The sequence below is a fragment of the Streptomyces sp. BK79 genome (assembly GCF_044142145.1).
Taxonomy (GTDB): domain Bacteria; phylum Actinomycetota; class Actinomycetes; order Streptomycetales; family Streptomycetaceae; genus Streptomyces.
This window is the reverse complement of sequence record NZ_JBHVOC010000011.1, coordinates 1-56873: the sequence shown is the minus strand read 5'-3', so window position 1 is coordinate 56873 and position 56873 is coordinate 1. Positions and strand designations below refer to the sequence as shown.

Here is a 56873-nt window from a genome sequence, read left to right as displayed (position 1 = left end):
TGCTGGACCTGTCCGAACTGGACTCCTGGGACGCCACCGGACTCGGCGTGATCATGGGAGCCCACCGGCGGGCCGGCCGCTGCGGCCGGCGGCTGGTGCTGCGCGGCGTACCGCCGCAGATGCAGCGCCTGCTGGTGGCGACCCGGCTGCACCGGATCCTGGCGATCGAGGGCGGCATCGGCGTGGAGACCCTGCCCAGGGTGTGAGGCCACGGGCCCGAGGTGCCCGGCGGACGGGGGAGACCCGGACACCGCCCGGCGAATCGCCCGACGCACGCAATCCTCACGAGACTGTGACGTCTCGGACGGGTCGGCACCCCGGGCTGTCGGAGATACTGGGCGAAGGTTTAAGGTCTGGCTGCCCGCCGCTTGCGACCCACTGGCGGGACCGGACCAGAAGCGACAGCGCGGTGTGCGGCAAGGCCGGGAGGGGTGGTCCCGACCGGGGACCGGCACACGACGCTTTTGGGGGGCTTGAACCTATGGACCCGAACAACCGGGGACCCGAGGAGTACGGCCACGACGGCGACCACCAGGCGTCGCGCCCGCGCCCGCCCAGGGACCCCCTCACACCCGACTTCGGACAGCACGCGCCCTCGCTCGCCCGCACGGTGCAGCTGGTCTCCGGCGACTTCCTGCTCACCGTCAACCCGGTCGACGGCAGCGAGATCGAGGTCTGCCCGCCCGCCGAGCGGCCGGCCCGCCCCGAGAAGCTCACCGCGGCCGAACGCGCCGAGGTGGCCCGCGCCGTCCGGCCGCCCGTCCCGCCCGGACCGGCCCGCACCGTGCTGGGGCTGCTGGCCCGCGACGACGAGCGCGAGCGCCTGGTGCGTCTCCTCGCCCGCGGCCGCTCCGTCCGCCTCACCGGCGCCGCAGGTTCCGGCCGCACCAGCCTCCTCGACGTCGTCGCAGAGGACTGCGCGGGCCTCGCACCCGACGGCGTGGTCCGGCTCAGCGGCTTCCACCGCACCGCCGACGACCTCCTCCACGACCTCTTCCACGCCGTCCACCGCGCGCCCCTGCACCGCCCCGACCGGGAGGAACTGCTCGCCCGGCTCCGCGAGGTCGGCGCGGTCGTCGTCCTGGACGACGTCGAGTTCGGCGGCACCGCCCTCGACGAGCTGCTGGACGCCACCCCCGAGTGCGCCTGGCTCATCGCCGCCACCCCCGACGTGTCCGCCCCCTCGGCCGACTCCGCCGTCGAGGAGGTCTTCCTCACCGGCCTGGACCGCTCGGACGGCGTGGAGCTGCTGGAGCGCGCCGCCGGACGCGCCCTCACCGAGGAGGAGGCCGGCTGGGCCGGCGACCTCTGGTTCGAGTCCGAGGGCCTGCCGCTGCGCTTCGTCCAGGCCGGCGCCCTGCTGCGCCGGCGCGACCGGGAGCGGGCCGGCGCCGACGCGGTCGACGAGTTCGGCGTCTTCGCCGACGCCCGGCCCGCCGACGAGATCCCCTACGGCACCGCCGAGAGCGACGACGTACCCCTGCCGTCCCTCGGTGAGGCCGCCGCGCCCGCGCCGCTGCTCGCCTCCCGGCTGAGTGCCTCGGCCCGCGCCACGCTGGAGTTCGCCGTCGCCCTCGGCGGCGAGGTGCCGCACCAGGCGCATCTGCCCGCGCTGGTCGGCGACACCCACGCGGACGCCGCCCTGGGCGAGCTGGCCGACTGCGGGCTGGTCTCCCCGGTCGGCTCCCGCTACCGGCTCGCCGCCGGGGTGCTCACCCAGCTGGAGAGCGCCGGGTACGCCGACGACGTACGGGACCGGGCGCTGGCCGCCGCCCAGCACTACGCCTGGTGGGCCGGGCACCCCTCGGTCACCCCGGAGCGGGTCTGCGCCGAGGCCGACGCCGTGCTGGCCGCCCTCGCGGTGCTGGTACCGGCGACCACCCCGCCCGCGGCCGACGAGGACAGCCCCGCCGTCCAGCTGGCCCGCACCGCGGCGCCCGCGTTCGCCGCCGGGCTGCACTGGAGCGCCTGGGAGCGGGCGCTGCGCTCGGGCACCCAGGCGTCCCGGCTCGCCGGTGACGTCGCCGAGCAGGCCTACTTCCACCACGAACTGGGCGTTCTCGCGCTGTGCGAGGGCCGCCTCGACCGGGCCCGTGCCGAACTGGAGGCATCCATCGGGCTGCGCGGCGCGCTGTCCGACAAGCGCGGCGCCGTAGCGGGCCGCCGTGCCCTCACTCTGGTCGCCGACCGGACGGGTGACACGCCCGGCCTCGGCCTCGGTACCGGCGCGGGCGTCGGGCCGGGCGCCGCGGGGGCCGGTGCCGGACTCGGCGTCGTCGGTGTGGGACTCGGCCTCGGACCGACCGCCGGGGAGGAGGTGCCCGACGCCCGCCACGAGGAGTCGGCGTCGCCGCCCGCGGGCGTACCCGCGCCCTTCCCGCCGCTCCAGCCGCCTCCGCAGTCCCCGACCCTGGTCACCCGCCGGGAGACCTCCTCCGGACCGTCCCGCAAGGGGGGCCCCGGCATCAAGGGCTTCGCCCGGCGCAACCTCGTGGCCGCCGGAGCGGGCGCGCTGCTCGTCGCCGTGCTCGGCACGGTGGTGACCCTGGGCGCCACCTCCGACAGTGACGCGGGTGACCCCTCCGACCAGGTCGGCGTCAACCCGTCGGCCAGCCAGGGCGTCGACGACGGCGGCCTCGGCGCGGACCGGCCGTCGGACGACGGCGCGGGCCCGGGGGACACCGGCGCCCCGGCCGACCCCGGCCCGGACGGCACGCCCGGGACGTCGGACGACCCGACGCCGAGCGAGTCGGCGACGCCGTCGGACGGCGCGAGCAGCCCGGACAGCACCGGGAGCCCGAGCGACGACGAGAGCCCGGACGGCTCACAGTCCCCGGACGAGTCGAGCAAGCCGCCGTCCTCGCCCTCGACCAGGCCGACCTCGCCGAAGCCCACGGACACCGAGCCGACCGATCCCGGGACGCCCACGGAGACCGAGGAGCCCACCACGCCCGCGCCCAGCGACACGGCCACGCCCCCGCCGCCGTCGACCCCGGAGACGTCCAACAGCGCCACCGGGCCGGGTACGCCCCCCGCCACCGCCGGCTCCCCGGCGGGCACCGCCTCGCAGAGCAGCACCGCGACCACCGGCACGGGGACGCCGAGCGGCTCGGGGCCGGCGACGGAGCAGATCATCTGACGCTCCCGGGACGACCGCTCCCGGGACGACCGCCGACGGGATCACCGCTCCCGGGACGACGCGAGAGGGCCGGGTCCGCCACGGACCCGGCCCTCTCGTACGTACGTCGTGGGTGAAGCCGCCGCTCAGAACAGCCGCAGCTTGTCGTCCTCGATGCCCCGCAGGGCGTTGTAGTCCAGTACCTGGCAGCCGATCCCGCGGTCGGTGGCGAGCACGCGGGCCTGCGGCTTGATCTCCTGGGCGGCGAAGACGCCGCGCACCGGGGCGAGGTGGGGATCGCGGTTCAACAGCTCCAGGTAGCGCGTGAGTTGCTCCACGCCGTCGATCTCGCCGCGGCGCTTGATCTCGACCGCGACGGTCCGGCCCTCGGCGTCCCGGCACAGGATGTCGACGGGGCCGATGGCGGTCATGTACTCACGGCGGATGAGGGTGTAGCCCTCGCCCAGGGTCTCGATGCGGTCGGCGAGCAGCTCCTGGAGGTGCGCTTCCACGCCGTCCTTGATCAGGCCCGGGTCGACGCCCAGTTCGTGCGAGGAGTCGTGGAGGATCTCCTCCATCGTGATGATGAGCTTCTCGCCCGCCTTGTTGACGACGGTCCAGACGCCCTCCTCCTCGCCGGTCCCCTCCTTCAGCGTGCAGGGCGGCGACATCCAGTTGAGGGGCTTGTAGGCCCGGTCGTCGGCGTGGATCGAGACGCTGCCGTCCGCCTTGACCAGGATCAGCCGGGGGGCCGAGGGCAGGTGGGCGGTGAGCCGTCCGGCGTAGTCGACGGAGCAGCGGGCAATGACGAGACGCATGGTCGGCAACGCTACTCGACGCGCCCGGCCCGGCGCGATTCGCCCGTGCGGGGACGGCCGCGCGGGCTGTCCCACTTCTCCCCTTGGCACCGTCTTGCGCACTGGCCGATTGTGGGCCCACGGGATCGGGCCCATCTGGGCATTCTCCTGGTGCGGTCACGATCGGTTGCTTACGGTATTGAACGGGAGGTCGCGAGGTGTGTACGCAGCGTGTTCAAGATCGCGCGCTCCCTTAACTGTCCGGCAACCCCTGTCCGTCGGGGGTGCGAGAGGAGAACCCATGTCGCTCGACGTCTCACCGGCCCTACTCGAACAGGCCGAGCGAGGCGAGGTCGACGAAGCAGCCTTCGTCGACTGCGTCCGGACTTCCCTGCCTTACGCATGGGAGATGGTCAGCTCTTTGGTGGCACAGCTGAAGGTCGACGGCGGTGCGTTCGCCGACAACCAGACGCCCCCGCCGGACGAGCAGGCGCGCGGTCAGCTGCTGCGCGCGCTCGCGAGTGACGCCATACGCGGTGCGCTGCAGCGCCACTTCGGGGTGCGGCTGGCGTTCCAGAACTGCCACCGGGTGGCGGTGTTCCCGTTGGACTCCTCCGTCGACGAGAAGCTGACCCGTTTCACCTCGGTGCGCAGCCAGGTCCTGAACCAGTCGCCCGAATTCCGCGACTGCTGACCGCGACCGTCGTCGGCTTGCCGCTCCGTACGTGGGAGGTGCAGTTCTGTACCGGAGCGGCAAGCTCCCCGCGCCCACGTCCTCAGCGCAACCGGGGGAGTACCTCGGCCCCGAGCCGCCGTACGTTCTCCTCGGTCGCCGCGAGGTCGCCGGAACCCTCGACGAGCAGGGCGAAGCGGCTGATGCCGGTCCGCTCGCCGGTCGCCGCGAGCCGGTCGGCGCACAGCCGGGGCGGGCCCACCGGGTGCAGTCCGCAGAGGAGTTCGGTGTACGCGTGCGGGTCGCGCATCCGCCGGGGACGGCCGTCCACCGTGACGTGGGCGCCCAGGCCCTGGCGCAGCCAGCCGGGCATGGCCTTCAGCAGCGTCTCCGCCGCGTCCGCGCGCCGGTCCGCGATCTGGCAGACCCCGGCCGACACGTGGGCCGCGCCCTCGATCTCCTCCGCCGGCCGCCCGGCGTCGCGGGCGTGCCGCCGCCACAGGGCGACCATCTCGGCCTTCTCCTCGTCACCGACGTGCATCCCGAGCAGCATCGGCAGTCCGCGCTCGGCGGCCGTGCGCACGCTCGCCGGGGACGTGCAGGCGACGACGACCTCGGGACCCGCGCCCTCCGTCAGCGACTCGGAGGGGCGCGGGACGACGGGCACCTCGCGGAAGCTGAAGCGCTCTCCACAGGCGCCGACGGCCGGTTCGCGCAGCCAGCGCACCAGCAGATCGAGTGACTCGGGGAACCCCTTCTCGTACGCCTCCAGACCGGAGCCGAACACCTCCAGGTCCACCCACGGGCCGCCCCGGCCGACGCCCAGCGAGAACCGGCCGCCGCTCGTGACGTGCAGCAGCGCGGCCTGTTCGCCGAGGGCGACGGGGTGGACGGTGGGCAGCACGCTGACCGCGGTGCCGACCCGGATGCGCCGGGTGCGGCCCAGCAGCAGGGCCGCCAGGGTGACGGCCGACGGGCACGTGCCGTACGGCACGAAGTGGTGCTCGGCCAGCCAGACCGCGTCGAGCCCCGCCTCCTCGGCGACCTCGGCCGAGCGGACCGCGCGGTGCAGCGCCTCACCCTGCCCCTGGCCGGGGAACTGGGCGCCCAGCACGAAACTTCCTACACGCATTGCTCTTCCTGCTTCCTCGGCTCCGACGCGGAGCTCCCCCACAGGGCATAACCGCCTGACACGTGCCGAGGACACGGCCGGGCGGGGAGATTTGCGGATTGTCTGCAGAATCGGCCGCCGCGGGGTGGCCGCCACGGCCCTCGCGCAGACCCGCACGGGGGAGTTGCGGTGTTTGGCGGCGTACGCGTACCCCTGTCCGCGCCGCGTAGGCTGGACACCCCGTACTTCCTGTATAGCTCCGTGAGGTGTCCCGTGTCCCCGCGTCGCAACCGACCCAAGGGAGCCGGTTCGTCCGGCCGGAGCGCCGAGGACGACGGCTCCGGGCGCTACGGAGGCTGGCAGTCGTCGGAGACCTGGCGGGGCGAGGACTGGAGCGTACGGCACGTGGCGGGCGCCAGCGCCCAGGGGAAGTCGTACCGCTGCCCGGGCTGCGACCAGCTGATCCCGGACGGCGTCCCGCACGTCGTGGCCTGGCCGGCGCACTCGGGCGTCGACGAGCGCCGGCACTGGCACCGGTCCTGCTGGAATGCGAAGGACCGCCGCACCACGCGGGTGCAGCGGTCCCGTAACGCGCCGAGGTTCTGAGCGGGCGGGTCAGACGTCGCGCTTCTCCAGCAGCGCGAAGGCACCGCCGAACGCGACGGCCGTCACGACCAGCATGATCCACAGCGGGTCCCAGCCGGACGGGCCGGACTCGCTGAGGGAGTTGGCGTAGAAGATGCTCATCTGGTTCGGGATCGAGTACTCGAACAGCGCCTGCTGCACGTCCTTGAGCGACTCGGTGAACATGAACAGCGCGATCACCAGCGGGGCGAGCAGCGCGCCGATCATGATGGTGATGGCGCCCGCCGAGTGCCGGATGACCGAGCCGATGGCCAGCGACAGCAGTCCGAGCAGCGCGATGTAGAGCGAGACGCCGAAGGTGGCCTTCAGCCACTCGCCGGTCGTCGGATCCTCGATCCCGTTGCCCTGCAGCATCGACGTGTGCAGGAGGGCGACGAGCGCGGAGGACACCAGGGTCACCACGAACGCCACCAGGAAGAAGACGATCGCCTTGGCCGCCAGGACCCGGCCGCGGCTCGGGCAGGCGGTCATCGTGGTCCGCACCATGCCGGTGCCGTACTCCGAGGCGGTGGTCAGCACGCCGAGGGTGATGACGCAGATGCTGCCCAGGAGCAGTCCGAAGAAGCCCAGCTCCAGGGCGTTCGAGCCGGAGAGGTCGGAGGACGAGTTCGCCACCACCACACCGGTCAGCAGGCCGATGCCGACGACCAGCAGGACGAAGACGCCCAGCGTCCACATCGTCGAGCGCACCGTCTTGATCTTCGTCCACTCGGAGGCGAGCGCGTGCCCGAGATGGGTGCGCACCACCGGGATGGGCGAGGTGTAGGCGGGGTACGGCGAACGGTGCGCAGCCTGCTGCCAGTCGGGTGCGGCCTGCGGCATCGGGGGCTGGGGCGTGCTCATCGGGCGTCCTCGGGCTTGGTCGGGTCGGTGACGGGCGCGGGGGCGGGGGCGGGGGCGGGCGAGGGGGTGGCGCCAGGTGCTGCCTGCGGGGCCTGCGGCGCCTGAGGTGTGTGCGGCGCCTGCGGGGCCTGTGCCGCGTACGGGTTGGCGGGCTGTCCGCCCACCGCCGCGCCGCCGGGTCCGCCCGGGGCGCCGTACGGTCCCGCCGGGACCTGACCCGGCGCGCCCTGGGGCGCCGGGAAGGGCTGACCGCCCTGCTGGGGCGGCGGCGGGGCGTACCAGCCGGGCTGGCCCTGCCCGGGCACCGGCATCGGCGGCTGCGCGCCCGGTGGCAGCGGCTGCTGGAGCCCGGCCTTCTGGTCGGCGGTCGACCGGTAGTCGACGACCCCCTGGGTCATCCGCATGTACGCCTCCTCCAGCGAGGCCTGGTGCGGCGACAGCTCCCACAGCCGTACGTCACTGCCGTGCGCGATGTCGCTGATCCAGGGGAGCGGCAGCCCGGTCACCCGCAGCGCGCCGTCCTGCTCGGACATGACGTGCCCGCCCGCCTCGGTCAGCGCGGACGTCAGCTTCTCGCGCACCTGCGGCTCGCCGTCCGGCGTCCGCACCCGCGCGAAGTCGGCGGAGTTGGCCGAGATGAAGTCCGTCACGCTCATGTCGGCCAGCAACTGGCCGCGCCCGATGACGATCAGGTGGTCGGCGGTGAGCGCCATCTCGCTCATCAGGTGCGAGGAGACGAAGACGGTGCGGCCCTCCGCGGCGAGCGCCTTCATCAGGTTGCGCACCCAGTGGATGCCCTCGGGGTCGAGGCCGTTGACCGGCTCGTCGAACAGGAGCACCTGGGGGTCGCCGAGCAGCGCCGCGGCGATGCCGAGCCGCTGCCCCATGCCGAGGGAGAAGCCCTTGGAGCGCCGCTTGGCCACGTCCTGGAGGCCGACCACGCCGAGCACCTCGTCCACGCGCCGGGCCGGGATGCCGGAGAGCTGGGCCAGGCTCAGCAGGTGGTTGCGGGCGGAGCGGCCGCCGTGCACCGCCTTGGCGTCGAGCAGCGCACCGACCTGGCGGGGGGCGTTGGGCAGCTTGCGGTACGGGTGGCCGCCGATCGTCACGTGTCCGGCGGTGGGGTTGTCCAGGCCGAGGATCATGCGCATCGTCGTCGACTTGCCCGAGCCGTTGGGCCCGAGGAAGCCGGTGACGGCACCGGGCCGCACCTGGAAGGACAGATTGTGCACTGCGGTCTTGTCGCCGTAGCGCTTGGTCAGGCCGACAGCCTCGATCATGCTCCGCACCCATCGGAAGGTTCAGGACAGCAGGGCACACGCCCCCGTAAGGGTTAGGAGGATATCCAGGCGCTGACGGTTCCGTTCAAGCCCGGGCAAAATCCGACGCCGTGCGGGGCCTGTCCGAGCACCCCGCCACGGTGTCTACGCGTCCCGCCGCTTCAGCACGACGTACCCGCCGGCCAGCGCGGCGAGGACCCACAGCGCCATGATCCCGAGGCCGCCCCACGGGCCGTAGGGGACGTCGTCGTCGATCGGCGGGACCACCTGCATGATCTTGCTGCCGGCCTGGTCGGGCAGGAAGCGGCCGACCTTCTCGGTCGCGGGGACGTTGCCCAGGATGTTGGAGATCAGGAAGAAGAACGGCATCAGGATGCCCAGCGACAGCATCGGCGAGCGCAGCATCGCGGCGACGCCCATCGAGAACATCGCGATCAGGGTCATGTAGAGGCCCCCGCCGATGACCGCGCGCAGCACGCCCGGATCACCGATCGACGCCTTGAGGTCGCCGAGCATCGCCTGACCGAGGAAGAAGGTGGCGAAGCTGGTGATCATGCTCACGATCAGGGCGAGCCCGGTGGCCACCGCGATCTTGCTGAACAGGAAGGTGCCGCGCCGCGGTACCGCGGCCAGCGAGGTGCGGATCATGCCGGAGCTGTACTCGTTCGCCACGACCAGCACCCCGAACACGATCATCGCCAGCTGGCCCAGGCTCGTCCCGGCGAAGCTGATGAAGGTCGGGTCGAAGGTGAGCCGGTCCTGCTCGCTCATGTTGTCGAACTCGCTCTTCGACAGCGCCGAGATCAGCATGCCGAGGGCGATGGTGACGACCACGGCGAGGCCCAGCGTCCACACGGTGGACGCGACCGAACGGATCTTGGTCCACTCGGACCGGACGACCTGTGTCGCGGCCATGCTCATCCCTTCCTCCACTCGCTGCCCCACTGCTGCTGCTGTTGCGGCGGCACCGGTCCCGGCGGCCGCCCGTCGTGCGCGTGGTACTCCACCGACTCCGCCGTCAGCTGCATGAACGCCTCCTCCAGCGAGGCGCGCTGCGGGCTCAGCTCGTGCAGCACGACCTGGTGCCGCGCCGCCAGCTCGCCGATCGCCTCGGCCTTGTCGCCGTCCACCTCCAGCACCTCGGCGCCGGCCTCCACGACGGTGATGCCCTCGCCGTGCAGCAGGTCGAGCAGCCGCTCGCGCTGCGGGGTGCGGATGCGGACGTAGCTGCGCGAGTTCTCGGCGATGAACTCCGCCATCGAGGTGTCCGCCAGCAGCCTGCCCTGGCCGATGACCACCAGGTGGTCGGCGGTCAGCGCCATCTCGCTCATCAGGTGGGAGGAGACGAAGACCGTACGGCCCTGGGAGGCCAGCGACTTCATCAGGTTGCGGATCCAGTGGATGCCCTCGGGGTCGAGGCCGTTGACCGGCTCGTCGAACATCAGGATCCGCGGGTCGCCGAGGAGGGCGCCGGCGATGCCGAGCCGCTGGCCCATGCCGAGGGAGAAGCCCTTCGTCTTCTTCCGGGCGACCGCCGACAGCCCGACGGTGTCCAGCACCTCGCGCACCCGGCTCGCCGGGATGCCGTTGCTCTGCGCGAGGCACAGCAGGTGGTTGTAGGCGCTGCGCCCGCCGTGCCAGGCCTTGGCCTCCAGCAGCGCGCCGATGTACGTCAGCGGGTCCTCGAGCTGGTCGTAGTGCTTGCCGTCGATCCGGACGTCCCCGGCGGTGGGCCGGTCCAGGCCCAGCACCATCCGCATCGTCGTGGACTTGCCCGCACCGTTCGGTCCGAGGAAGCCCGTGACGATGCCGGGTCTGACGGTGAAGGAGAGATTGTTGACCGCCAGCTTCTCGCCGTACCGCTTGGTCAGCCCCTCGAGCTCGATCATGGCGACCACGCTAGAACGGGACGAAGCCCTCTGCCACCCCGGTGACAGAAGGCTTCGTCCTTGTTCCGCGCTTGTTCGTGTTCCGTGCTCGTTCGGCCGGCGTACGCCCCGCGTCAGCGGGACTGCTGGGCCGGCACCCCGCGGGAGATCGGCTCGTCCTCGGCCGGCGTGCCCGCGGCGGCCACCGCGGCGCCCGTGAGGGTCGCCAGCATCTCGCGCACGTTGGTGAGCTGCGCGTTGATGGAGTCGCGGCGGTTGGTGAGGGCCGCCAGCTCGCGCTCCGATTCCGAACGGATCCGGTCCGCCTTGGCGTTGGCGTCGGCCACGATGTCCTCGGCCTGGCGCTGCGCCGTCTCGACGGTCTGGCGGGCGCGGCGCTCGGCGTCCGTGCGCAGCTTCTCCGCCTCCAGGCGCAGCTGCTCCGCGCGGTGCTCGATCTCCGCGAGGCGCTTCTCGGCCTTGGCCTGACGCGAGGCCAGGTCCCGCTCGGACTGCTCGCGGCGCTTGGCGAGGTTCGTCTCGAAGTCGGCGGCGGCCTGCGCGGCCTTGGCGCGGGTCTCCTCGAAGAGGGCGTCCGCCTCCTCGCGCTTGGACTGCGCGTCCTTCTGCGCCTCGGAACGCAGCTGCGACGCGTCGCCCTTGGCCTTCTCGACGATCCGGACGCCCTCGTCCTCGGCCTTGGCCTTGCGCTCCGCGGCGTACGACTCCGCGTCGTTGCGCACCTGCTGGGCCGCCGACTCGGCGAGCTCACGGTGCTGCTCGGCCGCGCGCCGGGCCTCCTCGCGCAGGTCCTTCGCCTCTTCCTCGGCGAGCCGCAGGATCTTCTCGACCCGGGCACCGAGACCGGCGTACGACGGCTCTGCGTCGTTCACCTGGGCCTGGGCGTTCTGGGTTTCGAGGTGGAGCTCCTCGATGCGCTTTTCCAGAGCGGTGATGCGGGCGAGAGCGCTGTCACGGTCGGAGACGAGCTTGGAGATACGTTCGTCCACCTGAGCGCGGTCGTACCCACGCCGCACAAGCTCGAAGCCGTAGGGGGAAGTGTCGCTCATGGGGTTCCTGTCGAAAGAGACCGGTGAGGTGATAGAGGGAATCCTAGGCGCCAATGCGGTGTGTCATCGAGCGGATGCACGTTTGATACGGAGAATGACACCTCTTTCGGGTGGCTGACGCGCCGATGGCTTGCCAAAGTTCTGGTCAAGGGTTCGCTCGAGCGGCGGGGGCGGACGTCGCCAAAAATCTCCATCAGACAGGCGATCCGCCCCGCGCGCTACCCGTCTGACGACTTGCCACCCGATCGTGGGGCGCCCACCGTCGCCGACGCCTTGACCCCGTTGTCCTTGCCGCCGCCCGCCGGCGCCTCGAAGGACTCCAGTGCCTCCAGCACGTCCTGCACCCGGGAGATCTCGGCGTTGATGTCTTCGCGGCGCCGCACCAGGATCTCCAGCTCGCGCTTGCCCTCCTCGACCGTCTGCCGGGCCTCGCGGACCGCCTCGGCCTTGAGCTCCTCGGCCTCCCGGACCAGCGTGGCCTTCTTCTGCTCGGCCTCCTTGAGCAGCCCCTCGGCCTTCTTGACGGCGGCGATGCGCACCTTGCCCGCCTCGGAGTTGGCCTCCGACACCAGCTCCTTGGCCTTCGCCTCCGCCTTGGCCAGCTGCTCCTCGGCGGCCTTGACGAGCGCGTCGCACCGGTCGCCGGCCGACTTCATCGTCTCGGCGGCCTCGCGGCGGGCCCGCTCGTGCAACTCCTCGATCTCCGAGGTGAGGCGCTCGCGCAGCTCCTCCGCGCGCTCCCTGATGGCGGTCGCGTCCCGGCGTGCGCCCACCAGCAGCTCGTCCGCGTCCGTACGGGCCTTCTCCACCCGGGTGTTGCCCTCGACCGTCGCCTCGGCGACGATCCGGTCGGCCTCCGCGCGGGCGGCGCCGACCATCGTGTCGGCCTGCGACTCGGCGTCCGCGGTGGCCTTCTGCGCCTGCTGCTGCGCCTCGGTGAGCAGCTTGTCGGCCTCGGCCGCGGTCTCCGTGATGAGCGTGTCGACCTGCTCGGCCGCCTCGGAGCGCCGCTTGTTGGCGTCCTTGCGGGCCTCGTCGAGGGTGCGCTCGGCCTCCTCGCGGGCGGCCGTGGTGACCCGCTCGGCCTCCGCCGCGGCCTCGGCCCTGACCCGCTCGGCCTCGGTACGGACGCGCTCGGCGTGCTGCTGCGCGGAACCGACCGTCTCGGCGGCCTCGGCCCGCAGCCGCTCCGCCTCCCCGGTGGCGTCCGAGACCAGCTGCTCGGCGCGGGCGCTCGCCTCGGCCCGCACCCGCTCGGCCTCGGCGACCGTCTCCGTGCGCAGCCGCTCCGCCTCGCCGGCCGCCTCCGCCCTGACCCGCTCGGCCTCGGTGGCCGCCTCGGAGCGGACCCGCTCCGCCTCGGCGACCGTCTCCGTGCGGATCCGGTCGGTCTGGGCGGCCGTCTCGGTGGTGAGCCGCTCCGCCTCGGAACGCGCCTCGGTGATCAGGGTGTCCGCCTGCGTCGCCGCGTCGGACCGGATGCGGTTGGCGTCCTCGCGGGCGTCCGCCCGGGTGCGCGACGCGGCCTGCTCGGCCTCGGCGATGGCGTCGGAGGCCTCCGTGCGCACCCGCTGGGCGTGCTCGGAGACGTCGGTGCGGATCCGGTCGGCCTCGGCGATGGCCTCGGACACCGTCCGCTCGGCCAGCGCCTTGGCGGCCTCCGTCTCCTCCCGCGCCTCGCGCCGCAGCCGCCCGGCGTCCTCGCTCGCGCGCTCGCGCTCCGCGTAGGCGTCGGCGCGGACCCGGTCCGCCTCCTCCTCGGCCTCGCGCCGGGTGCGCTCGGCCGCGTGCTCGGCGGCGCTGCGCAGCCCGGTGATCTCCTCCTGGGCCTGCTCGTGCAGCCCGGCGACGGACTCCCGTACCTGGGTCGCGTGCTGCTCGGCGGCCGACACCATCTCGGTGGCGCGCCGGTCGGCCTCCTCCACCAGCCGGGTCGCCTCGGCCTGCGCCTCCTCCACGCGCGTGCGCGCCGAGGCCAGCAGCTCCTCGCTCTGCTCGCGGGCCCGCTCACGCTCCTGGCCGGCCTCCTGGCGGGCGGCGCCGAGCAGCTCCTCGGCCTCGCGGCGGCGCCGGGCGGCCTCCTCCTGCGCGGCGGCCAGCGTCTCGGACGCCTCGGCGGCGATGCGCTCGGCGGCGGTCTGCGCCTCCGCCCGCACCCGGTCGGCGCTCTCCTGCGCCTCCGTCTTCAGCCGCTCCGCCTCGTTCGCCGCCTCCGACCTCAGGCGTACGGCGACGGCCTCGCCCTCCGCGCGGGAGGCGGACGCGTCCGCGGCGGCCTCGGTGCGCAGCCGCTCGGCCTCGGTCTCGGCCTGCTGCTGGAGCGTACGGATCCGCTCCGCGGCCTCGGTGCGCAGCCGCTCGCTCTCCTCGGCGGCCTCGCGGCGGATCCGCTCGCCCTCCTCGCGGGCCTCGGTCAGCGCCTGCTCGGCGGCCGTGCGGCGCTCCTCGGCCTCGGTCTGGAGCCGCGTCAGCTCCTCGGCGGCCTCCGCCCGCCGGGCCTCGACGGCCCGCTCGGTCTCCTCGCGCAGCTCGCGGGCGGCCCGCTCGGCCTCCGCCTGCAGCTCCTCGACCCGCTCGGCGGCCTCCGCGCGGTGCCGCTCGGCCTCCGCGCGGGTGCGCTCCAGGGTCTCCTCGGCCTGCCGGCGCAGCGTCGTCGCCCGCTCGATGGCCTCGGTGCGGACCTTCTCGCTGTCCGCCGTCGCGGTCCGGCGCAGCTCGTCCGCGTCCGCCTTGGCCTTGGCGAGCAGTTCCTCGGCGGTCCTGGCCGCCTCCTCGATCTGCGCCACGGCCTCCTTGCGGGCCTCCGCGCGGATCTTCTCGCCCTCGGCGACGGCGTCGGCGCGCAGCTGCTCGGCCTCGCCCCGCAGCCGGCGCGCCTCCTCCTGCAGCTCGACCGTCTTGGCCCGGTACTCCTTGGTGTCGTCCTTCGCCGCGCCCTTGAGCTGCTCGGCGATGTCGTGCGCCTCGGCCCGCAGCCGGTCCGCCTCGGCCTCGGCCTCGGAGCGGATCCGCTCGGCCTCCTCGGTGGCGGCCCTCGTGGTGCGCTTGGCGTCCTGAGACGCCTTGTTCAGCACGTCCTCGGCGGTCTTGGCGGCCTTGGACAGCTGGGTGGCCGACTCCTCGGCGGTGAGCGTACGGGCCTTCTCGGCGGCCTCGGCGACGATCTTCTCGGCCTCGGCGCGGGCGTCCGCGACCAGCTGCTCGGCCTCGGACTTCGTCGACTCGGCGTCCTTGGTGGCCTCGCTGACCAGGCGGGCGACCTGCTCCTTGGCGGTGCGGGTGCGCTGCTCGTTGGTCTGCTCGGCGCTCGCGAGGGCCTTGGCCGCGGCCTCCCTGGCCTCGGCGACCACCTTCTCGGCCTCGGACTGCGCCTTGCGCAGCGCCTCCTCGGCCTCGGACATCCGCTGCTCGGCGGCCCGGCTCAGCTCCTGGACCTGGCGGCGGGTGGACTCCGACTCCGTGGCGGTGGAGGTGCGCAGCTGTTCGGCGTGGTCGGTGGCCTCCTGCGCCTGCGTGGAGGCGGCGTTCAGCAGCCGCTCGGCGTCGGTGCGGGCGCGGCGCAGGATCTGCTCGGCCTCGGCGCGGGCGCTCTCGGCGTCACTGCGCAGCCGCTGCCGGGCCTCGGAGGTCAGCCGCTCGGCCTCCGCGCGGGCCGCGGCCAGCGCCTGGTCGGCCTCGGCCCGGGACTCGTCGAGCAGCCGGCGGGCCTGCTGCTCGGTGCGGGCCCGCAGCTGCTCCGCCCACGCCACGTTCTCGTTGACGTGCGACTCGACGGTCTGCCGGCGCTCGGCCAGCTCCTGGTCGAGCTGCTGGCGCCGGGTCACGGCCTCCTGGTGCAGCTCCGCCTGGAGCCGGGCCGCCTGCTCGGCGTGCTCCTGGAGGATGCGCTGGGTCTGCGCGCGGGCCTGGCTCAGCTCCCGCTCGGCGTCCGCGCGCAGCTGGTCGGCCTGCGTCTGCGCGTTGCGCAGCAACTGCTCGGCCTGGTACCCGATGTCGCCGCCGTCGAAGGCGGGCCGGGACATGATGGTGCGCCGCGCCTCGTGCAACTTGGCGCGCAGCACCTCGACCTGGTAGCCGAGGTCCTCGGCGTGCTGGATCGCCTTTTCCCGCTCGGTCTTCAGCCGCTTCATCTCGGCCTCGAACCGAGAGAGGTGGTCGACGTCAGCCGCCGGCTCTCGCTCCTGGCTCTCGTAGCCCCGCACTGCGCGGTCCCATCCGTCCCCTGGTCGCAAAACTCTCCGAACGAGCTCCGTCCGTCCGCAGGACGGGGCCCCCGGGGAATGGTGTCAGATCAACGGCGGAGCACGCGCTTCTGCCCCGGCGTTCGCCCCCCGAAACACGACCCCGGCGGTCCCGCCACCACTGAAACGGCAGGACCGGGTCACCCTGGACTGAGCGGCGACCGCACCCAACCCTACCGGCCCCTATGTACGAGGGTCAGTGCTCAGGTGACTCAACGGCCGCCGATGTGACGAGTTCTGTCAGTACGCCGTGGCAGTCCTTGGGGTGCAGGAAGGTGATCCGCGACCCCATGGAACCGCGCCGGGGCTCGTCGTACAGAACGCGTACGCCCTTGCCCCGGATGTCCGCGGCGTCCCCGTCCACGTCCGCCGTGCCGAAGGCGATGTGGTGGACGCCCTCGCCGTTCTTGGCGAGCCACTTGCCGACCGCGGAGTCCTCGCGGGTGGGCTCCAGCAGCTGGAGGTACGAGGACCCGCCGTCCGGCGTATCGTTGATCTTGAGCATGGCCTCGCGCACGCCCTGTTCCTCGTTGATCTCGGTGTGGAACACCTCGAAGCCATAGGTGGCACGGTAGAACTCGACGGTCGCGTCGAGGTCGTGGCAGGCGATTCCGATGTGGTCGATTCGCGTCAGCATGAAATCAGTGCAGCGCTCCGGAGGTGGTTACGCAACGTGCGCGCGATCACACCGACCGCCGGGTGACGGGCGGCATACCGCTCAGTACATTCGAGTAAACCCTCGTTCACTCCTCGGCCTGTGCGGGCCGGAAAAGGGGATCGCAGCTCATGTCTTCCGAAACTTCTGGAACGAACGGCACGACCTCCGTCATCGTCGCGGGTGCCCGCACCCCGATGGGGCGGCTGCTCGGCTCGCTGAAGTCCTTCTCCGGGGCCGACCTCGGCGGCTTCGCGATCAAGGCCGCCCTCGACCGCGCGGGGATCTCCGGCGACCAGGTCCAGTACGTGATCATGGGCCAGGTGCTCCAGGCCGGCGCCGGGCAGATCCCGGCCCGCCAGGCCGCCGTCAAGGCCGGCATCCCCATGAACGTCCCGGCGCTCACGGTCAACAAGGTCTGCCTCTCCGGCCTCGACGCCATCGCGCTCGCCGACCAGCTCATTCGCGCCGGTGAATTCGACGTGGTGGTGGCCGGCGGCCAGGAGTCCATGACCAACGCCCCGCACCTGCTGCCCAAGTCCCGCGAGGGCTACAAGTACGGCGCGGTCCAGATGCTCGACGCCATGGCGCACGACGGTCTGACCGACTCCTTCGAGGGCATCGCCATGGGCGAGTCGACGGAGAAGCACAACACCCGCCTCGGCATCGAGCGCGCCGCCCAGGACGAGATCGCCGCCCTGTCCCACCAGCGCGCCGCCGCCGCCCAGAAGAACGGGATCTACGAGGCCGAGATCACCCCGGTCGAGATCCCGCAGCGCAAGGGCGACCCGGTGCTGTTCAGCCAGGACGAGGGCATCCGCGGCGACACCACCGCCGAGTCGCTCGGCAGGCTGCGCCCGGCGTTCTCGAAGGACGGCACGATCACCGCCGGCTCCTCCTCGCAGATCTCCGACGGCGCCGCGGCCGTGGTGGTCATGAGCAAGGCCAAGGCGCAGGAGCTGGGCCTGGAGTGGATCGCGGAGATCGGCGCCCACGGCAACGTGGCCGGCCCCGACAACTCTTTGCAGTCGCAGCCCTCCAACGCCATCCGGCACGCCCTGAAGAAGGAGGGGCTGGAGGTTTCGGACCTCGACCTGATCGAGATCAACGAGGCCTTCGCGGCCGTCGCCGTGCAGTCGATGAAGGACCTCGGCGTGTCCACCGAAAAGGTGAACGTCAACGGTGGTGCGATCGCCCTGGGGCACCCGATCGGCATGTCCGGCGCCCGCCTCGTGCTGCACCTCGCCCTGGAGCTGAAGCGGCGCGGCGGCGGTGTCGGCGCGGCGGCGCTGTGCGGCGGCGGCGGTCAGGGCGACGCGCTGATCGTGCGGGTGCCCAAGGCCTGACCCCGGGTCACCGGGCAGGGACCCGGGTACCGACCCGGGTGACGACCCGGGTGACGACTTCTCACTGAACGGAGCTGTGATGCAGGACGTCTCCTCGCTGGTCGCCCAGGCCAGGGAAGGCCGGCCGCGGGCCGTGGCCCGGCTGATCTCCCTGGTGGAGGGGGCGTCCCCGCAGCTCAGGGAGGTCATGGCGACCCTCGCGCCGCTGACCGGCGGGGCGTACGTGGTCGGTCTGACGGGGTCGCCGGGCGTCGGCAAGTCGACCTCCACCTCGGCGCTGGTGACGGCGTATCGCAAGCAGGGCAAGCGGGTCGGCGTCCTGGCCGTCGACCCGTCCTCCCCCTTCTCGGGCGGCGCCCTGCTCGGCGACCGCGTCCGCATGTCGGAGCACGCCTCCGACCCGGGCGTCTACATCCGCTCGATGGCGACGCGCGGCCACCTCGGCGGCCTCGCCTGGGCGGCGCCGCAGGCCATCCGGGTGCTGGACGCGGCGGGCTGTGACGTGATCCTGGTCGAGACGGTGGGCGTGGGTCAGTCGGAGGTCGAGATCGCCTCCCAGGCCGACACCTCCGTCGTCCTCCTCGCCCCGGGCATGGGCGACGGCATCCAGGCGGCCAAGGCCGGGATCCTGGAGATCGGCGACGTCTACGTCGTGAACAAGGCCGACCGCGACGGCGCGGACGCGACCGCCCGCGAGCTGAACCACATGCTGGGCCTGGGCGAATCCCGCGGCCCCGGCGACTGGCGCCCGCCGATCGTGAAGACGGTCGCCGCGCGCGGCGAGGGCGTCGACGAGGTGGTCGAGGCCCTGGAGAAGCACCGCGCCTGGATGGAGGAGCGGAACGTGCTGGCCGAACGCCGCCGGGCGCGGGCGGCCCGCGAGGTCGAGACCATCGCCGTCACCACCCTGCGCGAACGCATCGGCGACCTGCACGGCGACCGCCGCCTCGGCGCACTGGCGGAACGCATCGTGGCGGGCCAGCTCGACCCGTACCGCGCGGCGGACGAACTGGTGGCGGGGCTCACCCAGGGCTGACCGGACACGCCCCGGCGCGGTGCCCGGTTCCGGCGGGCGCCGAGCCCGTTTCCAGCGGACGCCGAGTGCGCGTGGTGCCGGCGTGGAGCGTGTTCCGCGTCGGCGTGGATCGCGCGTGGACCCCGTTTCGAGCCGATGCCGAGGCGAGGCGGAGTACGCCGAAGGGCGCGGCGAGGGGGCGGCGGAAAGGCGAGGGAAAAAGCGGCGGAGAAAATGGCGTGCCCCCGGACGGGTCCCGCTGTACGTTGCTCGGCGTGTTCCTCCTCTTGGCATAGGGCCCGCCCCGCACGCGACCGCCGCATCCGGCCGTCGCGTGCTTCGGCGTCCCCTCGTCGCCTGCCTCCTGAGGAACCTCTCGCGTGTCCACGTCTTCCGCGCGGCCGTCGTACGCCGCGGTACTCCGCGTTCCCCATGCCCGCCGCACCTTCGCGGCCGCCCTCGTCGGCCGGCTGTCGTACGGCACGGTCTCCCTGTCCCTGATGCTCGCCCTGACCCGTGCCACCGGGTCGTACGCCGTGGCCGGCGCCGTCATGGCGCTCTTCGGCGCGACGAGCGTCTTCCTGTCTCCCTGGCGCGCGGCACTCGTCGACCGGCACGGCCCGCGCCGGGCCCTGCTCCCCATGGCCCTGCTCCACGCCGTGCTGCTGTGCGCGCTGGCCGCGGTCTGCCGTCCGGGCGCGCCCGCGTCCGCCCTCGCGGTGACCGCGGCCCTCGCGGGTTCCTGCACGCCCCCGCTCGGCCCCACGATGCGCGCGGTCTGGGCCGAACTGCTCCCGGACCGGGCGATGTTGCGGCGCGCCTACAGCCTGGACGGCGTCGCCGAGGAACTGCTCTTCGTCTCGGGCCCGCTCCTGGTCGGTGTGCTGGTCGGCGTCGCCCCGCCGGCCGCCGGCGTCGTGCTGAGCGCGCTGCTGGTGGCGGTGGGCACCCTCGCCTTCGTCAGGTCCCCGGCGGCCGTGCCGCGCCCCCCGGCGGAGCGCGGGAAGGACGCGTCCGCGCCGGCCGGCCGAGGGGGAGAGGGACAGCGGAGTGCCCTGCTGCAGCCCGTCGCCGTCGCCGCGTGCGTCGGCGTCTCGGTGAGCGCCGTGGACCTCCTCGTCGTCGCCTTCGCCGGGCGGCACGGCTCGGGGGACGGCACCGCCGCCTGGGTGCTGGCGGCGTTGTCGGCGGGCAGTGCGGTCGGCGGACTGCTCAACGGCGCCCTCGCCTGGCGCGCCTCCGCCCGCGCCCGGCTCCCGCTCTACGCGGTGGGCCTCGGTCTCTGCCTGGCCGTCGCGGGCCTCGCCCCCGGTGTCGGCACGCTGGCCGCGGCGGTCGCCTGCGCGGGGTTCTTCGTGGCGCCGGCGCTGACGACGGCGTACCTGGTCGCCGAGGAGAGCGCGGCGCCCGGCTTCCGGGTCCGGGCGGGAGCCTGGTGCAACACGGCCGTGAACGCGGGGATGTCCGCGGGTGCCGCCGCGGTGGGCCTGCTGGTGGAACGGCTGCCCCTGGCGGTGTGCTTCGCGGTGTCCGGCGCGGTCGCCGTGGCGGCGGCGCTGGTGCCGGGGCGCCGCCGCGCACGGTCCGCCGGGCGGGCGGGGGCCGGTCAGTCGTCGTCGGAGTCCGAGTCGGAGTCGGAGCCCGAATCGTCCGACCGGGACGAGTCCGAGCGGTCGGCCGTGACCTTGCCGGACGCCGGGTCGACCCGCCAGTCGCGCTCGCCCTTGCCGGAGGAGCGGGTCTCGACCTCCCAGGACGCCTCGCCGTCGCCGTAGTGGCCGTCGTCGTCCAACTCCACGGACGTCACGGTCCCGTGGGCGGCGGCGGCCTTCGCGGCCTCGGCGGCGTCCACGGAGGTGCCCTTCAGCGCGGCCCGGACCTCGTCGGTGTCGTCCTCGTCGTCCTTCTCCGAGCCGAGGACCTTGCCGCCGGCCGGGTCGATCCGGACGCTGTGCCAGGTGCCGTCGCCGGCGAGGACCTCGACCTCCCAGGCCGCGCGCTCGCCGTCGTCGTCACCGTCCTCGTCGTCCAGTTCGGCGGAGACGGCGGTGCCGGGTGTGCCGGGTGCCTCCCGCAGGGCGGCGGCGACGGCGTCGGCCGCCGTCACCTTCGCGGCGGCGGCAGGGGCGGCGTCGTCGCGGTCGTCGGCGTCCCGGTCGTCACCGGCGTCGTCCGCGTCGTCCGCGTCGTCCCGCGCGTCGTCGTCCGAAGCGCGGGCGTCCGCCGACTGGCGCGTCGTACCCGGGTCGTCGTCCCCCGAGGTCGCCAGCGCCGTCGCCGTACCGCCTCCGATCAGTGCGGCGGCGGTGACGACGGCGATCACGATGTTGCGCTTCATGCGGCTTCCTCCCGAGTCGTACAGGCTTGGTCGAGTCGCTGTGCTTTCGACGCCTTCACTGTCGCGGACCGACGCTGAGGCCGAGCTGAAGCCGCCTGAAGGCTTCTTCAGCTTCCTTTTGGGACCCTTCACCCATGCGCCTGTTGATCGTGGAGGACGAGAAGCGCCTCGCCGTGTCGCTCGCCAAGGGCCTCACCGCCGAGGGGTACGCCGTGGACGTCGTCCACGACGGCCGGGAGGGACTGCACCGGGCCGGCGAGGGCGTGTACGACCTCGTCATCCTCGACATCATGCTGCCCGGCCTCAACGGCTACCGGGTCTGCGCCGCCCTGCGCGCCGCCGGGCACGACGTGCCGATCCTGATGCTCACCGCCAAGGACGGCGAGTACGACGAGGCGGAGGGCCTGGACACGGGCGCGGACGACTACCTCACCAAGCCCTTCTCGTACGTCGTCCTCGTCGCCCGCGTGAAGGCCCTGCTGCGGCGCCGGGCCCAGGGCGGCGCGGCCTCGCCCGTGCACGTCCACGGGGACCTGAAGGTCGACACCGCCGCCCGCCGGGTGTTCCTGGACGAGCGCGAAGTCACCCTCACCGCGAAGGAGTTCGCCGTACTGGAGCAGCTCGTGGTGCGGGCCGGGCAGGTCGTGTCCAAGGCGGAGATCCTGGAGCACGTCTGGGACTTCGCCTACGACGGCGACCCCAACATCGTCGAGGTGTACGTCAGCGCCCTGCGCCGCAAGCTGCGGGCCGGTCTCATCCGGACCGTGCGCGGCGCCGGCTACCGGCTGGAGGGCGAGCGGTGAGCCGGTTCCTCGGGTCGGTGCGGGCGCGGGCCACGCTCGGCGCCACCCTCGTGGTCGCCGTCGCCCTGGTCGCGGCCGGCACCGCCGTCCTGCTGTCCCTGCGCTCCAACCTGCTCGGCGAGGCCGGCACCCAGGCGGAGCGCTCCGCGCGGGAGGTCGCCGCCGAGCTGGCCGTCGGGACGCCGTACGGCGACCTGTCGCTGGACGTGGACGACCGCCCGGTGCAGGTCGTCGACGAGGACGGCAGGCTGGTGGCGGCCGGCGAGGACCTGGAACGGATCAGCGGCACCGGCGTCGACGCGGTGGAGCCGCGGCCCACGCCCGCCCCCACCGGCGACGGCGACGGTGACGGCGACTCGGACGACGACGGCGACTCGGACGACGGCGACTCCGGCGACTCCGGCGAGTCGCTCGAGCCCGGTGAGATCGGCGCGCGCACCACCGTCAGCGACGGCTCCGCGACCATCGACGGCGACACGGAGGACTACCGCTTCGCCGCCGTGCCCGTCGAGACCCGGGACGGAGAGCAGCTCACCGTCTACGCCGGTGCCCCGCTGTCCGCCGAGCACGGCGCCGTGCGCACCGCGCTGACCGTCATGCTGATCGGCTTCCCGCTGCTGCTCGCGGTGGTCGCCTGGGTGACCTGGCTGGTCACCGGGCGGGCGCTGCGCCCGGTGGAGGGCATCCGCCGGGAGATGGCCGCGATCACCGCCAGCGAGGACCTGGCGCGCCGCGTCCCCGTGCCGGGCACGCACGACGAGGTCGCCCGGCTCGCCTCGACCACCAACGAGACGCTGGCGGCGCTGGAGACCTCGGTGGAGCGGCAGCGGCGCTTCGTCGCCGACGCCTCGCACGAGCTGCGCAGCCCCATCGCCTCCCTGCGCACCCAGCTGGAGGTGGCCGCCGCCCACCCCGAACTGCTGGATCTGGACGGCGCCGTGGAGGACACCGTACGGCTGCAGCGGCTCGCGGCCGACCTGTTGCTGCTGGCCAGGCTGGACGCGGGGGAGCGGCCCGCCGACGCGCACGTCGACCTCGCGGCGCTGGCGCGGGAGGAGGCCGGGGACCGGGCCGGGGTCCAGGTGCGGGCCGAGGACGACGTGCCGGTCGCCGGGTCGCGCGGGCAGCTGGGCCGGGTGCTGGCCAACCTGCTGGACAACGCCCAGCGGCACGCCCGTTCGGCGGTGGAGGTGTCCGTGCGGCGGGACGGGGGGACGGCCGTGATCGCGGTGGCGGACGACGGGGAGGGCGTGCCGGCGGCTGACCGGGAGCGGATCTTCGAGCGGTTCGTCCGGCTCGACGCCGCCCGCAGCCGCGACGACGGCGGCGCCGGGCTGGGCCTGGCCATCGCCCGCGACGTCGTCGTACGGCACGGCGGCACGCTCACCGTCCACGACGCGCCGGCAGGCGGGGCCCTGTTCGAGCTCCGCCTGCCGGGTGCCTGGTAGCGCTTGGTCAGGCCCTGGTGGCCCGCGCGGACGTGATCAGGCGCGTCCCCGCTGGGCGCGCAGGTGCTCCGCGATGGGCTTGAGCGCCTTGTCGAGGTCCGTCAGGGTCTCGGGGGCCAGCAGGTCGATGAAGTGCCTGCGGACCGAGGCCACGTGGTGCGGCGCGACCTTCCGCATCGTCTCCAGGCCGTGCTCGGTGAGGACGGCGTAGAGCCCGCGGCGGTCGGACTCGCAGTTCTCCCGCCGGACCAGGTGCGCGTTCTCCATGCGGGTGATCTGGTGGGAGAGGCGGCTCTTGGACTGCATCGTGGCCGTGGCCAGGTCGCTCATCCGCATTCTGTCGCCCTCCGACTCGGAGAGGTTCACCAGGATCTCGTAGTCGTTCATCGTCAGGCCGAACGGCTGCAGGTCCTTCTCGAGCTGGTGCGTCAACAGCCTGTTGACCTCCAGGTGGGTGCGCCAGGCACACTGCTCCGTATCGGTCAGCCAGCGGGTGGCCGTCTCGGTCTCCATGAATGAAGTCTACCTAAAATGTTGAAAGGCGAACTAGTGAGGGGTGGTCCGTGACGGTGACGGTGCGCACGCGTTCGACGTCACACTCCGCAGATTACCGCTCACAGCCCGAAGCGGCGCTGGAGGTCCCCCAGCTGTCCGGGAAGCCCCGGTGCCCCCGACCGGCCTCCCGGTGCTCCGGACGCCCCGCCGCCGGGCACTCCCGCCTGCTGCGGAGTGGCCCCCGTCGCCTGCTCCGCCATCAGCGTCTCGCTCGATTGCAGCAGCACCGTCCCCGCCCCCGCGAACTCGAACTGGTGCTCCTCCCCGGAGGCCCCGCCCAGGCCCGTCATCGCACGTAGACCGCCCATCAGGCCGGTCATGTACCCGTGGTCGTAGTGATGGCACGGCGACGGGCAGTCGGCCCAGCCGACCAGGGCCTGGGGGTCGACCCGGATCGGGGGTTCCATGAACACCACCGGACCGTTCGACGCGGCCACGAACTTTCCGGTTCCGAGCAGGGTCAGGAAACCCGGCACGATCGACTGCTTGAGGGCGAGACTTGGCTGAAAAGCAAGGAGGTTGCCCGAGCGAATGGTCAGGTTGCCGTCCTCCAGGTCGTACGAATTCACGTCGAAGGCCCGGTCGGCGAGGAGCATCTTGCCCGAACCCTCGGCCACGACCCAGTCGCTCGCGTGCAGAGGCGAATGGAACGACGTGCGCACCAGACGGTCCAACCGCCCGTGCCCGATCCCGTTGAACTCGATCGTCCCGTAGTAGGCGATCATCTTCCCCTTCTGCAGGAACCACCGGCTCCCCTTCAGCTCCACGCAGAAGGTGTACGCGTTGACGTTGTCATCGGCCGGCAGCGTCGCCGGGTCGTGGTGGACCGTGCTCACAGCTTCTCCTCCGACGCCTGGACGAACACCGTGCCGCTGCCGCTCAGCTCCAGCTGGAACGCCTCGCCGGAGCCCCGCCCCACCATGTCCCGCCAGCCCATCGCCGTGGACAGCTTGTTGCGGACGTCGCCGTGGTGGGCGACGTAGGCCTGCGGGTCGACGCGTACCGGCCGCTGCGGAGTGATCGGGATCTCGAAGACACCGCCGTGGGCCATCACCGCCACCGAGCCGTGTCCCTTCAGCGTCGTCGTGAACAGCCCCTGCCCGCTGACCTGCCCGCGCACCATGCCCATCACCCCGCCCTGCGAGCCCAGGAACACCGTGCCCTGCCGCAGCGTGCCCTCGAAGGCGAGGAGGCGGTCCGCCTCGACGTACAGGGTGTCGCCGGCGAGGTTGATCACCTGGACGTGGTGCCCGCCGTGCCCGAAGAGCACCGTGCCGCTGCCCTCGACGGTCATCAGCGGCGTGTCCTCGTTCGCCACCCGGCGCCCGATCATCGACATGACGCCGCCCTGGCCGCCGGCCGTGTTCGGGGTGAAGGACACCTCGCCCTGGTAGGCGAGCATCGCCCCGCGCTGACTGAACAGCCGCTGCCCGGGTGCCACGGTCGCCCGGACCATCTTCGCGTTGATCTCCTCGAAGGCCATGGTCAGACATCCCCCGCGATCGTGTTCCGCTCGCTCGGCTGCACGTAGACCAGGCCGTCGCCCTCGAAGCGGATCTGGAAGGCCTCGCCGCCGCCCTCCCCGAAGAGCGTGCGGAACGTCACACCCGACTGGAAGGACTGCCGCAGGTTCCCCTGGTGCGCGACATACGCCCCCGGGTCGACGGTCAGCGGGTACTGCGCGCTGACCCGCAGCACCACCGCCGGGCCGTCCGACATGATCGCCGCCTGCCCGTGCCCCTCGACCGTCGTCGTGAACAGCCCGTTGCCCTGGGAGGCGCCGCGCGTGCCCGTGAAGCTGGTGCCGGTCCGCAGCCCGGCGTCGGCCGCCAGGAAGTTGCTGGACTCGACGTACAGCGTGTCGCCCTGGAGACCCACGAGGGTGATCTCCGAGGCCCGGTCCGCGAACCAGCAGGTCCCGTGCCCCTTCACCTCCATCACCGTCATCTGCTCGCCGGTGATCCGCCGGGTCACCATGCCCCGGATCCCCTCACCGCCGCCGCTCAGCTTCTTGAAGGCCATCTCCCCGTCGTACGCGACCATCGAGCCGTTCTTCGCCTTCACGGCGTCCCCGGTCATGTCGACGGCGAGTACCTTGCTGTCTTGAAGTCGGAACATCGCCACAAATGGGAAAGGTAGCCCGCCGGGCGCCCCCGCCGACAGGGCCCCGACCCCCTCACCCGGGCGCGTCGGGCGTTTGCCACAATGGACGCGCGCTTGTGCGCACGTTCACAAACCGCCGCGCGCCGGCGTGCCCGAGCACCGACCCGACCCCTCCAGCCGAACCCACCGAACCCACCGAAGGTGACCCGTGGACCTCAAGACCGCCTCCGCCCTCCGCCGCCTCCGCCTGGTCTCCGGCCCCGAGGCGATCTCGTTCCTCCTCCTGCTCGTCTGCTCCGTCCTGAAGCGGACCACCGAATTCAACGCGGTGCCCGTGATGGGCGCGGTCCACGGCTTCCTCTTCGTGCTGTACGTGCTCTTCTGGGCGGACGCCTGGAACCGCGCCAAGTGGTCCTTCGGCACCGCCGCCTTCTACTTCGTCATGTCGGTCCTGCCGACCGGCGGCTTCTTCGCCGAGCGCCGGCTCAAGCGTGAGGCCGAGAGCGCGGTCATCGCCTCCCGCGCCCGCCGCGAAGGGGTCGTGGGCGCGTGATCGTCGCCTTCTCCGTGACCCCGCTCGGCGTCGGCGAGGACGTGGGGGAGTACGTCGCCGACGCCGTCCGGGTGGTCCGCGAGTCGGGCCTGCCGAACCGCACCGACGCGATGTTCACCTCCGTCGAGGGCGAGTGGGACGAGGTCATGGACGTCGTCCGGCGGGCCGTCGCGGCCGTCGAGGCACGGGCGCCCCGCGTCTCCCTGGTCCTGAAGGCGGACATCCGCCCCGGCGTGACGGACGGCCTCACCTCCAAGGTGGACACGGTCGAGCGGCACCTCGCCGGATAGCCGCGGGCCCGGGGCGGAGGTATCGAAGGGCGAGACGGGGCTGACCGGGATATGACCGGCCGGTAGGGTCTGATGCCGTGCCGAAGCCCCTCAGTCTCTCCTTCGATCCGATCGCCCGTGCCGACGAACTGTGGAAGCAGCGCTGGGGTGCCGTGCCCTCCATGGTCGCGATCACGTCGATCATGCGGGCGCACCAGATCCTCCTGGCCGAGGTCGACGCGGTGGTCAAGCCGTACGGGCTGACCTTCGCGCGCTACGAGGCGCTGGTGCTGCTCACCTTCTCCAAGTCGGGCGAGCTGCCGATGTCCAAGATCGGCGAGCGCCTCATGGTGCACCCCACCTCCGTGACGAACACCGTCGACCGGCTGGTCAAGTCCGGCCTGGTCGACAAGCGCCCCAATCCCAACGACGGCCGCGGCACGCTCGCCACCATCACCGACAAGGGCCGTGAGGTGGTCGAGTCGGCCACCCGCGACCTGATGGCGATGGACTTCGGCCTGGGCGCCTACGACGCCGACGAGTGCGGCGAGATCTTCGCGATGCTCCGGCCGCTGCGGGTGGCCGCCGGGGACTTCGAAGAGGCCTGAGCGCGTCGCCGGGCCCGCCCGAAGATCGCGCGAAACGGACGGTTACGCTCGTACGCATGAAAAAGAGCGTGCTGACCCGCTACCGGGTCATGGCGTACGTCACCGGTGTGCTGCTGATCCTGCTCTGCCTCGGCATGATCGCCAAGTATCTGCTGGACATGGACGGCGCGGCCGACTTCACCCGCGTCGTCAGCATCGCCCACGGCTGGCTGTACGTCGTCTACCTGGTCTTCGCCTTCGACCTGGGCGCGAAGGCGAAGTGGAAGGTCAGCAAGCAGCTGTGGGTGCTGCTGGCCGGGACGATCCCGACCGCCGCCTTCTTCGTGGAGCGCAAGGTCAGCCAGGAGCTGGACGCCAAGGTCGCCGCGGCTAAGACGCCGGCCGCCGCCAAGGCGTAACCGGGTCCTGTCAAGCCCTGCCACCGCCGTACGGACACCCGTACGGCGGTACACCATCGACATTTACTTGGACGTCCTAGTAAATTCGTGGGTATGGACGCTCACGCCATAGAGGAGGGCCGCCTTCGCTGGCAGGCCCGGTACGACGCGGCGCGCAAGCGCGACGCGGACTTCACCACGCTCTCCGGGGACCCGGTGGAGCCGGTGTACGGGCCCCGGCCCGGGGACGCCTACGAGGGCTTCGAGCGGATCGGCTGGCCGGGGGAGTACCCGTTCACCCGCGGCCTGCATCCGACCGGCTACCGGGGGCGGACGTGGACCATCCGGCAGTTCGCCGGGTTCGGGAACGCCGAGCAGACCAACGAGCGCTACAAGATGATCCTGCGCAACGGCGGCGGAGGGCTCTCCGTCGCCTTCGACATGCCGACGCTGATGGGCCGCGACTCCGACGACCCGCGCTCGCTCGGCGAGGTCGGGCACTGCGGGGTGGCCATCGACTCGGCCGCCGACATGGAGGTCCTGTTCAAGGACATCCCGCTCGGCGATGTCACGACCTCCATGACGATCAGCGGGCCCGCCGTGCCCGTGTTCTGCATGTACCTGGTCGCCGCCGAACGGCAGGGCGTGGACGCCTCCGTGCTCAACGGCACGCTCCAGACCGACATCTTCAAGGAGTACATCGCCCAGAAGGAGTGGCTCTTCCAGCCCGAGCCGCACCTGCGCCTGATCGGCGACCTGATGGAGTACTGCGCGGCCGGCATCCCCGCCTACAAGCCGCTCTCGGTCTCCGGCTACCACATCCGCGAGGCCGGTTCGACGGCCGCGCAGGAACTGGCGTACACGCTGGCGGACGGCTTCGGGTACGTGGAGCTGGGACTCTCGCGCGGCCTCGACGTGGACGTCTTCGCGCCCGGACTCTCCTTCTTCTTCGACGCGCACCTCGACTTCTTCGAGGAGATCGCCAAGTTCCGCGCGGCCCGGCGCATCTGGGCCCGCTGGATGCGGGACGTCTACGGCGCGAAGTCCGACAAGGCGCAGTGGCTGCGCTTCCACACGCAGACCGCCGGCGTCTCGCTCACCGCCCAGCAGCCGTACAACAACGTGGTGCGTACGGCCGTGGAGGCGCTCGCGGCGGTGCTCGGCGGGACGAACTCGCTGCACACCAACGCGCTGGACGAGACCCTCGCCCTGCCGAGCGAGCAGGCGGCGGAGATCGCGCTGCGCACCCAGCAGGTGCTGATGGAGGAGACCGGCGTCGCCAACGTCGCCGACCCGCTGGGCGGTTCCTGGTTCGTCGAGCAGCTGACGGACCGGATCGAGGCGGACGCGGAGAAGATCTTCGAGCAGATCAAGGAGCGGGGCCTGCGGGCCCACCCCGACGGGCGGCACCCCATCGGGCCGATGACCTCCGGGATCCTGCGCGGCATCGAGGACGGCTGGTTCACCGGGGAGATCGCCGAGTCGGCGTTCCGGTACCAGCAGTCATTGGAGAAGGACGACAAGAAGGTCGTCGGCGTCAACGTCCACACCGGTTCCGTCACCGGCGACCTGGAGATCCTGCGGGTCAGCCACGAGGTGGAGCGCGAGCAGGTGCGGGTGCTGGGCGAGCGCAAGGCGGCCCGCGACGACGCGGGGGTGCGGGCCGCGCTGGACGCGATGCTGGCCGCGGCCCGCTCCGGGGGCAACATGATCGAGCCGATGCTCGACGCGGTGCGGGCGGAGGCGACGCTCGGGGAGATCTGCGGCGTGCTGCGGGACGAGTGGGGGGTGTACACGGAACCGGCGGGGTTCTAGACGCCGTGGGCCCCGGCGGTCCGGGGGGCTGCGAGCCCCCTGGACCGCCGGCCTATGCCGGCCGGGAGGCCAGCCCCCACAGCAGCACCTGTGCGAAGCCCCGTACCCACTCCCCGTCCGCCGGTTCCGCGCTGACCAGGGTGCGGTGCACCACCGCGCCCGCCACCACGTCGAAGATGAGGTCAGCCGTGCGCGCGGCCTCGGCCGGGTCGGTCTCGGGGGGCAGTTCGCCGCGTGCCTGGGCGCGGGCCCTGCCCTCCAGCACCAGGCGCTTCTGGCGCTCCACGATCGACGTGCGGATCCGCTCGCGCAGCGCGTCGTCACGGGTGGACTCGGCGACCACCGCCATCAGGCCGCTCTTGGCCTCCGGACGGGCCAGGATCGCCGCGAACTGGAGCACCACGCCCTCGATGTCGGCGGCCAGGGAGCCGCGGTCGGGCAGCCGCAACTCGTCGAACAGCTCGGCGACCGCGTCGACCACCAGTTCGTTCTTGCCCGGCCAGCGGCGGTAGAGCGTCGTCTTGGCGACCCCGGCCCGCGTCGCCACGTCTCCCAGGGTGAGCTTCGACCAGCCCAGGTCGACCAGGGCGGCCCGCGTCGCGGCCAGGATCGCGGTGTCCGCCGCCGCGCTGCGCGGACGCCCGGTGCGGCCGGCGGTGGAGCTGCTCTGCATCCCCCGACCTTAACCGGCGGGTGACGCGCGACCGGCCGTGAGGCAGATCACCAGGGCGGGGGGTGCCGGCGGGTCCTCCGCGCATTACGCTACGAGGCGTAGCGAAAGCACGGGTGCGCCCGTGCCCCAGCGACGACCACGGGCGTGGGGTGGGGACCCGGCGCCGAACGGCACACATCAGGGCGGGCTTTCACCCCGCTTTTCACGCACGCGCGCGGTACGGGGGAGGATAGGCCCATGCAGCCACGGAACATGTCCATGAGCGGGGTCGTCGACCTCGCCGCGGTGAAGGCGGCCCAGGAGGCCAAGGCGAAGGCGGAGCAGGCGCGCGCCGAGGCGGCCCGGCAGGGCGGGACGGGGGCCGTCTCCCCGGCCGATCTCGTCCTCGACGTCGACGAGGCCGGCTTCGAGAGCGAAGTACTCCAGCGGTCCACCGAGGTCCCGGTCGTCATCGACTTCTGGGCCGAGTGGTGCGAGCCCTGCAAGCAGTTGAGCCCGGTGCTGGAGCGGCTCGCCGTCGAGTACAACGGGCGCTTCGTCCTCGCCAAGATCGACGTCGACGCCAACCAGATGCTGATGCAGCAGTTCGGCGTCCAGGGCATCCCGGCCGTGTTCGCGGTCGTGGCCGGACAGGCGCTGCCGCTCTTCCAGGGCGCCGCCGGCGAGGCGCAGATCCGGCAGACCCTGGACCAGCTGGTGCAGGTCGCCGAGCAGCGCTTCGGCCTGACCGGTCTCGTCGTCGACCCCGAGGCGGAGCCGGGCGCGGCGCAGCCCGCCGCCCCCGAGCACCCCGCAGGCCCGCACGACGCGGCGCTGGAGGCCGCCGTGCGCGCGCTGGACGCCGGCGACCTGGGCGGCGCCGTCCAGTCGTACAAGAACGTGCTGTCCGAGGACCCGGGCAACACCGAGGCCAAACTGGGCCTGGCCCAGGCCGAGTTGCTCCAGCGCGTGCAGGGCGCCGACCCGCAGCGGGTTCGTCAGGAGGCGGCGGACAAGCCGGGTGACGCCCGGGCGCAGATCGCCGCCGCCGACCTGGACCTGGTCGGCGGCCACGTGGAGGACGCCTTCGGGCGCCTCATCGACACGGTGCGCCGGACGGCCGGCGACGAGCGGGACGCCGTACGGGTGCGGCTCCTGGAGCTGTTCGAGGTGGTCGGCGGTGACGACCCGCGGGTGACCGCGGCGCGCAGGGCGCTGGCCCGCGCCCTCTTCTAGGGCGACCGGGGCACCCCTCGCCGGCCGGTCGCCGACCGTGCGGGCGGGTGGTGCCCGTGTGCCCCAGCTGCCGACGCGACGTCCATGCGGCCGCGCTTTGCCAAATCTTGGTAATCGCGGCCGCTGTTACTGCCAGTAAGTCGACGTCGCCGATCTGTCGGATTCTGTCCAGCGATCAATAGTTTTGTTCCGCCCCTATGGCACACCCAGCGTCGCCGTCCGCGACCGGTGTGTCGTCCCGCGGTTATCCGGCCGTTACTAGCGAGTAACGAACCCCCTTGTGTCGGCGGCGAGAATGCACCACGATCGGCGACGCTCGGTCCATTCCCGTACCCCGAAAGCCAGTCGGGTCGCGGGGGTTCCTGGGTCCCCACCGAGCAGAGCCGGCGGCAGTGGCGCCGGCTCTTGGGCAGGGGGGTCTTCGCTTTCCCGGCGAAGCCTGTCCAGCAGGGTTGTGCGTGATGCGTGTCAGGCGCGACCAGTGGTTGTCGCTCGGGGGTGATCGCCGGTGATTCGGGCGCGTTGTACGTGCCGCCGAGCGCGGGCGCTCTCCTTCCCGAGGACGTAGCACTTCTCCCATCCCTGCCGGGCCGAGTCGCCGACTGGCGACGGGGCCGAGGCCAGGAGATGTACGTCCGAGAAGGAGGAAATATGGAGTCCCAGGTGCGTGGCGGGACCAGATGGAAGCGGTTCGCTGTGGTGATGGTGCCCAGCGTGGCCGCCACGGCGGCGATAGGCGTCGCGCTGGGGCAGGGTGCCCTGGCGGCGTCGTTCAGCGTCTCCGGCCAGTCGTTCAAGGTGACGGCGGAGCAGCTCGACGGTACGGGATTCTCCCAGTACGGGGCGATCGACTCGGGTTACACGCTGAAGGGCGACAAGACGGCTCACCCCGTCGCCGTCTCGGCGTTCAAGTCCGCGACGATCAAGGGCATGTGCCAGTCCGTGGTCACCCCGGACGTCCCGCTGCTCGGTTCCGTCAGCCTGATGCTGAAGGCGGGCGGCGGCGGTACCCCGGTCGAGGCGCAGAACCTGTACATCGACGTCGAGCAGCTCGAGGCCGACGCCACCTTCCGTGGCATCGACATCGGTGTGGCCGCCAAGGACGCCGTCAAGGGTCCCGGCATCAAGAAGGGCGACACCGCGAACCCGTACGGATTCGCGCAGCAGGCCGACTCGGCCACGCTGAAGAACGTGAAGCAGACGGCGTGGGCGACCACCGCCGGAACCTTCAAGCTCAGCGGACTGAAGATGTCGCTGTCCAAGGGTGTCAAGGAGTGCTACTAAGCACCCCTTGACGGGCGGGGGAGCCGACGGCGCCCCCGCCCGTCCCCTCTCCGGGCCCGCCTGCGCGCGCGGCCCACATCTCCACCACAGCAAAGCCGTACCAGGGAGCTGTTTTCATGAGCGCCGAGACTCCTGCCGCAGCCGGCCAGTTCACCCGCCGGAGGCTGCAGTTCCGTGCCTGGCGAGGCGGGCGGCCGTTCTGGGCCGGCCTGTTCATCGCGCTCGGCGGACTCCCCATCGCCTACTTCCCCTACGCGAACCTCCAGATCGGCCACCTGACGCTGGCGATGGCCACCACCGCGGGCGCCGGGTCCCTGATCATCGGCGTGCTGCTGGTCGTCCTGGGCGTCAGCCTGTGGTTCCAGAAGCACGTGCGGGTCTTCGCGGGCGTCGCGGCGATCCTGCTCGCACTGGTGTCCATCCCGGTCTCCAACCTCGGCGGATTCCTCATCGGCTTCCTGCTCGCGCTGGTCGGCGGGGCGATGGCCGTGTCGTGGGTGCCGGGCGAGCCGCCGCAGGATGAGCCGCCGCTGGAGGGCAGGGGAACGGGCGACGCGCCCGAGGGCGTGGTCCCCGGCGGCGCCGCGCTGTCCGACACCGCGGTGCCCGGCACGCCGGCACCCGCGACGCAGGTGCCCGACGCCTCGGTTCCGCAGCAGCGGGACGGGGCGGAGAAGCCGAACGATCTGTCAGGAACGAGCCCGGCCAACGGGGCGAACGGGAGGCACAGTGCCGGCTGACGAGGTGACCCGCGGGACTGACGTGGAGTCGTTCCGTGTGAGAACCGGGCCGCGCCACGCGGCACCCAAGAAGCCGTTGTTCACCAGGTTCCACATGCCGGCCGGGAAGGCGATAGCCCTGGCGGCGATGCCCACGGCCGTCCTCATGGGGATGGGGTTCACGCCGACGCTGGCCCTCGCCGACGGCAACGACGCCGCGAAGCCGACCTCCAACAGCCTGACGGCCGACGAGTACAAGGACTGCGTGGCGGCCCTCGAGGACGCCGAGAAGGGCACCTCCGCGTCGCCCACGCCGTCGGCCTCGGCGACCGGCGAGGCCGACGGGGCCGGCGACGAGGACGAGACGAAGGAGCCCGACCCCTCGGCCTCCGGGGACTCGGACCCGGGCAAGGACACGGGCACCGGCACGGACGGGTCCTCTTCGTCGGATTCAGGTTCCGACGACGAGGCCGGCCCCGCCCCGAGCCCCTCCCCCTCGGCCGAGTCGCAGAGCAAGGAGCCGCAGAGCGAGGAGACGGCCGGCGCGAGCACCCCGGCACCGTCCCCCTCCGCGTCCGAGTCCCGCGGCGGTGTCCTGGACGGCATAGGCGACGCCCTCGAAGGCATCTTCACCGGCGGTCAGAAGGGCGAGGAGTCCGCGAGCCCCGCCCCGGCCCCCTCCCCGTCCGCGTCGGCGTCGGCCTCGGCGACCGAGAAGGCCGGCGAGGACGCGTCCGACCCCGCGAAGGAGACCACCGACCAGGCCACCGGCACGGCGAAGGACACCGTCGAGGACACCGCCGGCGCGGCGTCCGAGGCGGCCGGGGACACCAGGGAACCGGCGGACGAGGCGGCCGGGGAGGCAGGGGACGCGGCCGGGGAGGCCACCGCCTCCCCCTCGCCCACCCCCAGCGCCTCCGAGAGCGCCGGCACGGACGTGGACGACTGCCCGGTCGCCACCGACGAGGAGGGCGGCGTCGACAACCCGGTGCCGCTGCCCGACGACCCCTGGTACCTCAACGCCAGCTCGCTGCTGCTCAAGGGCGCCTCCTACAAGGGCGTCGTCGAGGTGAGGACGGCCAACGGCACCACCAAGAAGGTGCTCAAGTACGTCATCTCCGACGGCACCGACATCGGCGACCTGCACCAGACGGTGAAGGACGAGCAGGCCGGCAAGACCTACCACGTGCAGGCGGCCGAGGGTTCCACGTCCACGATCCGCGACGGCGAGACGGTGATGTACACCGAGAGCATCTCGGGCAACCTGCTCGGGCTGATCCCGATCACCTTCGACCCGGAGCACCCGCCGCCCCTGGACATCCCGCTCATCTACTTCACGAAGGTGACGGTCGTCCAGGCCGGCCAGTTCGGCGGCACGCTCCACATCCCGGGGCTGCACCAGTACACGACCGACTGACCGCCCCCGAGACCCGTTCGGGAGCCGCGACACGCCTGAGGGCGCCCCCTGTCGCAGGGGGCGCCCTCAGCGCCGTACGGAAGCCGTGCGCCCGGTGTCAGGCGCGGCGGGTCTCGCCCAGGTGCAGCACACGGACCATGTTGGTGGTGCCGGGCACGCCGGGGGGCGAACCGGCGGTGATCACGACGATGTCGCCCTCGCTGAACAGGCCGAGGCGGGCCGTCTCCTGGTCCACCAGGTCGACCATCTCGTCGGTGGTGTTCACGAACGGCACCACGTGCGGCTCCACGCCCCAGCTGAGCGCCAGCTGGTTGCGGGTCGACTCGTCGGTGGTGAAGGCGAGGATCGGCTGAGCGGCGCGGTAGCGGGACAGCCGGCGGGCGGTGTCACCGGACTGGGTGAAGGCCACCAGGCCCTTGCCGCCGAGGAAGTCGGCGATCTCGGCGGCGGCACGGGCCACCGAACCGCCCTGCGTGCGCGGCTTCTTGCCCGGCACCAGCGGCTGCAGGCCCTTGGAGAGCAGCTCCTGCTCGGCGGCGGTGACGATCTTCGACATCGTCTTCACGGTCTCGATGGGGTAGGCGCCCACCGACGACTCGGCCGACAGCATGACCGCGTCGGCGCCGTCCAGGATCGCGTTGGCCACGTCGGAGGCCTCGGCGCGGGTCGGCCGCGAGTTGGTGATCATCGACTCCATCATCTGGGTCGCCACGATCACCGGCTTGGCGTTGCGGCGGCACAGCTCGATGAGCCGCTTCTGCACCATGGGGACCTTCTCGAGCGGGTACTCGACGGCCAGGTCGCCGCGGGCGACCATGACGGCGTCGAAGGCCGCGACGACGTCCTCCATGTTCTCCACCGCCTGCGGCTTCTCCACCTTGGCGATGACGGGGACCCGGCGGCCCTCCTCGTCCATCACGCGGTGGACGTCGGCCACGTCCTTGGCGTCCCGGACGAAGGAGAGGGCGACCAGGTCGCAGCCCATGCGCAGCGCGAACCGCAGGTCCTCGACGTCCTTCTCGGACAGCGCGGGCACGTTGACCGCGGCACCGGGCAGGTTGATGCCCTTGTGGTCGGAGATGACGCCGCCCTCGATGACGATCGTCCTGACCCGGGGGCCCTCGACCGAGGTCACCTTCAGCTCGACGTTGCCGTCGTTGATGAGCACCTGGTCGCCCTTGGTGACGTCACCGGGCAGGCCCTTGTACGTCGTGCCGCAGATCGTCCGGTCGCCCGGCACGTCCTCGGTGGTGATGGTGAACTCATCACCGCGCACCAGCTCGACGGGACCCTCCGCGAAGGTCTCCAGACGGATCTTCGGGCCCTGGAGGTCGGCGAGGACACCGATGGCCCGGCCGGTCTCCTTGGCCGCGGCCCGGACCCGGTCGTACCGGCCCTGGTGCTCGGCGTGGGTGCCGTGGCTGAAGTTGAAGCGGGCCACGTTCATGCCGGCTTCGATCAGCGCTACGAGCTGCTCGTGGGAGTCGACCGCGGGGCCGAGAGTACAGACGATTTTCGAACGGCGCATGGGGCGATCCTATCGGTTTGTTTCGCTGCGGAATATTCCGTCTGGCGGAAAATACAAAAGGGCGGGATGCCGCTCAGGTGAGATTCCCTGAATCCTTTACCAGCGCGTAGGTCTGTGTCGCGATCTCCATTTCCTCGTCGGTCGGCACCACGGCCACCGCCACCCGCGCGCCCACGGGCGAGATCAGCCGCGCCGCGTCGCCCCGTACGGCGTTCAGCTCGCCGTCCACCGCCAGGCCGAGCCCCTCCAGGCCCGCCACGGCGGCCTCGCGCACCGGCGCCGCGTTCTCGCCCACGCCGGCCGTGAAGACCACCGCGTCCACCCGTCCGAGAACGGCGTAATAGGCGCCGATGTACTTCTTCAGCCGGTGAATGTAGATGTCGAAGGCCAGCCGGGCCCGCTCGTCGCCCTCGTCCACCCGGCGGCGGATCTCCCGCATGTCGTTGTCGCCGCACAGCCCGATCAGACCGCTCTTCTTGTTGAGAAGAGTGTCGATCTCGTCGGTGGACATTCCACCGACACGCATCAAATGGAAGATGACGGCCGGGTCCACGTCTCCCGAGCGCGTACCCATCACCAGCCCCTCCAAAGGCGTCAGCCCCATGGAGGTGTCCACGCACCGCCCGCCCCGCACCGCCGAGGCGGACGCCCCGTTGCCCAGGTGCAGCACGATGACGTTCACGTCCTCGGGCGCCCTGCCCAGCAGCCGCGCGGTTTCCCGGGAGACGTAGGCGTGCGAGGTGCCGTGGAAGCCGTAGCGGCGGACGCGGTGCGCGTCGGCGGTCTCGACGTCGATGGCGTAACGGGCCGCGGACTCCGGCATCGTCGTGTGGAAGGCGGTGTCGAAGACGGCGACCTGCGGCAGGTCGGGGCGCAGGGCCCGCGCGGTGCGGATGCCGGTGAGGTTGGCCGGGTTGTGCAGCGGGGCGACCGGGATGAGCCGCTCGATCTCGGCGAGGACCGCGTCGTCGACGACGGTCGGCTCGGTGAAGCGCAGGCCGCCGTGCACCACCCGGTGCCCGATCGCGGCCAGCTCCGGCGAGTCCAGGCCGAGGCCGTCCTTGGCCAGCTCCGCCGCCACGGCCTTCAGTGCCGCGTCGTGGTCGGGGATCTCCCCGCTCCACTCCCGGCTCTCGCCGCCCGACGGGGTGTGCTTGAGCCGTGCGGAGTCCTCGCCGATCCGCTCGACGAGGCCCACCGCCAGCCGGTCGCCGCCGCGCATGTCGAGGAGCTGGTACTTCACCGACGAGGAGCCGGAGTTGAGGACGAGGACGCGGGTCGGGGACGGGCTCACAGGTCGGACGCCTTCTCGCTGGGGGACTGCTGGGCCTGGATCGCCGTGATGGCGACGGTGTTGACGATGTCCTGGACGAGCGCGCCCCGGGACAGGTCGTTGACCGGCTTGCGCAGCCCCTGGAGGACCGGGCCCACGGCGATGGCGCCGGCCGAGCGCTGCACGGCCTTGTAGGTGTTGTTGCCGGTGTTCAGGTCCGGGAAGATCAGCACGCTGGCCTGCCCGGCGACCTCGGAGCCGGGCAGCTTGGTCGCGGCGACCGACGGCTCCACGGCGGCGTCGTACTGGATCGGCCCCTCGACGCGCAGGTCGGGCCGGTGCGCGCGCACCAGGTCGGTCGCCTCGCGCACCTTGTCGACGTCGGCGCCCGAACCGGACGTGCCCGTCGAGTACGACAGCATCGCGATCCGCGGATCCACCCCGAACCGCGCCGCCGTGGACGCCGACTGGGTCGCGATGTCGGCGAGCTGCTCGGCGTCCGGGTCGGGGTTGACCGCGCAGTCGCCGTAGACCAGCACCTTGTCGGCCAGGCACATGAAGAAGACGGAGGAGACGATCGAGGCGTCCGGCTTGGTCTTGATGATCTCGAACGCCGGGCGGATCGTCGCCGCCGTCGAGTGCACCGACCCCGACACCATGCCGTCGGCGAACCCTTCCTGCACCATCAGCGTGCCGAAGTAGTTCACGTCGGAGACGACGTCGTACGCCAGCTCCACGGTCACGCCCTTGTGGGCGCGCAGGGCGGCGTACTTCTCGGCGAAGGAGTCGCGCAGCTCGGAGACGGCCGGGTCGATCAGCTCGGCGCCCTCCAGGTCGATGCCCAGGTCGGCGGCCTTCTTGCGGATCTGCTCGACCGGGCCCAGCAGCGTCAGCTCGCACACGCCCCGGCGCAGCAGCACCTCCGCCGCGTGCAGCACCCGCTCCTCGGTGCCCTCCGGCAGGACGACCCGGCGCAGGTCGCTGCGGGCCTGCTCCAGCAGCTTGTGCTCGAACATCATCGGCGTGACGCGGTCGCTGCTCGGCGCGGAGACCCGCTTGCTGAGGTCGGCGGTGTCGACGTACCGCTCGAACAGGCCGAGGGCGGTCTCCGCCTTGCGCGGGGTGGCCGCGTTCAGCTTGCCCTCCAGGGAGAACAGCTGCTCGGCGGTGGGGAAGCTGTTGCCGGTCACCGAGAGCACCGGGGTGCCGGGGGCCAGCCGGTCGGCGAGGGTGAGGATGCCCTGGCCGGGCACCTCGTCCAGGGTCAGCAGGACCCCGGCTATCGGCGGGGTGCCGGCGCTGTGCGCGGCGAGCGTGCCGATCACCAGGTCGGCGCGGTCGCCGGGGGTGATGACCAGGCAGCCCGGCGTCAGGGCGGCGAGCAGGTTGGGCAGCATGGCCCCGCCGAAGACGAAGTCCAGCGCGTCGCGGGCGAGCCCCGAGTCGTCGCCGAGGACCACCTCGGCGCCCAGGGTGTGGGCGATCTGCGAGACGGTCGGCGCGGACAGCGCGGGCTCGTCCGGCACCACCCAGCACGGCACCGGCAGCCGGCCCGCGAGCCGCTCGGCGATCTCGTCCCGGTCCTCGCGGGTGACCCGGTTGGTCACCATCGCCAGGACGTCGCAGCCCAGCCCGTCGTAGGCGCGGAAGGCGTTGACGGTCTCGGCGAGCACGGACTCGGCGGTCTGCTTGCGGCCGCCCACGACCGGGACGACCGAGGCGCCGAACTCGTTGGCGAGCCGCGCGTTCAGCGACAGCTCGTCCGGGAGCTGGGTGTCCGCGAAGTCGGTGCCGAGGACGAGGACCACGTCGTAGTCCCGGGCGACCAGGTGGAAGCGGTCGACCAGGGCGGACACCAGTTCGTCCGTGCCCTGCTCGGCCTGGAGCGCGGACGCCTCCTGGTAGTCCATGCCGTACACGGTCGCGGGGTCCTGCGCGAGCCGGTAGCGGGCGCGCAGCAGCTCGAAGAGCCGGTCGGGCCCGTCGTGCACCAGGGGACGGAAGACGCCGACCCGGTCGACCTGCCGGGTCAGGAGCTCCATGACCCCCAGTTCGACGACCTGGCGGCCGTCGCCGCGGTCGATACCGGTCACGTACACGCTGCGCGTCACGCGTGCTCTCCGTTTCGTCTGGTGGCGGCTGTCCCGTGCACACAAAATCGCCCACCGGGGTGAGCGGAACCCTCTTGACAATACCTCCGGGGGTGGATAAGGCGCCCGTCAGTGCCGCGCGGTGCCCCGGGCGTGGAACAATTGGATCGGCTCACCGGTGTCAACAGCGAGCAGGAGACACAGCACGATGCGTATCGGCGTACTCACCGCAGGCGGCGACTGCCCCGGCCTGAACGCAGTGATCCGGTCGGTCGTGCACCGAGCGGTCGACAACTACGGCGACGAGGTCATCGGCTTCGAGGACGGTTACGCGGGCCTCCTCGACGGCCGCTACCGCGCCCTGGACCTGAACGCGGTCAGCGGCATCCTCGCCCGCGGCGGCACCATCCTCGGCTCCTCCCGGCTGGAGCGCGACCGGCTCCGCGAGGCCTGCGAGAACGCCGGCGACATGATCCAGAGCTTCGGCATCGACGCGCTGATCCCGATCGGCGGCGAGGGCACCCTCACGGCCGCCCGGATGCTGTCGGACGCCGGCCTCCCGGTGGTCGGCGTGCCGAAGACCATCGACAACGACATCTCCTCCACCGACCGGACCTTCGGCTTCGACACGGCGGTCGGCGTCGCCACCGAGGCGATGGACCGCCTGAAGACCACCGCCGAGTCCCACCAGCGCGTGATGGTCGTCGAGGTCATGGGCCGGCACGCCGGCTGGATCGCCCTGGAGTCCGGCATGGCCGCCGGCGCCCACGGCATCTGCCTGCCCGAGCGCCCCTTCGACCCCGCCGACCTGGTCAAGATGGTCGAGGCGCGGTTCTCCCGCGGCAAGAAGTTCGCCGTCGTCTGCGTCGCCGAGGGCGCCCACCCCGTCGAGGGCTCCATGGACTACGGCAAGGGCGCCATCGACAAGTTCGGGCACGAGCGCTTCCAGGGCATCGGCACCGCGCTGGCGTACGAGCTGGAGCGCCGGCTCGGCAAGGAGGCCAAGCCGGTCATCCTCGGCCACGTCCAGCGCGGCGGCGTACCCACGGCGTACGACAGGGTGCTCGCCACCCGCTTCGGCTGGCACGCGGTCGAGGCCGCGCACCGGGGCGAGTTCGGCCGGATGACGGCGCTGCGCGGCACGGACGTCGTGATGGTGCCGCTGGCCGAGGCCGTGACCGAGCTGAAGACGGTGCCGAAGGACCGGATGGACGAGGCGGAGTCGGTCTTCTAGCAGCCCTGCGGTGCCCTCAGGGGTGCCGCTCGACCGCCGCCCAGAAGTGCTCCACGATCCGGTCCAGGAAGTCGCGGCCGGCCGCGCCGGCGCCGCCGTTGCCGCCGCCCCAGCTGAGGGTGGCGGCCATGTGCCCCTGGTAGTCCTGGTGGAGCACCTGGAGGACGTTCTCCAGGACCCGCCGATCCAGCGGCGCCACCTTGGCGACCGGACGCACGTAACCCTGCCAGCGGGTGGTGACCGCGCTGGTCAGCAGTTCGGCGAGCCGCTCCTCGCGTCCCGTGACGGCCACGAAGTCGGGCAGCGCGAGGCCGAGCACGTCGGCGAGCGCGGCCGACTGCCGGTCGGTGCCGCGCCAGCCGTCCCCCTCCTCCATCCGCCGGTAGGCCGCGAGCGCCACGCCGACGGCGTGCGCCACGTCCTCCGGGGCCAGACCCCGGGCGATGCGGTGCTCCCGCAGGGTCCGCGGCCGGCCGATGAGATCGCCGGGCGAGCACCACAGCACCCCGGCGAGCGCGGTGAGTTCCGCGTTCCCGGGGGAGGCGGCGCCCCGTTCCCAGGCGATGACGAGGTCGGGGGTGACGTACGGCAGCCCGTACGACACCCGCATGGCGTGGGCGACGTGCTCGGGCCCCATGTTGAGGGCGGCACGCAGTCGGCGGGCGGCGAGGGCGTTGAACGGTGGACCCGACTGGTTCGGGTGAGGTGAGGGTCGGCGCACGCGCCACACCGTAGGGGCCCGGGGAGGCGCTGACTACAGGCTGTTCAGCCAGCGATACGGATCGTAGGAACCTACGGGCGCGACGGGGAGCGGCAGGGCGCCAGGGGGTGTGTGTGGACGCCGGGGGCGTGTGTGGATGCCGGGGGGCGCACCGGGCGCCGCCCCGCTCACCCCTTGACCGCCCCGCCCAGCGCGAATCCGCCGCCCAGCCGTCGGGAGATCAGCACGTAGAGCAGGACGACCGGTGTCGAGTACACGATCGAGAACGCCGCGAGCTGCCCGTACGCGACCATGCCCCGGTTGCCGAAGAAGTCGTTGATGCTCACCGAGGCGGGCATCTGGTCCGGGCTGAGCAGCAGCATGAAGGGGACGAAGAAGTTCCCCCACATCATCACGAACGAGAACACCGTCACCACCGCCACCCCGGGCCCCATCAGCGGCAGCACGATCCGCAGCAGCGACTGGAACGAGGAGGCGCCGTCCGTCCACGCCGCCTCCTCCAGCTCCTTGGGCACGCCGTCCATGAAGTTCTTCATCAGCCAGATCGCGAAGGGCAGTTGGGAGGCGGCGAAGAAGAAGATCGTCCCCTGCATGGTGTCGATCAGGTCGACCCGTACGAAGAGGGCGTAGACCGGCACCATGATCGCCGTGATCGGCAGGCTGGTCGCGAACAGGATGGTCAGCAGGAACGGCCGGTTCAGCCGCGACCGGAACCGGGAGAGCGGATACGCCGCCAGGGCCGCGCACACCACCGTCAGCAGGGTCGCCCCGCCGCACAGCATCAGACTGTTGAGCAGCGGCGTGAAGGTGATCTCCGGGGTGAGGACCGCGTCGAAGTGCTCCAGCGTCACTCCGTCGGGCACCTTCACCCTGAGGCTCGCGTGCGGGTCCAGGGCGGACAGCACGACCCAGGCCAGCGGCAGCACGAACGCGGCGGCGGCCACCAGCAGCCCGGCGTCGGCGGCCAGCCGCCGCCGGTCGCGCCGGGCGGCGGGGGCACGGCGGGCGGCGGTGGCGCGGCGGGGAGCGGGGGCGCGGCGGGACGCGGAGGCGCGGCGGGACGCGGAGGCGGACACCATCTCAGACCTCCGTCCGCAGCAGGCGCAGGTACACGACCGAGAACAGCGAGCCGATCACCAACAGCAGCAACGCCACCGCCGTGCCGTAGCCGATCAGACTGTTCTGGAAGGCCTGCTCGTACATGAACAGCGGCAGCGTCTGGCTCTTGCCGCTGGGCCCACCCCGCGTCATCACCCAGATCAGCCCGAAGACCGACAGCGTCTGGAGGGTGTTCAGCATGAGGTTGGTGCCGATGGAGCGGCGGATCATCGGCAGCGTGATGTGCCACATCCGGCGCCAGCCGCTCGCCCCGTCCACCTCGGCGGCCTCGGTGACCTCCTTGGGGATCTCGCTCAGCGCGGCCGAGTACACCAGCATCGAGAAGGCCGTGCCCCGCCACACGTTGGCGAAGGACACCGCCAGGATCGGCAGCGTGAACAGCCAGTTCTGGGAGGGCAGATGGAGCCAGTCGAGGATGGCGTTGAGGGTGCCCTCGCGGCGGAAGAAGGCGTAGAGCAGGAAGCCCGCCACCACCTCCGGCAGCACCCACGCCGTGACGACGATGCCGCCGGTGAGCGTACGCACCGGCTTCGACGCCCGCCGCATCAGCGAGGCCAGCGCCAGGCCCAGCGTGTTCTGCCCGATCAGCGAGGACAGCACCGTGAACACCAGGGTCAGCCAGACGGCGTTCAGGAACGCCTCGTCCTGGAACGCCCGCCGGAAGTTCTCCAGGCCGACGAAGGACTCCTCGGCCTGCCCGGTGAGCTGGAGGTCGGTGAAGGCGATGACGACGCAGTACGCGATCGGTCCGGCGAGGAAGAGCAGCAGCAGGACGACGGCGGGGGAGACGGGCAGGGCGCGCCACAGGGAGCGGCGCGCGGTGGCGGCGGTCACTTGCGGACCACCTGGTCGTCGGTGGCCTCCTTGAGCGCCTCGTCGTAGCCGCGAGCCGCCTCCTCGACCGACTTGTCGCCGGTCGTCACGCCCTCCATCGCCTCCTGGATGGCGACGGACACCTTCGGGTACGCCGGGTAGGCGGGCCGGTAGTGGGTGTGCTCGACGAGGTCGGTGAAGAACTCGATGCCGGGCTGGGCGTCGACGTACGCCGGATCGTCCGCGACGTCCTCGCGGACCGCGATGCCCGAGTTGGCGACGTACCACTTCTGGGCATTGGCCCTGGTCTGCATCGTCTTGACGAACTCGAAGGCCAGGTCGGGGTTGGCCGCCTTGGCCGGGATCGACCACGTCCAGCCGCCGGACATGCTCACCTTGCCGGGAGCCTGGCCGTTCTGCGTCGGCATGGCCGCGAGCCCCAGCTCCTTCGACCACTCGGGCCACTCGTGCCCGCTGCCCTCCAGCCAGTCCTGCGGCAGCCAGGAGCCGTCCAGGGCGATGCCCAGCTTGCCCTGCGGCAGCAGCTCGCCACGCACCTTCGTGCCGAAGTTGGGGTCGAGCGCGTCGGAGACCTCCGGGCCGAGCTTCTCCTTGTAGACCGTCTCGACGAAGGCGAGGGAGTCCTTGAACCCCTGCCCCGCCGCGATCCACTTCTTGCTGCCCTTGTCGTACAGCGGGTCCGTTCTCCCGTCGTTCGTGCCGTACAGCAGCATCTGGAAGCCCTGCATGGTGGCCGCCTCGCCGGCGGGCTTGCCCGTGTACACGTTGAGCGGTGTGACGCCGGGGACCTTCTCCTTGATGGCGCGGGCGGCGTCGAGGACCTCGTCCCAGGTCCTCGGCTGCCAGTCGGCGGGCAGACCGGCCTTGGCGAACACGTCCTTGCTGAACCACAGGCCCCGGGTGTCCGTCCCGTCCGGGACGCCGTACGTCTTGCCGTCCTCGCCCTTCGCCGCCGCCTTCGCGGTGTCGATGAACCGGTCCCAGTCCTTCCACTTCGCCAGGTACTCGTCGAGGGGCTTCAAGTACCCGCTGGTGATGTCGGAGTTGATGAGGAAGGTGTCCTCGTAGACCAGGTCCGGCGCGGTCTTGGGGGAGCGGAGCATCTGCTGGAGCTTGGTGTAGTACTCCGAGTCCGGCGCCTTGATCGGCACCAGCTCGACCTTCTTTCCCGGGTTCGCCTTCTCGAACTGCTCCTTGATGCCGGCGAGATAGGTGTCCATCACCTTGATGGAGTTGTCCGTCGACTGCTTGAAGGAGACCTTCACCGTGTCCGGATCGCCGCCGGAACCGCTTGAGCAGGCGGTGAGGGCGGTGGAGGCGAGCGCGGTGAGGGTGAACAGGGCGGTGATCCGGACGGACCGGACGGACCGGACGGTGGGACGCACGGGCAAGACCTCCTACGGGCACGACGCTGTGGCCGGGACGGCTGCTCGGCGAACGTAAGAGGAGTGGTCTAGTCAGGTCAATGCGTGTGCGGTGGACAACTCGTGCTCACCGCCCCCGCTCGGGCTCCCGCACCCACCGGTACACCAACTCGGGCCGCCCCACTTGCCCGTACTGCGGCCGGCGTCCGGCCCGGCCCGCGGCCACCAGGTGCTCCAGGTACCGCCGGGCCGTGATGCGCGATATGCCGACGGCCTCGGCCACACCGGCGGCGGTGAGGCCCTGTGCCGAGGCGCGCAAGGCGTCCGTCACCCGCTCCAGCGTCGGCCCGCTCAGCCCCTTGGGCAGGGCGGCCGGGCCGGGTGCCCGGAGGGTGGCCAGGGCGCGGTCCACCTCGTCCTGGCCGCTGGCCTCCCCTACGGCGTTCCGGAACTCCGCGTACCGCACGAGCCGGTCGCGCAGGGTGGCGAAGGTGAACGGCTTCAGCACGTACTGGACGACGCCCAGGGACACGCCCTCCCGGACGACCGCCAGGTCCCGGGCCGACGTCACCGCTATCACGTCGGTGTGGTGCCCCGCCGCCCGCAGTGAGCGCGCGAGCTGCAGTCCGTGCACGTCCGGCAGGTGCAGGTCGAGCAGGAGCAGGTCCACCGGCGTACGGTCCAGCACGCGCCGAGCCTCCGCGCCCGTGTGCGCCTTGCCGACGGCCGTGAACCCCGGCACCCGGCCGACGTACATCACGTGCGCGTCGGCGGCGACGGGGTCGTCCTCGACGACCAGGACGCGGATGGGCTGCTCGGCGGTGCTCATACGGCACCCCCGGCGTCCGGTCCGCCGGCCGGGGCGCCCGGGACCCGCGGTGCCGGGGCGCCCCCGTCCGGGAGGCCGCCCTCGGAGCCGGGCCGCGACCCGCCCCGGGAGCCGCCCCCGGTACGGTCCAGCGGCAGCCGGGTCTCGAAGCAGGCGCCGCCGCCCTCGGCCTCCGTGACGGTCAGCGTGCCGCCGTGCCGCCGCACCGCCTGCCGGACCAGCGCCAGCCCGAGCCCCCGCCCGGCCTCGTCGGACGGCTTGGTCGAGAAGCCCCGCTCGAAGACCAGGTCGGCATGGGCGGGATCGACCCCGGCACCGGTGTCCGAGACCCGCAGCACCAGCTCGGAGCCGCCCCCGGCCGCCTCCGTGTACGCCGACACCGTCACCCGCGACGGGACCGCGCCCTGGGCGGCGTCCACCGCGTTGTCGACCAGGTTGCCCAGGATCGTGACCAGGTCCCGGGCGGGCAGGGACGGGGGCAGCAGGCCGTCGTCCAGGCGGCTGTCCCGTGACATCACCAGCTCCACCCCCCGCTCGTTGGCCTGCGCCGTCTTGCCCAGCAGCAGGGCGGCCAGCACCGGCTCGCCGACCGCGGCCACCACCTGGTCGGTGACCGCCTGCGCCAGCTCCAGCTCGGCGGTCGCGAACTCCACGGCCTCCTCCACCCGCCCCAGCTCGATCAGCGAGACGACCGTGTGCAGCCGGTTGGCGGCCTCGTGCGCCTGCGACCGCAGGGCCTGGCTGAAGCCGCGCTCGGAGTTCAGCTCGCCGGTCAGCGACTGCAACTCGGTCACGTCCCGCAACGTCACCACCGTGCCCCGGCGCTCACCGCCGGAGACCGGCGAGGTGTTCACCACCAGCACCCGCCGGTCGGTCAGGTGCACCTCGTCCACCCGCGGCTCCGACGCCAGCAGCGCCCCCGTCAGCCGCGCCGGCAGCCCCAGCTCCGCGACCGAGGCGCCCACCACGTCACCGCCCACGCCGAGCAGCTCCCGTCCGCCGTCGTTGATCAGCGCGACACGGTACTGCCCGTCCAGCATCAGCAGCCCCTCCCGTACGGCGTGCAGCGCGGCCTGATGGTAGTCGTGCATCCGGCTCAGCTCGTCCGCGTTCATGCCGTGCGTGTGCCGGCGCAGCCGCGCGTTGATCACGTACGTGCCGACCGCGCCGAGCAGCAGCGCCCCGGCCGCGACCCCGAGCAGCGCCGTGAGCTGCTCCCGCGCCCGCTTGCTGATCTCCTCCACCTTGATGCCGGCGCTGACCAGGCCGACGATCCGCTCGCCGTCCCGTACCGGTGTGACCGCCCGGACCGAGGGACCGAGCGTGCCCGTGTACGTCTCGGTGAAGGTCTCCCCGCGCCGCGCGCGCTCGATGTGCCCGCGGAAGGGGTGGCCGATCTGCCTCGGGTCGGGGTGGGTCCAGCGGGTCCCCTCCGGATCCATGATCGTCACGAAGTCCACGTCGGTGTCCCGCATGACCCGCACCGCGTACGGCTGGAGCCGCGCCGTCGGGTCCGGGGCGGCGATGGCCGCCGGCACGGACGGCGAGTCGGCTATCGCGAGCGCGACGGCCCTGGCCTGCCGCCCGGCCGCGTCCTGCGCCTGCCCCCGGTCGCTGATGTACGTGAACAGCGCGTACCCGGCGACCACGACCGCGATCAGCACGGCCTGCATGGCGAAGAGCTGACCGGCCAGGCTGCGGGGTCCGGGAACGCGGAGGAGCATGCCGCCAGTCTCTCTCCTGGCCGATTGTGAACTAAATGAACGCAAGGGTGACCGCGCTCACAGGCCGGGAGATAGTCACCCCATCCCCGAACACACCCCCGGACGTGAGCCGCACGCCGGTGATGCCGACGACGTCGTCAAGGAGGGCCGCCGTGACCAGCGAAGCCGCTACGGCACCTGCCGCACCCAAAGCCAAGCGCGACCGCACGCACTATCTCTACATCGCCGTGATCATCGCGGTCGCCCTCGGTATCGCCGTCGGTCTGATCGCCCCCGACTTCGCGACCGAGCTGAAGCCGCTGGGCACCGGCTTCGTGAACCTGATCAAGATGATGATCTCGCCGATCATCTTCTGCACGATCGTGCTGGGCATCGGCTCCGTGCGCAAGGCGGCCAAGGTCGGCGCGGTCGGCGGCATCGCGCTGGGCTACTTCCTGGTGATGTCGCTGGTGGCCCTGGCCATCGGCCTGGTCGTCGGCAACATCCTCGACCCGGGCACCGGCCTCGCGGTCACCGACGCCGTCAAGGAGACCGGCCAGGCTCAGGTCGACGCGGAGGCCAAGGGCACGACCGAGTTCCTGCTCGGCATCATCCCGACGACGATCGTCTCGGCGTTCACCTCGGGCGAGGTCCTCCAGACCCTGCTGGTCGCCCTGCTCTGCGGCTTCGCGCTCCAGGCCATGGGCTCCGCCGGGCAGCCGGTGCTGCGCGGCATCGAGCACATCCAGCGGCTGGTCTTCCGCGTCCTGGCCATGATCATGTGGGCGGCGCCGATCGGTGCCTTCGGTGCCATCGCCGCCGTGACCGGCTCGGCCGGCGTCGACGCCCTCAAGAGCCTGGCCGTCCTGATGCTCGGCTTCTACGTCACCTGCTTCCTGTTCGTCTTCCTGGTGCTGGGCGCGCTGCTGCGGTTCGTCGCCGGCGTCAACGTCCTCTCGCTCTTCAAGTACCTGGGCCGCGAGTTCCTGCTGATCCTGTCCACCTCCTCCTCGGAGTCGGCGCTGCCGCGCCTCATCGCGAAGATGGAGCACCTGGGCGTCAGCAAGCCGGTGGTCGGCATCACCGTCCCGACCGGCTACTCCTTCAACCTCGACGGCACCATGATCTACATGACCATGGCCTCGCTGTTCATCGCCGACGCCATGGGCACGCCGATGTCGATCGGCGAGCAGATCCCGCTGCTGCTGTTCCTGCTGGTCGCCTCGAAGGGCGCCGCCGGTGTCTCCGGTGCCGGTCTGGCGACGCTGGCCGGCGGTCTCCAGTCGCACAAGCCGGCCCTGGTGGACGGCATCGGCCTGATCGTCGGCATCGACCGCTTCATGAGCGAGGCCCGCGCCCTCACCAACTTCGCGGGCAACGCCGTCGCCACCGTGCTGATCGGCACCTGGACCAAGGAGATCGACCGGGGCCGGGTGGACGAGGTGCTCGCCGGCCGGGCCCCGTTCGACGAGAAGACCCTGCTGGACGACGGCTCCGACGCCGGGGACGACGCGGCCGGGCTGCCCGAGCAGGGCGGCGGCGAGAAGGAGCTGGCCCGGGCCTGACGCCCACGCGGCACCCCGTACCCCGGGCGGCTGAGGTGCTCCCCCCGTTGCTCAGCCGCCCGGCCCCACGCCCCACGCCCCGCGCCTTCCGGCGCGGGGCGTTCCGGCTTCTTGCCTTGACGCCCGCGTCAAGGCTTACGTTCGTCCGCATGCGAATCGGCGAGCTGGCAGCACGGGCCGGGACCACCACGCGGACGCTGCGGTACTACGAGTCGCGGGGGCTGCTGCCCGCGCGGCGCGCCGGCAACGGCTACCGGACGTACGACGAGGACGACCTGAAGCTGCTGCGGCAGATCAGGACGCTCCAGGACTTCGGGTTCGACCTGGAGGAGACGCGCCCCTTCGTGGAGTGCCTGCGCGCCGGGCACCCCGAGGGCGACGCGTGCCCGGCGTCCCTGGTGGTCTACCGGCGCAAGCTGGCGGAGCTGGACGCGCTGATCGAGCAGCTCACGTCGGTGCGGGCGCAGGTGGGCGCGCAGCTGGCGCGGGCCGAGGCGGCGGTTCCGGGGGGCCCGGAGCCCAAGTGCGAACTGGGAGGACACGCATGACGAGCAGCGGGGTGCCCGAGGTGACGGACGCGGATTTCGCGGCGGAGGTGATCGGGGCGGAGCTGCCCGTGCTGGTGGAGTTCACCGCGGACTGGTGCCCGCCGTGCCGGCAGATGGCCCCGGTGCTCAGCGCCCTGGCCGAGGAGGAGGGGGACCGCCTGCGGGTGGTGCAGCTGAACGTCGACCGGAATCCGGTGACCACGAACGCGTACAAGGTGCTGTCGATGCCGACGTTCATGGTGTTCCGCGACGGTGAGCCGGTGAGGTCGATGGTGGGCGCGCGGCCGAAGCGGCGTCTGCTGGAGGAGCTGTCCGACGTCGTCTGACCGGCCCGGAACACGGAAAATCCCCCGAGCAATTGCGCCCGGGGGATTTCTTTGCGTATATTCATTGATTCGTGACTTCGATGGAAGAAGCCGCGAAAGAAGTTCAGTGAGCACAGTATATCCGGGCGGGAGTGGAATTGTCAAACAGCGAATTTCCGGACGATGAATTGCGGCACGAGCAGGAATTCGTCGACGGACTGTACGCGCGTGTGGACGCGCTGCGCGGTGACACCGAGGACTCGGTCACCCACGCGCTGGCGCAGGGCAACACCCCCATGCAGGCCCGGCTGGAGCGGGACATCCTGGTCGCGGAGCGCTCCGGGCTGCTCGCCGCGCTCAACGCGGTGGACGGCTCCCTCTGCTTCGGCCGGATCGACCTCACCTCCGGTGCCGGCCACCACATCGGCCGCATCGGGCTGCGGGCCGACGACGCCGAACGCACCCCGGTCCTGATCGACTGGCGGGCCGACGTCGCCCGGCCCTTCTACCTGGCCACCGGCCACACCCCGATGGGCCTGCGCCGCCGACGGCACATCGCGAGCGAGGGCCGCACGGTCACCGCCCTGCACGACGAGATCCTCGACCTCGGCGACGAGACCCGCACCGGCCACGAGGACCCGTCCGGCGACGCCGTGCTGCTCGCCGCGCTGAACTCCGCGCGCACCGGCCGCATGGGCGACATCGTGCAGACCATCCAGGCCGACCAGGACCGCATCATCCGCGCCCCGCACCGGGGCGTCCTGGTCGTCGAGGGCGGCCCCGGCACCGGCAAGACCGCCGTCGCGCTGCACCGCGCCGCCTACCTCCTCTACGAGCACCGCGAGCTGCTCGCCAAGCGCGCCGTCCTCATCGTCGGCCCGAACCCCGCCTTCCTCGGCTACATCGGCGAGGTGCTGCCCTCGCTCGGCGAGACCGGCGTGCTCCTCGCCACCGTCGGCGAGCTGTTCCCCGGCGTGAAGGCCACCGGGACGGACACGCCCGAGGCGGCGGCCGTGAAGGGCCGGGCCGACATGGCCGACGTGCTGGCCGAGGTGGTCCGGGCCCGGCAGGCGCTGCCCGACCCGGTCATCGCGATCGAGCACGACCGCGAGATCCTCATGCTCGACGACGACCTGGTCAACGTCGCCCGCGAGCGCACCCGCGCCGCGAAACTGCCGCACAACGCGGCCCGCGAGCACTTCGAGGGCCACATCCTCAACACCCTCACCGACATGGTCGCCGAGCGCATCGGCACCGACCCCTACGACGGCTCCAACCTCCTCGACCCCAGCGACATCACCCAGATCCGCGACGAACTCGCCGAGAACCCCGAGGTCTGGGCGGCCGTCGACCAGCTGTGGCCCCGCCTCACCCCGCAGCGCCTGGTCGCCGACTTCCTCGCCGCCCCCGAGGACTTCCTGCCCGCCGAGGACGCCGCCGTCGTCCGCCGCCCGGTCACCCGGCGCTGGACCGTCGCCGACGTGCCCCTGCTGGACGAGGCCGCCGAACTGCTCGGGGAGGACGACCGGATCGCCCGCTCCCGCGCCGAACGCGAACGGCAGCGGCAGATCGCCTACGCGCAGGGCGTGCTGGACGTGTCGTACGCGTCCCGGACCTACGAGTTCGAGGACAAGGACGAGGAGGAGGCGGAGGTCTTGTCGGCGCACGACATCATCGACGCCGAGCGGTTCGCCGAACGCCACGAGGAGGACGACCACCGCAGCGCCGCCGAGCGCGCCGCGGCCGACCGCACCTGGGCGTTCGGGCACATCATCGTGGACGAGGCGCAGGAGCTGTCCCCGATGGCCTGGCGGCTGCTGATGCGCCGCTGCCCGACCCGCTCCATGACCCTGGTCGGCGACCCGGCGCAGACCGCGGAGGCGGCCGGTGTCGGCTCCTGGTCGAAGATCCTCGCCCCCTATGTCGAGGACCGCTGGGAGCACACCCGCCTGGGCGTCAACTACCGCACCCCGGCCGAGATCATGGACGTGGCGGCGGCCGTGGTCCGCGCCGAGGACCCGTCCTTCGCCCCGCCGAGTTCGGTACGGTCCACCGGCGTACGGCCCTGGATCCGCGCGGTCGACGACCTCCCGTCGGCCGTCGCCGAGGCGGCCCGGGAGCTGACCCCCGAGGAGGGCCGCCTCGCCGTCATCGCCCCGCGCGAGCTGCACCGGGCCCTCGCCGCCCGGCTGGACGGCGTGACGGCGGGCGCCGAACCCGACCTGACCCACACGGTGGTCCTCCTGGACCCGCGTCAGTCCAAGGGCCTGGAGTTCGACTCCGTCCTGGTCGTCGAACCCGGCCGCTACGGCACCAGCGACCTGTACGTGGCCCTCACCCGGGCCACCCAGCGGCTCGGCGTCCTGCACACCGAGCCGCTGCCGAAGGGACTGGCCGACGCCTCCTGACCGCCGGGCCGGGCCCGCTCAGGCCGGCCGCAGCCACACCGTCGCCAGGGGCGGCAGGGTCAGCCGGACGCTCGCCGGGCGGCCGTGCCATCCCTGGGGTTCGGGCTTGACCGGGTCGGGGTTGCCCACGCCGCCGCCGCCGTACCGCGCGGCGTCGGTGTTGAGCACCTCGTGCCAGGCGGGGACGTCGTCCGGGACGCCGAGCCGGTAGTCGGCGCGCACGACCGGGGCGAAGTTCGACACCGCGAGCAGCGGGGTGCCGTCGGCGTCCAGGCGCAGGAACGCGAGGACGTTGTCCTCGGCGGCGTCCCCCACCACCCACGAGAAACCGGAGGGGTGGACGTCGCACCGCCACAGCGCGGGCGTGTCCCGGTACACGGTGTTCAGGTCCCGGACCAGGTCCAGGACGCCCCGGTGGTCCGCCGCCGCCCCGTACTCCGGGTCGAGCAGCCACCAGTCCGGGCCGCGCGCCTCGGACCACTCGGCGCCCTGCGCGAACTCCTGCCCCATGAACAGCAGCTGCTTGCCCGGGTGGGCCCACATGAAGCCCAGGTAGGCCCGCAGGTCGGCGCGCTGCTGCCACCAGTCGCCCGGCATCTTCGACACCAGCGACTTCTTGCCGTGCACCACCTCGTCGTGCGATATCGGCAGCACGTAGTTCTCGCTGTACGCGTAGACCATCGAGAAGGTCATCTCGCCGTGGTGGTACTTGCGGTGCACCGGCTCGTGGCTCATGTACTGGAGCGAGTCGTGCATCCAGCCCATGTTCCACTTCAGCCCGAACCCGAGCCCGCCGAAGCCGCTCGGCCCCTGGTGGTGCGTGGCCCGCGTGACCCCGTCCCAGGCCGTCGACTCCTCCGCGACGGTCACGACCCCCGGCACCCGCCGGTACAGCGTCGCGTTCATCTCCTGGAGGAACGCCACCGCGTCCAGGTTCTCCCGCCCGCCGTGCTCGTTCGGCGTCCACTGGCCCGGCTCGCGCGAGTAGTCCAGGTAGAGCATCGAGGCGACGGCGTCGACCCGCAGCCCGTCGATGTGGAACTCCTCGCACCAGTACACGGCGTTGGCGACCAGGAAGTTGCGCACCTCGCGCCGCCCGAAGTCGAACTCCAGCGTGCCCCAGTCCGGATGCGCCGCCCGCAGCGGGTCGGAGTGCTCGTACAGCGGGCGCCCGTCGAACTCGGCCAGCGCCCAGTCGTCGCGCGGGAAGTGCGCCGGCACCCAGTCCATGAGGACGCCGATCCCGGCCTGGTGCAGCCTGTCCACCAGGTACTTGAAGTCGTCCGGGTCGCCGAGGCGGGCCGTGGGGGCGTAGAAGCCGGTGACCTGGTAGCCCCAGGAGCCGCCGAAGGGGTGCTCGGCGACCGGCATCAGCTCGACGTGCGTGAAGCCCAGGTCGGCGACGTACGCCGGGAGCTGCTCGGCCAGTTCCCGGTAGGTCAGCCCCGGGCGCCAGGACGGCAGGTGCACCTCGTACACCGACATCGCGGCCTCGTGCGCGGGCGCGTCCGCGCGGCGGGCCAGCCACTCCTCGTCGCCCCACGTGTAGGCGGAGGTGTGCACGACGGACGAGGTGGCCGGCGGCACCTCCGTACGGCGGGCCAGCGGGTCCGCGCGGAACGTGCGCGAGCCGTCGGGCCGGGTGATCTCGAACTTGTACAGCTCGCCCGGGCCGACCCCGGGCAGGAACAGCTCCCACACGCCGGTGCCGCCCAGTGAGCGCATCGGGTGCCCGGTGCCGTCCCAGAAGTTGAAGCCGCCGGCCACCCGGACCCCGCGCGCGTTCGGCGCCCACACGGTGAAGCGGGTGCCGAGGACGCCCTCGTACGTCGCCGGGTGCGCGCCGAGCGCCTGCCAGAGCTGCTCGTGCCGTCCCTCGCCGATCAGGTGCAGGTCCAGGTCGCCCAGCGTGGGCAGGAAGCGGTAGGGGTCCTCGGTCTCCTGGACCGTCCCCTCGTACGTCACCAGGAGCCGGTGGACGGGCACCTCCTGGAGCGGCAGCAGCCCGGAGAAGAACCCGTCCCCGTCGTCGTGCAGGTCGAGCCGCAGCTCCCCGGACAGGACCGTCACCGCCCGCGCGTACGGCCGGAAGGCCCGGAAGGCGACCCCGCCGGGCACCCGGTGGGCGCCGAGCACGGAGTGGGGGTCGTGGTGCGTGCCGGCGAGCAGCCGCTCCCGGTCGACGGCGTCCATGGCCGGGGAGACGGCGGTCTCGGCCGGCACCACCGCCTTCACGGCCTTCCTGGCGGCCGGCTTCTTCGCCGCCGTCTTCCCGGCCGCTGTCTTCTTCGCCGCCGTCTTCTTCGCTGCCGTCTTCTTCGCGGCGCCCTTGCTCGCGGACGCCTTGCTCGCGGTGGCCTTCTTCGTGGTCGTCTTCTCGGCCACCGCTTTGCGGGTCGGCGCCTTCTTCTTCGCGGCGCTCTTCTCCTCGGCCGTCTTCTCCTCGGCCGTCTTCTTCGGGTCGGGACCGCTGGACGAGGGGCGGGGGGTCACGGGCGGAGCCTCCTGGGCGAGGTGCTGGACGAGGTGGGGTCGGAAGAGGGCGTCATGCCGGATCGGGGGTGGCCAGGCGGCGCACCGCGGACAGGGGCACCGCGAGCCAGTCGGGGCGGTGCCGGGCCTCGTACACGACCTCGTAGACCGCCTTGTCCGTCTCGAGGGCGCGCAGCATCACCGGATCGGTGCGCGGATCGTGTCCGGCGGCCTCCGCGTACCCGGTGCAGTACGCGGCCCGGCACGCCTCGGCCCAGCCCGGCACCGGGGCGTCGGCCGCGTGCGCGGCGTAGTCGAAGGAGCGCAGCATCCCGGCGACGTCCCGCAGCGGCGGCTGCGGCAGGCGCCGTTCGGCCAGCGGCCTCGCCGGCTCCCCCTCGAAGTCGATCAGCGACCAGGCACCGGAGGGCGAGCGCAGGCACTGGCCGAGGTGGAGGTCGCCGTGGACGCGCTGGGCCGTCCAGGTGCGGCCGTCGGCGGCCAGGTCGGCCAGCGCCGTGAACGCCGTGCGCAGGGCGGGGGCGTACGGCCTGAGCAGGGGTACCGCCTGGGCGGCCGCCGCCAGCCGTTCGGTCATGGCGTCGGCGAGCTGACGCACCTGGCCCTGGCCGAGGGTGACGGTCGGCAGCGCGCGGGCCAGCGCGGTGTGCACCTCGGCGGTGGCCCGCCCCAGCGCCCGCGCCTCGGCCCCGAAGTCCTCCCCCTTGGCCAGCTCGCGCAGGGCCAGCTCCCAGCCGTCGGTGGCACCCTGCATGTAGGGCTGGAGCACGCCCAGCACCCAGGAGCGGCCGGCCAGGTCCGCCACCATCCATCCGGCGGGTGCGGGCACCCGGGGGCAGCCCTCGCGGGCCAGCGCCAGCGGCAGCTCCAGGTCGGGGTTGACGCCGGGCACGATCCGGCGCAGCAGCTTGAGAATGAACGTATCTCCGTACACGACCGACGAGTTGGACTGCTCGGCCGTCATCAGCCGGGGCACCAGCCCGGGGCGTATCTCCTGGTCCCCCTCCCGCTCGAAGCGGAGCCCGCCGATGCGCGCCCGGGTGCGCAGGGCCTCCAGGAGCACTTCGGCGGGCCGGGTGTCGTGCAGGGCGTCATAGGCGGTGCGGCCGGCCAGTGGGCCCTCGGTGACATGTCCGACGAGCGCGGGCGCCAGCCGGGGCGGCAGCGCCTCGCGCGTGCCTATGAGGAGCTGGTAGCAGTCGCCGGGCTCCTCGGGCGCGCCCGGGGCGAGCTGCTGGTGGGCCCGCACCAGGACGTGGTGCAGTCCGATGCGGGCGTCGGCCGGGAGCAGCTCGGTGGCGGCGACCAGCGAGAACCCGGTGACCGGACGCCCCTTGCCCGCGAACCACCGCTGCCGCGGCAGCCAGTCCCGCAGCAGTGGATCGAGTGACGCAAGCAGGCCTGGCGGGTTCGTGACGGTGCGTGTGACGGCTTCCGGCATGGCGACGCGTCCTTTCCCCGGGTGGTCGGGGTGTTACTGATGCGTGCCCCGGGCGGGGCGGTGAAAACCGCCCCGCGCCGGGGATCGGGCCCCTGTGGCTCAGAGGGCGTCTAGACGGCGTCCTTGCGGAGCCGGAACCAGTAGAAGCCGTGCCCCCCGAGGGTCAGCAGGTACGGCAGTTCGCCGACCGCCGGGAAGCGGACTCCGCCGAACAGCTCCACCGGATGGCGTCCGGCGAAGGCGCTCAGGTCCAGTTCGGTGGGCTGCGCGAACCGCGAGAAGTTGTGCACGCACAGCACCAGGTCGTCCTCGTACTCCCGCAGGAAGGCCAGGACCGCGGGGTTGGAGGAGGGCAGTTCGGTGTACGAGCCCAGGCCGAAGGCCACGTTCTGCTTGCGGATCTCGATCATGCGCCGGGTCCAGTGCAGCAGGGAGGACGGCGAGGCCATGGACGCCTCGACGTTCGTGACCTGGTAGCCGTAGACCGGGTCCATGATCGTGGGCAGGAACAGGCGCCCCGGGTCGGACGACGAGAAGCCCGCGTTGCGGTCCGGCGTCCACTGCATCGGCGTGCGCACG

The 56873-nt window shown here is 72.3% G+C and carries 49 protein-coding genes and 1 pseudogene (1 of these 50 running past the window's edge); 23 read left to right on the top strand and 27 right to left on the bottom strand.

All coding sequences use genetic code 11. The features are described from left to right. Together ACFIF2_RS15550 and ACFIF2_RS15545 are read left to right on the top strand one after the other, a co-directional pair. On the top strand, window positions 1–206 hold the 3' portion of the coding sequence (locus ACFIF2_RS15550; protein ID WP_003973611.1) for an STAS domain-containing protein. The gene continues 118 nt to the left of window position 1, outside the view; the window shows 206 of its 324 coding nt (coding positions 119–324); its start codon lies beyond the left edge, outside the window; its stop codon occupies window positions 204–206. Window positions 207–481: 275 nt separating this feature from the next. Next, window positions 482–3139 (top strand): ATP-binding protein, encoded by a 2658-nt coding sequence (locus ACFIF2_RS15545; protein ID WP_395573230.1) that lies wholly within the window; start codon window positions 482–484, stop codon window positions 3137–3139. 125 nt (window positions 3140–3264) lie between these two features. Here the strand turns inward: ACFIF2_RS15545 and nucS are convergent, their stop codons facing one another. Continuing rightward, window positions 3265–3936, bottom strand: a complete 672-nt coding sequence (gene nucS, locus ACFIF2_RS15540) for an endonuclease NucS (RefSeq protein ID WP_210902104.1) — start codon at window positions 3934–3936, stop codon at window positions 3265–3267. A gap of 280 nt (window positions 3937–4216) precedes the next feature. On the opposite strand from nucS, the gene ACFIF2_RS15535 reads away from it, so the two are divergent. Then, window positions 4217–4609, top strand: a complete 393-nt coding sequence (locus ACFIF2_RS15535) for an SCO5389 family protein (RefSeq protein WP_055421911.1) — start codon at window positions 4217–4219, stop codon at window positions 4607–4609. Between the two features lie 82 nt (window positions 4610–4691). On the opposite strand, the gene ACFIF2_RS15530 is transcribed toward ACFIF2_RS15535, so the two are convergent. Beyond that, window positions 4692–5720: an LLM class flavin-dependent oxidoreductase gene (locus ACFIF2_RS15530; RefSeq protein WP_395573229.1), complete on the bottom strand. Its 1029-nt coding sequence runs from the start codon at window positions 5718–5720 to the stop codon at window positions 4692–4694. Window positions 5721–5972: 252 nt separating this feature from the next. Here ACFIF2_RS15530 and ACFIF2_RS15525 point away from each other — a divergent pair, with 252 nt between their 5' ends. After that, the gene (locus tag ACFIF2_RS15525; RefSeq protein ID WP_395573228.1) at window positions 5973–6305 is read left to right on the top strand and encodes an ATP/GTP-binding protein; all 333 of its coding nucleotides are present in this window, start codon (window positions 5973–5975) and stop codon (window positions 6303–6305) included. Window positions 6306–6314: 9 nt separating this feature from the next. On the opposite strand, the gene ACFIF2_RS15520 is transcribed toward ACFIF2_RS15525, so the two are convergent. The 7 genes from ACFIF2_RS15520 to mce all read right to left on the bottom strand — a co-directional run bounded on the left by ACFIF2_RS15520 (window position 6315) and on the right by mce (window position 16283). Then, complete coding sequence (locus ACFIF2_RS15520; protein WP_395573227.1) at window positions 6315–7187, bottom strand: ABC transporter permease; 873 nt, start codon at window positions 7185–7187, stop codon at window positions 6315–6317. Beyond that, window positions 7184–8467 (bottom strand): ABC transporter ATP-binding protein, encoded by a 1284-nt coding sequence (locus ACFIF2_RS15515; RefSeq protein WP_395573226.1) that lies wholly within the window; start codon window positions 8465–8467, stop codon window positions 7184–7186. Before ACFIF2_RS15515 ends, ACFIF2_RS15520 begins: the two co-directional genes overlap by 4 nt. 144 nt (window positions 8468–8611) lie before the next feature. Continuing rightward, window positions 8612–9388 (bottom strand): ABC transporter permease, encoded by a 777-nt coding sequence (locus ACFIF2_RS15510; protein WP_395573225.1) that lies wholly within the window; start codon window positions 9386–9388, stop codon window positions 8612–8614. Further along, window positions 9385–10356 carry an ABC transporter ATP-binding protein gene (locus ACFIF2_RS15505; protein WP_395573224.1) on the bottom strand — a complete coding sequence of 324 codons (972 nt, stop codon included), beginning with the start codon at window positions 10354–10356 and terminating at the stop codon, window positions 9385–9387. Before ACFIF2_RS15505 ends, ACFIF2_RS15510 begins: the two co-directional genes overlap by 4 nt. Before the next feature lie 113 nt (window positions 10357–10469). Further along, entirely contained in the window at window positions 10470–11405 is a 936-nt protein-coding gene (locus ACFIF2_RS15500) for a cellulose-binding protein (RefSeq protein ID WP_395573223.1), read from the bottom strand. Window positions 11406–11623: 218 nt separating this feature from the next. Then, complete coding sequence (scy, locus tag ACFIF2_RS15495) at window positions 11624–15607, bottom strand: polarized growth protein Scy (protein ID WP_395573222.1); 3984 nt, start codon at window positions 15605–15607, stop codon at window positions 11624–11626. Window positions 15608–15842: 235 nt separating this feature from the next. Next, the gene (mce, locus tag ACFIF2_RS15490) at window positions 15843–16283 is read right to left on the bottom strand and encodes a methylmalonyl-CoA epimerase (RefSeq protein WP_395573221.1); all 441 of its coding nucleotides are present in this window, start codon (window positions 16281–16283) and stop codon (window positions 15843–15845) included. Between the two features lie 149 nt (window positions 16284–16432). Between mce and ACFIF2_RS15485 the strand changes: the two genes are divergently transcribed. The 3 genes from ACFIF2_RS15485 to ACFIF2_RS15475 all read left to right on the top strand — a co-directional run bounded on the left by ACFIF2_RS15485 (window position 16433) and on the right by ACFIF2_RS15475 (window position 20437). Then, window positions 16433–17647 (top strand): acetyl-CoA C-acetyltransferase, encoded by a 1215-nt coding sequence (locus ACFIF2_RS15485; RefSeq protein ID WP_395573220.1) that lies wholly within the window; start codon window positions 16433–16435, stop codon window positions 17645–17647. Window positions 17648–17726: 79 nt separating this feature from the next. Further along, window positions 17727–18683 carry a methylmalonyl Co-A mutase-associated GTPase MeaB gene (gene meaB / locus ACFIF2_RS15480; protein ID WP_395573219.1) on the top strand — a complete coding sequence of 319 codons (957 nt, stop codon included), beginning with the start codon at window positions 17727–17729 and terminating at the stop codon, window positions 18681–18683. 359 nt (window positions 18684–19042) lie between these two features. Then, entirely contained in the window at window positions 19043–20437 is a 1395-nt protein-coding gene (locus ACFIF2_RS15475) for an MFS transporter (protein ID WP_395573218.1), read from the top strand. Here ACFIF2_RS15475 and ACFIF2_RS15470 read toward each other — a convergent pair. Further along, window positions 20395–21000, bottom strand: a pseudogene (locus ACFIF2_RS15470) (PepSY domain-containing protein); the annotation flags it as partial. The gene ACFIF2_RS15475 and the pseudogene ACFIF2_RS15470 overlap by 43 nt on opposite strands. A 134-nt stretch (window positions 21001–21134) precedes the next feature. On the opposite strand from ACFIF2_RS15470, the gene ACFIF2_RS15465 reads away from it, so the two are divergent. Further along, window positions 21135–21803 (top strand): response regulator transcription factor, encoded by a 669-nt coding sequence (locus tag ACFIF2_RS15465; RefSeq protein WP_395573217.1) that lies wholly within the window; start codon window positions 21135–21137, stop codon window positions 21801–21803. Further along, entirely contained in the window at window positions 21800–23251 is a 1452-nt protein-coding gene (locus ACFIF2_RS15460) for a sensor histidine kinase (protein WP_395573216.1), read from the top strand. The genes ACFIF2_RS15465 and ACFIF2_RS15460 overlap by 4 nt, the downstream gene beginning before the upstream one ends. Before the next feature lie 36 nt (window positions 23252–23287). On the opposite strand, the gene ACFIF2_RS15455 is transcribed toward ACFIF2_RS15460, so the two are convergent. The 4 genes from ACFIF2_RS15455 to ACFIF2_RS15440 all read right to left on the bottom strand — a co-directional run bounded on the left by ACFIF2_RS15455 (window position 23288) and on the right by ACFIF2_RS15440 (window position 25924). Beyond that, window positions 23288–23764 (bottom strand): MarR family winged helix-turn-helix transcriptional regulator, encoded by a 477-nt coding sequence (locus ACFIF2_RS15455; protein WP_395573215.1) that lies wholly within the window; start codon window positions 23762–23764, stop codon window positions 23288–23290. Between the two features lie 101 nt (window positions 23765–23865). Continuing rightward, complete coding sequence (locus tag ACFIF2_RS15450; protein ID WP_395573214.1) at window positions 23866–24642, bottom strand: AIM24 family protein; 777 nt, start codon at window positions 24640–24642, stop codon at window positions 23866–23868. After that, window positions 24639–25289, bottom strand: coding sequence for an AIM24 family protein (locus tag ACFIF2_RS15445; protein ID WP_395573213.1), 651 nt, complete (start codon window positions 25287–25289; stop codon window positions 24639–24641). The genes ACFIF2_RS15450 and ACFIF2_RS15445 overlap by 4 nt, the downstream gene beginning before the upstream one ends. 2 nt (window positions 25290–25291) lie before the next feature. After that, window positions 25292–25924, bottom strand: coding sequence for an AIM24 family protein (locus tag ACFIF2_RS15440; RefSeq protein ID WP_395573212.1), 633 nt, complete (start codon window positions 25922–25924; stop codon window positions 25292–25294). A gap of 193 nt (window positions 25925–26117) precedes the next feature. On the opposite strand from ACFIF2_RS15440, the gene ACFIF2_RS15435 reads away from it, so the two are divergent. The 5 genes from ACFIF2_RS15435 (at window position 26118) to ACFIF2_RS15415 (ending at window position 29531) form a co-directional block, all read left to right on the top strand. Then, window positions 26118–26462 carry a DUF3817 domain-containing protein gene (locus ACFIF2_RS15435; protein ID WP_395573211.1) on the top strand — a complete coding sequence of 115 codons (345 nt, stop codon included), beginning with the start codon at window positions 26118–26120 and terminating at the stop codon, window positions 26460–26462. Further along, window positions 26459–26752 (top strand): MTH1187 family thiamine-binding protein, encoded by a 294-nt coding sequence (locus ACFIF2_RS15430; RefSeq protein WP_053137231.1) that lies wholly within the window; start codon window positions 26459–26461, stop codon window positions 26750–26752. Before ACFIF2_RS15435 ends, ACFIF2_RS15430 begins: the two co-directional genes overlap by 4 nt. A gap of 77 nt (window positions 26753–26829) precedes the next feature. Beyond that, window positions 26830–27339, top strand: a complete 510-nt coding sequence (locus ACFIF2_RS15425; RefSeq protein WP_395573210.1) for a MarR family winged helix-turn-helix transcriptional regulator — start codon at window positions 26830–26832, stop codon at window positions 27337–27339. Window positions 27340–27395: 56 nt separating this feature from the next. Then, window positions 27396–27737: a DUF3817 domain-containing protein gene (locus ACFIF2_RS15420; protein ID WP_395573209.1), complete on the top strand. Its 342-nt coding sequence runs from the start codon at window positions 27396–27398 to the stop codon at window positions 27735–27737. A 93-nt stretch (window positions 27738–27830) separates the two neighbouring features. Then, entirely contained in the window at window positions 27831–29531 is a 1701-nt protein-coding gene (locus ACFIF2_RS15415; RefSeq protein WP_395573208.1) for a methylmalonyl-CoA mutase, read from the top strand. A 52-nt stretch (window positions 29532–29583) separates the two neighbouring features. On the opposite strand, the gene ACFIF2_RS15410 is transcribed toward ACFIF2_RS15415, so the two are convergent. Further along, on the bottom strand, window positions 29584–30204 hold the full coding sequence (locus ACFIF2_RS15410) for a TetR/AcrR family transcriptional regulator (RefSeq protein WP_395573207.1): 621 nt from the start codon (window positions 30202–30204) through the stop codon (window positions 29584–29586). 237 nt (window positions 30205–30441) lie between these two features. On the opposite strand from ACFIF2_RS15410, the gene ACFIF2_RS15405 reads away from it, so the two are divergent. The 4 genes from ACFIF2_RS15405 (at window position 30442) to ACFIF2_RS15390 (ending at window position 34839) form a co-directional block, all read left to right on the top strand. Next, window positions 30442–31419, top strand: coding sequence for a tetratricopeptide repeat protein (locus ACFIF2_RS15405; RefSeq protein ID WP_395573206.1), 978 nt, complete (start codon window positions 30442–30444; stop codon window positions 31417–31419). 651 nt (window positions 31420–32070) lie between these two features. Beyond that, the gene (locus ACFIF2_RS15400) at window positions 32071–32703 is read left to right on the top strand and encodes a DUF6230 family protein (protein WP_395573205.1); all 633 of its coding nucleotides are present in this window, start codon (window positions 32071–32073) and stop codon (window positions 32701–32703) included. A 116-nt stretch (window positions 32704–32819) separates the two neighbouring features. Then, entirely contained in the window at window positions 32820–33443 is a 624-nt protein-coding gene (locus ACFIF2_RS15395; RefSeq protein ID WP_395573204.1) for a DUF6114 domain-containing protein, read from the top strand. Next, window positions 33433–34839 (top strand): hypothetical protein, encoded by a 1407-nt coding sequence (locus ACFIF2_RS15390; RefSeq protein ID WP_395573203.1) that lies wholly within the window; start codon window positions 33433–33435, stop codon window positions 34837–34839. The genes ACFIF2_RS15395 and ACFIF2_RS15390 overlap by 11 nt, the downstream gene beginning before the upstream one ends. Window positions 34840–34936: 97 nt before the next feature. Here ACFIF2_RS15390 and pyk read toward each other — a convergent pair whose 3' ends face one another. The 3 genes from pyk to pta all read right to left on the bottom strand — a co-directional run bounded on the left by pyk (window position 34937) and on the right by pta (window position 39751). Then, the gene (gene pyk, locus ACFIF2_RS15385) at window positions 34937–36367 is read right to left on the bottom strand and encodes a pyruvate kinase (protein WP_395573202.1); all 1431 of its coding nucleotides are present in this window, start codon (window positions 36365–36367) and stop codon (window positions 34937–34939) included. 73 nt (window positions 36368–36440) lie between these two features. Next, window positions 36441–37661, bottom strand: coding sequence for an acetate kinase (locus ACFIF2_RS15380; protein WP_395573201.1), 1221 nt, complete (start codon window positions 37659–37661; stop codon window positions 36441–36443). Next, entirely contained in the window at window positions 37658–39751 is a 2094-nt protein-coding gene (gene pta / locus ACFIF2_RS15375; RefSeq protein WP_395573200.1) for a phosphate acetyltransferase, read from the bottom strand. Before pta ends, ACFIF2_RS15380 begins: the two co-directional genes overlap by 4 nt. A 187-nt stretch (window positions 39752–39938) precedes the next feature. Between pta and ACFIF2_RS15370 the strand changes: the two genes are divergently transcribed. Then, entirely contained in the window at window positions 39939–40964 is a 1026-nt protein-coding gene (locus tag ACFIF2_RS15370) for an ATP-dependent 6-phosphofructokinase (RefSeq protein WP_395573199.1), read from the top strand. 16 nt (window positions 40965–40980) lie between these two features. Here the strand turns inward: ACFIF2_RS15370 and ACFIF2_RS15365 are convergent, their stop codons facing one another. The 6 genes from ACFIF2_RS15365 to ACFIF2_RS15340 all read right to left on the bottom strand — a co-directional run bounded on the left by ACFIF2_RS15365 (window position 40981) and on the right by ACFIF2_RS15340 (window position 47555). Further along, on the bottom strand, window positions 40981–41685 hold the full coding sequence (locus ACFIF2_RS15365) for a helix-turn-helix domain-containing protein (protein WP_395573198.1): 705 nt from the start codon (window positions 41683–41685) through the stop codon (window positions 40981–40983). Between the two features lie 167 nt (window positions 41686–41852). Further along, window positions 41853–42764: a carbohydrate ABC transporter permease gene (locus tag ACFIF2_RS15360; protein WP_395573197.1), complete on the bottom strand. Its 912-nt coding sequence runs from the start codon at window positions 42762–42764 to the stop codon at window positions 41853–41855. Window position 42765: 1 nt separating this feature from the next. Further along, a complete protein-coding gene (locus ACFIF2_RS15355) occupies window positions 42766–43638 on the bottom strand; it encodes a carbohydrate ABC transporter permease (protein ID WP_395573196.1) in 873 nt (290 codons plus the stop codon). Beyond that, the gene (locus ACFIF2_RS15350; protein ID WP_395573195.1) at window positions 43635–45029 is read right to left on the bottom strand and encodes an extracellular solute-binding protein; all 1395 of its coding nucleotides are present in this window, start codon (window positions 45027–45029) and stop codon (window positions 43635–43637) included. Before ACFIF2_RS15350 ends, ACFIF2_RS15355 begins: the two co-directional genes overlap by 4 nt. Before the next feature lie 100 nt (window positions 45030–45129). Then, window positions 45130–45831 (bottom strand): response regulator, encoded by a 702-nt coding sequence (locus tag ACFIF2_RS15345; protein ID WP_395573194.1) that lies wholly within the window; start codon window positions 45829–45831, stop codon window positions 45130–45132. Beyond that, on the bottom strand, window positions 45828–47555 hold the full coding sequence (locus ACFIF2_RS15340; protein ID WP_395573193.1) for an ATP-binding protein: 1728 nt from the start codon (window positions 47553–47555) through the stop codon (window positions 45828–45830). Before ACFIF2_RS15340 ends, ACFIF2_RS15345 begins: the two co-directional genes overlap by 4 nt. A 152-nt stretch (window positions 47556–47707) precedes the next feature. On the opposite strand from ACFIF2_RS15340, the gene ACFIF2_RS15335 reads away from it, so the two are divergent. The 4 genes from ACFIF2_RS15335 to ACFIF2_RS15320 all read left to right on the top strand — a co-directional run bounded on the left by ACFIF2_RS15335 (window position 47708) and on the right by ACFIF2_RS15320 (window position 52360). Continuing rightward, a complete protein-coding gene (locus ACFIF2_RS15335; RefSeq protein ID WP_395573192.1) occupies window positions 47708–49099 on the top strand; it encodes a cation:dicarboxylate symporter family transporter in 1392 nt (463 codons plus the stop codon). A gap of 149 nt (window positions 49100–49248) precedes the next feature. After that, window positions 49249–49647, top strand: coding sequence for a MerR family transcriptional regulator (locus ACFIF2_RS15330; RefSeq protein WP_395573191.1), 399 nt, complete (start codon window positions 49249–49251; stop codon window positions 49645–49647). A gap of 11 nt (window positions 49648–49658) precedes the next feature. Beyond that, entirely contained in the window at window positions 49659–49973 is a 315-nt protein-coding gene (locus ACFIF2_RS15325; RefSeq protein WP_395573382.1) for a thioredoxin family protein, read from the top strand. Between the two features lie 167 nt (window positions 49974–50140). Next, the gene (locus ACFIF2_RS15320; RefSeq protein ID WP_395573381.1) at window positions 50141–52360 is read left to right on the top strand and encodes a HelD family protein; all 2220 of its coding nucleotides are present in this window, start codon (window positions 50141–50143) and stop codon (window positions 52358–52360) included. An 18-nt stretch (window positions 52361–52378) separates the two neighbouring features. Here the strand turns inward: ACFIF2_RS15320 and glgB are convergent, their stop codons facing one another. From glgB to ACFIF2_RS15305, 3 genes are all read right to left on the bottom strand, one after another. Continuing rightward, entirely contained in the window at window positions 52379–54853 is a 2475-nt protein-coding gene (glgB, locus tag ACFIF2_RS15315) for a 1,4-alpha-glucan branching enzyme (protein WP_395573190.1), read from the bottom strand. A gap of 52 nt (window positions 54854–54905) precedes the next feature. Next, window positions 54906–56294 carry a phosphotransferase gene (locus ACFIF2_RS15310; RefSeq protein ID WP_395573189.1) on the bottom strand — a complete coding sequence of 463 codons (1389 nt, stop codon included), beginning with the start codon at window positions 56292–56294 and terminating at the stop codon, window positions 54906–54908. 110 nt (window positions 56295–56404) lie between these two features. Next, the coding region (locus ACFIF2_RS15305) for an alpha-glucosidase C-terminal domain-containing protein (RefSeq protein ID WP_395573188.1) at window positions 56405–56873 on the bottom strand (469 nt) is incomplete at its 5' end.

Bases quoted from the DNA above. Each gene is read 5' to 3' on its own strand.
- ACFIF2_RS15360 (WP_395573197.1), bottom strand. From the start codon at position 42,764: ATGGTGTCCGCCTCCGCGTCCCGCCGCGCCTCCGCGTCCCGCCGCGCC.
- ACFIF2_RS15330 (WP_395573191.1), top strand. From the start codon at position 49,249: ATGCGAATCGGCGAGCTGGCAGCACGGGCCGGGACCACCACGCGGACG.
- nucS (WP_210902104.1), bottom strand. From the start codon at position 3,936: ATGCGTCTCGTCATTGCCCGCTGCTCCGTCGACTACGCCGGACGGCTC.
- ACFIF2_RS15455 (WP_395573215.1), bottom strand. From the start codon at position 23,764: ATGGAGACCGAGACGGCCACCCGCTGGCTGACCGATACGGAGCAGTGT.
- ACFIF2_RS15465 (WP_395573217.1), top strand. From the start codon at position 21,135: ATGCGCCTGTTGATCGTGGAGGACGAGAAGCGCCTCGCCGTGTCGCTC.
- ACFIF2_RS15370 (WP_395573199.1), top strand. From the start codon at position 39,939: ATGCGTATCGGCGTACTCACCGCAGGCGGCGACTGCCCCGGCCTGAAC.
- ACFIF2_RS15405 (WP_395573206.1), top strand. From the start codon at position 30,442: ATGCAGCCACGGAACATGTCCATGAGCGGGGTCGTCGACCTCGCCGCG.
- ACFIF2_RS15505 (WP_395573224.1), bottom strand. From the start codon at position 10,356: ATGATCGAGCTCGAGGGGCTGACCAAGCGGTACGGCGAGAAGCTGGCG.
- ACFIF2_RS15420 (WP_395573209.1), top strand. From the start codon at position 27,396: ATGAAAAAGAGCGTGCTGACCCGCTACCGGGTCATGGCGTACGTCACC.
- ACFIF2_RS15515 (WP_395573226.1), bottom strand. From the start codon at position 8,467: ATGATCGAGGCTGTCGGCCTGACCAAGCGCTACGGCGACAAGACCGCA.
- pyk (WP_395573202.1), bottom strand. From the start codon at position 36,367: ATGCGCCGTTCGAAAATCGTCTGTACTCTCGGCCCCGCGGTCGACTCC.
- ACFIF2_RS15510 (WP_395573225.1), bottom strand. From the start codon at position 9,388: ATGAGCATGGCCGCGACACAGGTCGTCCGGTCCGAGTGGACCAAGATC.
- ACFIF2_RS15485 (WP_395573220.1), top strand. From the start codon at position 16,433: ATGTCTTCCGAAACTTCTGGAACGAACGGCACGACCTCCGTCATCGTC.
- ACFIF2_RS15500 (WP_395573223.1), bottom strand. From the start codon at position 11,405: ATGAGCGACACTTCCCCCTACGGCTTCGAGCTTGTGCGGCGTGGGTAC.
- ACFIF2_RS15520 (WP_395573227.1), bottom strand. From the start codon at position 7,187: ATGAGCACGCCCCAGCCCCCGATGCCGCAGGCCGCACCCGACTGGCAG.
- meaB (WP_395573219.1), top strand. From the start codon at position 17,727: ATGCAGGACGTCTCCTCGCTGGTCGCCCAGGCCAGGGAAGGCCGGCCG.
- ACFIF2_RS15395 (WP_395573204.1), top strand. From the start codon at position 32,820: ATGAGCGCCGAGACTCCTGCCGCAGCCGGCCAGTTCACCCGCCGGAGG.
- ACFIF2_RS15535 (WP_055421911.1), top strand. From the start codon at position 4,217: ATGTCGCTCGACGTCTCACCGGCCCTACTCGAACAGGCCGAGCGAGGC.
- ACFIF2_RS15415 (WP_395573208.1), top strand. From the start codon at position 27,831: ATGGACGCTCACGCCATAGAGGAGGGCCGCCTTCGCTGGCAGGCCCGG.
- ACFIF2_RS15545 (WP_395573230.1), top strand. From the start codon at position 482: ATGGACCCGAACAACCGGGGACCCGAGGAGTACGGCCACGACGGCGAC.
- ACFIF2_RS15400 (WP_395573205.1), top strand. From the start codon at position 32,071: ATGGAGTCCCAGGTGCGTGGCGGGACCAGATGGAAGCGGTTCGCTGTG.
- ACFIF2_RS15345 (WP_395573194.1), bottom strand. From the start codon at position 45,831: ATGAGCACCGCCGAGCAGCCCATCCGCGTCCTGGTCGTCGAGGACGAC.
- ACFIF2_RS15440 (WP_395573212.1), bottom strand. From the start codon at position 25,924: ATGTTCCGACTTCAAGACAGCAAGGTACTCGCCGTCGACATGACCGGG.
- ACFIF2_RS15530 (WP_395573229.1), bottom strand. From the start codon at position 5,720: ATGCGTGTAGGAAGTTTCGTGCTGGGCGCCCAGTTCCCCGGCCAGGGG.
- mce (WP_395573221.1), bottom strand. From the start codon at position 16,283: ATGCTGACGCGAATCGACCACATCGGAATCGCCTGCCACGACCTCGAC.
- ACFIF2_RS15310 (WP_395573189.1), bottom strand. From the start codon at position 56,294: ATGCCGGAAGCCGTCACACGCACCGTCACGAACCCGCCAGGCCTGCTT.
- ACFIF2_RS15410 (WP_395573207.1), bottom strand. From the start codon at position 30,204: ATGCAGAGCAGCTCCACCGCCGGCCGCACCGGGCGTCCGCGCAGCGCG.
- ACFIF2_RS15340 (WP_395573193.1), bottom strand. From the start codon at position 47,555: ATGCTCCTCCGCGTTCCCGGACCCCGCAGCCTGGCCGGTCAGCTCTTC.
- ACFIF2_RS15445 (WP_395573213.1), bottom strand. From the start codon at position 25,289: ATGGCCTTCGAGGAGATCAACGCGAAGATGGTCCGGGCGACCGTGGCA.